Annotated in this window: 52 protein-coding genes and 1 pseudogene (2 of these 53 only partly in view); 22 read left to right on the forward strand and 31 right to left on the reverse strand. The window is 66.0% G+C overall.

From position 1 onward, the window contains the following. The 7 genes in view from ACFQO4_RS03950 to ACFQO4_RS03980 are tightly spaced (each overlapping or abutting the next) and all read right to left on the reverse strand, a layout consistent with a single transcriptional unit that may run on beyond the window. On the reverse strand, positions 1-11 hold the start of the coding sequence (locus ACFQO4_RS03950) for an adenosylcobinamide amidohydrolase (RefSeq protein WP_500259675.1). Its footprint begins 844 nt before the window's first position; 11 of the gene's 855 nt are visible here — the first part of the coding sequence; its start codon is at positions 9-11; its stop codon lies off the left edge, out of view. Continuing rightward, positions 4-1,089, reverse strand: coding sequence for an aminotransferase class I/II-fold pyridoxal phosphate-dependent enzyme (locus ACFQO4_RS03955; protein WP_500259676.1), 1,086 nt, complete (start codon positions 1,087-1,089; stop codon positions 4-6). Before ACFQO4_RS03955 ends, ACFQO4_RS03950 begins: the two co-directional genes overlap by 8 nt. Further along, positions 1,079-2,119, reverse strand: coding sequence for a nicotinate mononucleotide-dependent phosphoribosyltransferase CobT (gene cobT, locus ACFQO4_RS03960; RefSeq protein ID WP_500259677.1), 1,041 nt, complete (start codon positions 2,117-2,119; stop codon positions 1,079-1,081). The genes ACFQO4_RS03955 and cobT overlap by 11 nt, the downstream gene beginning before the upstream one ends. Further along, positions 2,116-2,823, reverse strand: coding sequence for an NTP transferase domain-containing protein (locus ACFQO4_RS03965; protein ID WP_500260453.1), 708 nt, complete (start codon positions 2,821-2,823; stop codon positions 2,116-2,118). The genes cobT and ACFQO4_RS03965 overlap by 4 nt, the downstream gene beginning before the upstream one ends. Continuing rightward, entirely contained in the window at positions 2,823-3,629 is an 807-nt protein-coding gene (cobS, locus tag ACFQO4_RS03970; RefSeq protein WP_500259678.1) for an adenosylcobinamide-GDP ribazoletransferase, read from the reverse strand. The genes ACFQO4_RS03965 and cobS overlap by 1 nt, the downstream gene beginning before the upstream one ends. Further along, positions 3,626-4,612: an adenosylcobinamide-phosphate synthase CbiB gene (gene cbiB / locus ACFQO4_RS03975; RefSeq protein WP_500259679.1), complete on the reverse strand. Its 987-nt coding sequence runs from the start codon at positions 4,610-4,612 to the stop codon at positions 3,626-3,628. Before cbiB ends, cobS begins: the two co-directional genes overlap by 4 nt. Further along, positions 4,609-5,343 (reverse strand): HAD family hydrolase, encoded by a 735-nt coding sequence (locus ACFQO4_RS03980; protein ID WP_500259680.1) that lies wholly within the window; start codon positions 5,341-5,343, stop codon positions 4,609-4,611. Before ACFQO4_RS03980 ends, cbiB begins: the two co-directional genes overlap by 4 nt. 100 nt (positions 5,344-5,443) lie before the next feature. Here ACFQO4_RS03980 and ACFQO4_RS03985 point away from each other — a divergent pair, with 100 nt between their 5' ends. Next, positions 5,444-5,869, forward strand: coding sequence for an SHOCT domain-containing protein (locus ACFQO4_RS03985; protein WP_500259681.1), 426 nt, complete (start codon positions 5,444-5,446; stop codon positions 5,867-5,869). Between the two features lie 236 nt (positions 5,870-6,105). On the opposite strand, the gene ACFQO4_RS03990 is transcribed toward ACFQO4_RS03985, so the two are convergent. Beyond that, positions 6,106-6,702 carry a DUF7344 domain-containing protein gene (locus ACFQO4_RS03990; RefSeq protein WP_500259682.1) on the reverse strand — a complete coding sequence of 199 codons (597 nt, stop codon included), beginning with the start codon at positions 6,700-6,702 and terminating at the stop codon, positions 6,106-6,108. An 882-nt stretch (positions 6,703-7,584) separates the two neighbouring features. Here ACFQO4_RS03990 and ACFQO4_RS03995 point away from each other — a divergent pair. Then, positions 7,585-8,538 carry a transcription initiation factor IIB gene (locus ACFQO4_RS03995; RefSeq protein WP_500259683.1) on the forward strand — a complete coding sequence of 318 codons (954 nt, stop codon included), beginning with the start codon at positions 7,585-7,587 and terminating at the stop codon, positions 8,536-8,538. A 102-nt stretch (positions 8,539-8,640) separates the two neighbouring features. On the opposite strand, the gene ACFQO4_RS04000 is transcribed toward ACFQO4_RS03995, so the two are convergent. Further along, entirely contained in the window at positions 8,641-8,817 is a 177-nt protein-coding gene (locus ACFQO4_RS04000) for a hypothetical protein (protein ID WP_500259684.1), read from the reverse strand. A gap of 230 nt (positions 8,818-9,047) precedes the next feature. Here ACFQO4_RS04000 and ACFQO4_RS04005 point away from each other — a divergent pair, with 230 nt between their 5' ends. Next, complete coding sequence (locus ACFQO4_RS04005) at positions 9,048-11,015, forward strand: DEAD/DEAH box helicase (RefSeq protein WP_500259685.1); 1,968 nt, start codon at positions 9,048-9,050, stop codon at positions 11,013-11,015. A 5-nt stretch (positions 11,016-11,020) separates the two neighbouring features. Here ACFQO4_RS04005 and ACFQO4_RS04010 read toward each other — a convergent pair whose 3' ends face one another. Continuing rightward, on the reverse strand, positions 11,021-11,383 hold the full coding sequence (locus tag ACFQO4_RS04010) for a hypothetical protein (protein WP_500259686.1): 363 nt from the start codon (positions 11,381-11,383) through the stop codon (positions 11,021-11,023). Positions 11,384-11,595: 212 nt separating this feature from the next. Next, positions 11,596-11,850: a hypothetical protein gene (locus ACFQO4_RS04015; RefSeq protein WP_500259687.1), complete on the reverse strand. Its 255-nt coding sequence runs from the start codon at positions 11,848-11,850 to the stop codon at positions 11,596-11,598. 189 nt (positions 11,851-12,039) lie between these two features. On the opposite strand from ACFQO4_RS04015, the gene ACFQO4_RS04020 reads away from it, so the two are divergent. Together ACFQO4_RS04020 and ACFQO4_RS04025 are read left to right on the forward strand one after the other, a co-directional pair. Then, complete coding sequence (locus tag ACFQO4_RS04020) at positions 12,040-13,917, forward strand: ATP-binding protein (RefSeq protein WP_500260454.1); 1,878 nt, start codon at positions 12,040-12,042, stop codon at positions 13,915-13,917. 126 nt (positions 13,918-14,043) lie between these two features. After that, positions 14,044-15,186: a phosphotransferase family protein gene (locus tag ACFQO4_RS04025; protein WP_500259688.1), complete on the forward strand. Its 1,143-nt coding sequence runs from the start codon at positions 14,044-14,046 to the stop codon at positions 15,184-15,186. 120 nt (positions 15,187-15,306) lie between these two features. On the opposite strand, the gene ACFQO4_RS04030 is transcribed toward ACFQO4_RS04025, so the two are convergent. The 7 genes from ACFQO4_RS04030 to metG form a co-directional block, all read right to left on the reverse strand. Next, the gene (locus tag ACFQO4_RS04030; RefSeq protein ID WP_500259689.1) at positions 15,307-17,004 is read right to left on the reverse strand and encodes a spermidine synthase; all 1,698 of its coding nucleotides are present in this window, start codon (positions 17,002-17,004) and stop codon (positions 15,307-15,309) included. A 50-nt stretch (positions 17,005-17,054) separates the two neighbouring features. Then, positions 17,055-18,164 (reverse strand): hypothetical protein, encoded by a 1,110-nt coding sequence (locus ACFQO4_RS04035; protein ID WP_500259690.1) that lies wholly within the window; start codon positions 18,162-18,164, stop codon positions 17,055-17,057. A gap of 30 nt (positions 18,165-18,194) precedes the next feature. Then, positions 18,195-18,854, reverse strand: coding sequence for a hypothetical protein (locus ACFQO4_RS04040; protein WP_500259691.1), 660 nt, complete (start codon positions 18,852-18,854; stop codon positions 18,195-18,197). 88 nt (positions 18,855-18,942) lie between these two features. After that, positions 18,943-19,449 carry a hypothetical protein gene (locus tag ACFQO4_RS04045; RefSeq protein ID WP_500259692.1) on the reverse strand — a complete coding sequence of 169 codons (507 nt, stop codon included), beginning with the start codon at positions 19,447-19,449 and terminating at the stop codon, positions 18,943-18,945. Beyond that, complete coding sequence (locus ACFQO4_RS04050; protein WP_500259693.1) at positions 19,446-20,549, reverse strand: hypothetical protein; 1,104 nt, start codon at positions 20,547-20,549, stop codon at positions 19,446-19,448. Before ACFQO4_RS04050 ends, ACFQO4_RS04045 begins: the two co-directional genes overlap by 4 nt. Positions 20,550-20,729: 180 nt before the next feature. Continuing rightward, positions 20,730-21,182, reverse strand: coding sequence for a response regulator (locus ACFQO4_RS04055; RefSeq protein ID WP_500259694.1), 453 nt, complete (start codon positions 21,180-21,182; stop codon positions 20,730-20,732). A gap of 184 nt (positions 21,183-21,366) precedes the next feature. Beyond that, positions 21,367-23,499: a methionine--tRNA ligase gene (gene metG, locus ACFQO4_RS04060; RefSeq protein WP_500259695.1), complete on the reverse strand. Its 2,133-nt coding sequence runs from the start codon at positions 23,497-23,499 to the stop codon at positions 21,367-21,369. A gap of 316 nt (positions 23,500-23,815) precedes the next feature. Here metG and ACFQO4_RS04065 point away from each other — a divergent pair, with 316 nt between their 5' ends. Then, a complete protein-coding gene (locus ACFQO4_RS04065; RefSeq protein WP_500259696.1) occupies positions 23,816-25,147 on the forward strand; it encodes a sodium-dependent transporter in 1,332 nt (443 codons plus the stop codon). 90 nt (positions 25,148-25,237) lie between these two features. Here the strand turns inward: ACFQO4_RS04065 and ACFQO4_RS04070 are convergent, their stop codons facing one another. After that, positions 25,238-26,620, reverse strand: coding sequence for an MATE family efflux transporter (locus ACFQO4_RS04070; protein ID WP_500259697.1), 1,383 nt, complete (start codon positions 26,618-26,620; stop codon positions 25,238-25,240). A 212-nt stretch (positions 26,621-26,832) separates the two neighbouring features. Then, a complete protein-coding gene (gene mfnA, locus ACFQO4_RS04075; RefSeq protein ID WP_500259698.1) occupies positions 26,833-27,918 on the reverse strand; it encodes a tyrosine decarboxylase MfnA in 1,086 nt (361 codons plus the stop codon). A gap of 451 nt (positions 27,919-28,369) precedes the next feature. Between mfnA and ACFQO4_RS04080 the strand changes: the two genes are divergently transcribed. The 5 genes and pseudogenes from ACFQO4_RS04080 (at position 28,370) to ACFQO4_RS04100 (ending at position 34,631) form a co-directional block, all read left to right on the forward strand. Then, positions 28,370-29,320 (forward strand): hypothetical protein, encoded by a 951-nt coding sequence (locus ACFQO4_RS04080; protein WP_500259699.1) that lies wholly within the window; start codon positions 28,370-28,372, stop codon positions 29,318-29,320. 474 nt (positions 29,321-29,794) lie between these two features. Next, positions 29,795-31,858, forward strand: a complete 2,064-nt coding sequence (locus ACFQO4_RS04085) for a right-handed parallel beta-helix repeat-containing protein (protein ID WP_500259700.1) — start codon at positions 29,795-29,797, stop codon at positions 31,856-31,858. A gap of 120 nt (positions 31,859-31,978) precedes the next feature. Beyond that, entirely contained in the window at positions 31,979-32,734 is a 756-nt protein-coding gene (locus tag ACFQO4_RS04090) for an ABC transporter ATP-binding protein (protein ID WP_500259701.1), read from the forward strand. Then, positions 32,731-33,966, forward strand: a pseudogene (locus ACFQO4_RS04095) (ABC transporter permease). The gene ACFQO4_RS04090 and the pseudogene ACFQO4_RS04095 overlap by 4 nt, the downstream one beginning before the upstream one ends. Before the next feature lie 29 nt (positions 33,967-33,995). Next, positions 33,996-34,631: a phosphoribosyltransferase gene (locus ACFQO4_RS04100; RefSeq protein WP_500259702.1), complete on the forward strand. Its 636-nt coding sequence runs from the start codon at positions 33,996-33,998 to the stop codon at positions 34,629-34,631. 44 nt (positions 34,632-34,675) lie between these two features. Here the strand turns inward: ACFQO4_RS04100 and ACFQO4_RS04105 are convergent, their stop codons facing one another. Both ACFQO4_RS04105 and ACFQO4_RS04110 read right to left on the reverse strand, forming a co-directional pair. Beyond that, a complete protein-coding gene (locus ACFQO4_RS04105; RefSeq protein ID WP_500259703.1) occupies positions 34,676-35,140 on the reverse strand; it encodes a methyltransferase family protein in 465 nt (154 codons plus the stop codon). A 217-nt stretch (positions 35,141-35,357) separates the two neighbouring features. Continuing rightward, positions 35,358-35,564: a DUF2196 domain-containing protein gene (locus ACFQO4_RS04110; protein ID WP_500259704.1), complete on the reverse strand. Its 207-nt coding sequence runs from the start codon at positions 35,562-35,564 to the stop codon at positions 35,358-35,360. Positions 35,565-35,712: 148 nt separating this feature from the next. Here ACFQO4_RS04110 and ACFQO4_RS04115 point away from each other — a divergent pair, with 148 nt between their 5' ends. Then, complete coding sequence (locus ACFQO4_RS04115) at positions 35,713-37,098, forward strand: phosphohexomutase domain-containing protein (RefSeq protein WP_500260455.1); 1,386 nt, start codon at positions 35,713-35,715, stop codon at positions 37,096-37,098. 48 nt (positions 37,099-37,146) lie between these two features. Here the strand turns inward: ACFQO4_RS04115 and ACFQO4_RS04120 are convergent, their stop codons facing one another. Next, positions 37,147-37,494 carry a winged helix-turn-helix domain-containing protein gene (locus ACFQO4_RS04120; protein WP_500259705.1) on the reverse strand — a complete coding sequence of 116 codons (348 nt, stop codon included), beginning with the start codon at positions 37,492-37,494 and terminating at the stop codon, positions 37,147-37,149. Between the two features lie 126 nt (positions 37,495-37,620). Here ACFQO4_RS04120 and cdd point away from each other — a divergent pair, with 126 nt between their 5' ends. Beyond that, a complete protein-coding gene (gene cdd, locus ACFQO4_RS04125; RefSeq protein WP_500259706.1) occupies positions 37,621-38,013 on the forward strand; it encodes a cytidine deaminase in 393 nt (130 codons plus the stop codon). 78 nt (positions 38,014-38,091) lie between these two features. Here cdd and ACFQO4_RS04130 read toward each other — a convergent pair whose 3' ends face one another. Then, a complete protein-coding gene (locus ACFQO4_RS04130) occupies positions 38,092-38,802 on the reverse strand; it encodes a phosphoribosyltransferase family protein (protein WP_500259707.1) in 711 nt (236 codons plus the stop codon). A gap of 102 nt (positions 38,803-38,904) precedes the next feature. Next, complete coding sequence (locus ACFQO4_RS04135) at positions 38,905-39,576, reverse strand: helix-turn-helix domain-containing protein (protein ID WP_500259708.1); 672 nt, start codon at positions 39,574-39,576, stop codon at positions 38,905-38,907. 89 nt (positions 39,577-39,665) lie between these two features. On the opposite strand from ACFQO4_RS04135, the gene ACFQO4_RS04140 reads away from it, so the two are divergent. Then, positions 39,666-40,292, forward strand: a complete 627-nt coding sequence (locus tag ACFQO4_RS04140) for a methyltransferase family protein (protein ID WP_500259709.1) — start codon at positions 39,666-39,668, stop codon at positions 40,290-40,292. 30 nt (positions 40,293-40,322) lie between these two features. Here ACFQO4_RS04140 and thrS read toward each other — a convergent pair whose 3' ends face one another. Continuing rightward, positions 40,323-42,281, reverse strand: coding sequence for a threonine--tRNA ligase (thrS, locus tag ACFQO4_RS04145; RefSeq protein ID WP_500259710.1), 1,959 nt, complete (start codon positions 42,279-42,281; stop codon positions 40,323-40,325). Positions 42,282-42,651: 370 nt separating this feature from the next. Here thrS and mutS point away from each other — a divergent pair, with 370 nt between their 5' ends. Further along, positions 42,652-45,300 (forward strand): DNA mismatch repair protein MutS, encoded by a 2,649-nt coding sequence (gene mutS, locus ACFQO4_RS04150; RefSeq protein ID WP_500259711.1) that lies wholly within the window; start codon positions 42,652-42,654, stop codon positions 45,298-45,300. Positions 45,301-45,341: 41 nt separating this feature from the next. Here the strand turns inward: mutS and ACFQO4_RS04155 are convergent, their stop codons facing one another. After that, positions 45,342-46,580: an Nramp family divalent metal transporter gene (locus ACFQO4_RS04155; RefSeq protein WP_500259712.1), complete on the reverse strand. Its 1,239-nt coding sequence runs from the start codon at positions 46,578-46,580 to the stop codon at positions 45,342-45,344. A 197-nt stretch (positions 46,581-46,777) separates the two neighbouring features. Here ACFQO4_RS04155 and ACFQO4_RS04160 point away from each other — a divergent pair, with 197 nt between their 5' ends. The 4 genes from ACFQO4_RS04160 to msrB all read left to right on the forward strand — a co-directional run bounded on the left by ACFQO4_RS04160 (position 46,778) and on the right by msrB (position 50,705). Then, entirely contained in the window at positions 46,778-47,665 is an 888-nt protein-coding gene (locus tag ACFQO4_RS04160; protein ID WP_500259713.1) for a dihydrodipicolinate synthase family protein, read from the forward strand. Between the two features lie 3 nt (positions 47,666-47,668). Further along, positions 47,669-49,939: a DNA mismatch repair endonuclease MutL gene (gene mutL / locus ACFQO4_RS04165; protein WP_500259714.1), complete on the forward strand. Its 2,271-nt coding sequence runs from the start codon at positions 47,669-47,671 to the stop codon at positions 49,937-49,939. A gap of 141 nt (positions 49,940-50,080) precedes the next feature. Further along, positions 50,081-50,242: a hypothetical protein gene (locus ACFQO4_RS04170; protein WP_253433483.1), complete on the forward strand. Its 162-nt coding sequence runs from the start codon at positions 50,081-50,083 to the stop codon at positions 50,240-50,242. Positions 50,243-50,303: 61 nt separating this feature from the next. Beyond that, positions 50,304-50,705 carry a peptide-methionine (R)-S-oxide reductase MsrB gene (msrB, locus tag ACFQO4_RS04175; protein WP_500259715.1) on the forward strand — a complete coding sequence of 134 codons (402 nt, stop codon included), beginning with the start codon at positions 50,304-50,306 and terminating at the stop codon, positions 50,703-50,705. Positions 50,706-50,786: 81 nt separating this feature from the next. Here msrB and ACFQO4_RS04180 read toward each other — a convergent pair whose 3' ends face one another. Continuing rightward, positions 50,787-51,788 (reverse strand): glutathione S-transferase family protein, encoded by a 1,002-nt coding sequence (locus tag ACFQO4_RS04180; RefSeq protein ID WP_500259716.1) that lies wholly within the window; start codon positions 51,786-51,788, stop codon positions 50,787-50,789. Positions 51,789-51,898: 110 nt separating this feature from the next. Next, positions 51,899-52,837, reverse strand: a complete 939-nt coding sequence (locus tag ACFQO4_RS04185) for a calcium/sodium antiporter (RefSeq protein WP_500259717.1) — start codon at positions 52,835-52,837, stop codon at positions 51,899-51,901. A 103-nt stretch (positions 52,838-52,940) separates the two neighbouring features. Here ACFQO4_RS04185 and ACFQO4_RS04190 point away from each other — a divergent pair, with 103 nt between their 5' ends. Next, complete coding sequence (locus ACFQO4_RS04190; protein ID WP_500259718.1) at positions 52,941-54,071, forward strand: DNA methyltransferase; 1,131 nt, start codon at positions 52,941-52,943, stop codon at positions 54,069-54,071. Positions 54,072-54,227: 156 nt separating this feature from the next. On the opposite strand, the gene ACFQO4_RS04195 is transcribed toward ACFQO4_RS04190, so the two are convergent. Next, positions 54,228-54,887: a potassium channel family protein gene (locus ACFQO4_RS04195; RefSeq protein WP_500259719.1), complete on the reverse strand. Its 660-nt coding sequence runs from the start codon at positions 54,885-54,887 to the stop codon at positions 54,228-54,230. Positions 54,888-55,069: 182 nt separating this feature from the next. Between ACFQO4_RS04195 and ACFQO4_RS04200 the strand changes: the two genes are divergently transcribed. After that, entirely contained in the window at positions 55,070-56,482 is a 1,413-nt protein-coding gene (locus ACFQO4_RS04200; protein ID WP_500259720.1) for an NCS2 family permease, read from the forward strand. A 58-nt stretch (positions 56,483-56,540) separates the two neighbouring features. Continuing rightward, positions 56,541-56,795: a glutathione S-transferase N-terminal domain-containing protein gene (locus ACFQO4_RS04205; protein WP_500259721.1), complete on the forward strand. Its 255-nt coding sequence runs from the start codon at positions 56,541-56,543 to the stop codon at positions 56,793-56,795. Positions 56,796-56,809: 14 nt separating this feature from the next. Here ACFQO4_RS04205 and ACFQO4_RS04210 read toward each other — a convergent pair whose 3' ends face one another. After that, a protein-coding gene (locus tag ACFQO4_RS04210) for a transcriptional regulator (RefSeq protein ID WP_500259722.1) crosses the window boundary here: on the reverse strand, positions 56,810-57,088 show its 3' portion. 690 nt of this gene lie beyond the right edge of the window; 279 of the gene's 969 nt are visible here — the last part of the coding sequence; its start codon lies off the right edge, out of view; its stop codon occupies positions 56,810-56,812.

Here is a 57,088-nt window from a genome sequence, read left to right on the forward strand (position 1 = left end):
GTGTTACCCATCCACCAACACCTCGAGAAGCCGATCGTTCGCGTCGCGGTCCTTGACTGCCACGCGGACGTGGGACTCGAGCCCGCGGAAGGATCGGGCGTCCCGTATGACGATCCCGGCCTCACGGGTTCGCTCGAGGAGGTCGTCGACGGGATCGGTCGCCGCGCTGTCACCATCGACGGAACCGGCTGCCCCGCCGTCACCGCCGTCGCCGTCGACCTCGAGCAACAGGAACGGCGCGCTCGAGGGGGCCACCACGTAGCGGCCGTCCGCCAGCAGCGCCTCGCGCAGCCGCTCTCGCTCTTCGGCGACTCGCTCTCGCGTGTCGCGGACGAACGCCGTCTGCCCCATGCAGTACGCGCCGACGGCGGCTGCGGGCGAGCCGAGGTTCCACGTGCGACGGGCCGCCTCGAGGCGCTCGCCGAGCGGGCCGAACGCGACGGCAAACCCCGCTCTGAGCCCCGGCAGCCCGAAGAGTTTGGTGAGCGAGCGGGCGACGACGACGCAGTCGTCTTCCCGTCGAGCCATCGATTCCTGCTCGGTGAACCCCAGAAACGCCTCGTCGACGAGCAGCGTCGTCCCGGCCGCTCGGCACCGATCGGCTAGCCCCTCGAGCCGCGAGCGATCGGGGAGGTCGCCCGTGGGGTTGTTCGGCGTGCAGACGACGACCACGTCGACATCCCGCAGCGACTCGACCGCGAGGTCGCACACCGCCTCGTGGGGGACGAACCGCGGCGTCGCTCCCTGGAGGCGAACCTCCCGGGCGTACTCGCCGAAACTCGGGTGCGGAACGACGGCGAGATCGCCCGGCTCGAGGGTCACCTCGAGGGCGAGGCGAATCGCGGCGAGGCCGCCCGGCGTCGGCACGACAGCGGACGGGTCACAGCCGACGTAGGTTCCGGCAGCGTCCCGGTACGCTGGATACCCGTCGTTCGGATACCGCCGGGCCGACTGGAGCGCGTCGGCGTAGACCGACTCGACGCCCGCCGGCGTCCGCGGATTCGTGTTCGCCGAGAAGTCGAGCAGCGAGCGGTCGGGTTCCCCGCCGTGGGGAACGCGCCCTTCGTCGTCGATGGCGTCAGGATGCATCGCCACCCCTCGAGTCCGGTGATCCCGGCACCTCCGGCGCCGTCTCATTGTCGACGCCCAGTCGCTCGCAGACGACTTCGATCCGTCGGCGAACGGTCGCCATCTCTCCAGGCGGAACGAGCGAGAGCGCCCCGCCCATGGCGACGCCCTCTTTCGCCTCCCCGGCGCAGTACCGGGTCATCGAGACGTGTTCGCTCCGCTCGAACGCGGGGTCGGTGACGACCACCTCGAGGTCGAACCGGTCGCCGGCCGCTTCGAGGTCGACGCTCGGATCGTCGGCCACGAACGAGGTGGTCGCGAGTCGGAGCGGCCCGTCAACCCCGGCGTGGCGGAGGACGGCCGCGACGGCGACCAGTTGCGTCCCCCCGGCGAGGGTCACGTCGACGCCGGCCTCGAGCGCCCCGGCCGCAACGCCCGTGACCGTGGCCTGGACGGGGTCGCCCACCGCCCGGATCGCCGCCAGTGGATCGCCCTCGCAGTCGCCGGGCGCGAGGTCGCTCGCCGCTAGCCCCGTCTCGACGACCGCCCGCTTGCGCTCGAGCGGATTCCGGGGTAGCGACGACGAGACGCCGATGGGCGCTCCGAGGGCGGTCGCGACCCCCAGGGCGGTCGTCGTCCCGCCCGGAATCGTCTCGCCGATCAATACCCGGTCTTCGGGGAGCGTCGCGCCGAACCGGCGGGCCCGGTCGTAGATCCCCGCAGCGTCCGGTACCGCGACGGCCTCGCGAACGTCGGCGCCTGGATCGGCCGCGAGGTCGACCGTCGGGGCGGCCGTCGGTTCGAACAGGCCGGCCTCGAGCACCGTCGCGTCGAAGCCGACGACCTCCCGAACGGCGCGGGTGATCGCCGCCGGGGTCGGGCACCCGGCCGGGCTCACCGGGGTGATGGGCGCGGCCGTCGGCCGACCGTAGACGAGGATTTCGGCGTCTGCTGGCGGCGTGTAACCCATCACTTCGGTCGACGCCCCGGCGGCACTGAGCCCGTCGATGAGTCCCGTTTCGGTCGACCCGGCGGCGAGGAGGACTCTCATCGGAACGCCTCCTCTTCCTCCTCCCCGTCGCCGTTCCCATCGCGGCAGTACGTCTTCGCCACGCGGGCGTCTGTTCGTCTGTTCACGTTACAGGCCAGTCTGTGGTCGTAGCTGCGTGCAATCATCGTTTCACTGGAGGTGCCGACGACGTTGACCCCGGTCGGTACGAGGTGGCGGTCTGACTCGAGCGTCGCGTCGACGCTGAACCCGAGCCGTCGTTTCAGCGCGGTCGGGACGCAGACGGTCATCGACGGCGCCGGCGCTTCCCCGCCGTCACCGCCTTCCTGTCTCCTCGCCCGAACGCGGCGCCGGTACCGCTCGAGAACGTCGTCTACCGTCGCCACCTCGAGCAACGGAAGATCCGCGGCCACGGTCAGCACCGGCGTCGAAATCGGGGACGAGTCCGACTCGAGGATCGACCCGAGGTCGGTGACGTACCCGTCGCCGGCGGTCTCGATGACCCGTTCGGGCGTGGCAGGCGTGGTGGTCTCGACGCCCCCGTCGATCTCACGGGAACGCGAACAATCGCGTTCCGCCAGATGCTCGTGAGTGTCGGGCGCGTTCGGCGAAACCGCGACGGTAATCCGGTCGACCGCGCTCGCCTCGAGCGCCGCGAGAACCCGATCGATCATCGCGACGCCGCCGATCTCGTACAGCGGCTTTTCGACTTGGCTCTCCAGTCGAGTTCCCTGCCCGCCGGCCATCACCAGAGCGTCCACGCGATCACCCCCAGGTGGACGCCGAGCAGGCGTCCGGCCTCGTTTGCCGCCCCGAAGACGTCGCCGGAGACGCCGTCGAGTCTTCGTCGGGCCCAGAGCCACGGAAGGGCGGTTCCCGCGAGCGCGCCGACGAGAGCCGCGGCCGCGGCCGGGTGGGGCCATGTCAGCGCGACCGCCGGAATCGCCAGCGCCGCGGGACCGAGAAACGTAGACGGGCCCACGGCGTCCGTCAACTGCGAGCCGAATCCCTCGTGAGCGGCCGTCCCGAAGCAGGCCATCGCGGCCATTCCAGTCTTGGCGCCGACCTCAGCGGCGACGGCGACGCCCACGGCGACCGCGACGGGCGCGACAGCGAGCGCGAGCGCGCCCAATACGAGTCCCGCCACGACCAGCGAGACGGAGAGCAGCGCGCCGACGCCGGTCGTCGTGTCCGTCATGACGGCCCGCCGGCGATCGGCGTCGCCGTGGACGACGAGCGCGTCGCCGAGGTCGGCGACGCCGTCGAGATGGTGGATCCCGGTCAGGCCGAAGACGGCCAGCAGGTATCCGAAGGCAATCGACTCGGCCGGAAGCCAGGTTGAAGCGAGGAAGACGATTGTCGCCAGGGTCCCGACGATCCATCCCACTATCGTGAAGGTCCACGGCCTCGAGCAAAACGCCTCCCAGTCGTCGCTCGCGGCGGTAGTTTCCCCGCCCGCGTTTCGCGACCTCGAACCGACGGGGAGCCGCGTCAGGAAGGCAATCGCTCCACTGAGGGCACGAACGGGGACGCCGACTCGGCCGCCGATCACGGCACCACCCCCCGGACGCGGGTCGCGACGAAATCGGTGGTTGGCGCGATCAAGGCCTCGAGCGTCGGGGCGGACGCCGCACAGACTGCCGCCACCACCACAAGCGCGGCGGCGGCCATGCCGACCACCGACACCGCACGCTGGCCGTCCTCCAGGCTCGGGAGCGACCCCTTGGGGTTCAAAACGTACGCTCCCGGCTTCTCGAGACGGACGTCGAGCGCGCACGCAAGCGTCGCCATCGGCCACCCTGAGTTCGGCGAGTCGGGAATCCGCGCCCAGCGACGGGCGCAGAGCAGCGTTCGCGGTCGCCATGTCGCCAGGACGAGACAGCACGCGGTGGCTCGAGCGGGGACGGCCATCACGAGGTCGTCGAGGCGGGCACTGGCGGTGCCAATCGGTTTCGACGGATAGCCGAGCATCGAGTCCAGGGTATTGACGCCCTTGACCCAGGCGGCGGCCGCCGCAGCGGCGGGGAGCGAGATCGGACCGAGAAGCGCGAACGGGAGGAGCGTCGCGGCGAACCCGTCGGCGAGGTTCTCGGCCGCGCTCTCGACTGCCGCCGAACGGATTTCGGCGTCCGTGAGCGAGTCCACGTCGCGTCCGACGAGGCCACGAACGCGCTCGCGGGCGGTCTCGAGGTCGTCCCCGGTCGCCGTGAGGACCGCTCGCGTCAGGTCAAGGAGCGCGCGGAGGCTCGTGGTCAGAAAGAGGATGAGCGCGGCGGCGACCGCGCCGTAGAAGGGGTCGATCCCTCCCGTCGCGACGACGAGATACCCCGCGATCATCGCCGGAATCAGGGGAACGAATAGGGCGACGAGGAATCCGATTCGACGCTGCGTTCGATCGTTCGCGGACCAAGGCCGGTCAAGTCGATCGATCAGTCGACCCAGCCACGCCACGGGGTGACAACGCGTCGGCGGTTCCCCGACCAGCAGATCGAGACTGAGCGCCAGGCCGATCGCGGCGAGCGTTTGTACCGTCATTTCACGTGGTCACTCGAGTCGTCGTTCGAACCGCTGTCACTCGAATCGCCGTCACAGGCCGGCTCTCCGCCGGTCGGCGCCGTCGCCGAACTGTTTTCTAACACCAATTCGAGCCGATCGGGGACCGACTCGAGAGGCGTCTCCTCGAGCACGATCGACGTTCCCCCGGCCGCGTCGACGCCGCCGTCGGTTCGCGGATCGTCGCCCACGTGGACCAGGTCGGTGACGTCGACCCCGAGCCGTCGCGCCGTCGTCTCGAAGATGTGCGGCGATGGTTTGCGCCACCCACAGCCGACGCTCGTCACGACGGCGTCGAAGTCGTCTCGCTCGAGCGTCGAGCGAGCGAGTGTCCGGCCGACCAGTTCCGGAACGGCGCAGTTCGAACAGACGGCGACGGATCCGGCCTCGCGAGCGGCCTCGACCGCACGACGGGCGCCGATCCGGGTCTCGACGTCGGGGTCGAACGCGGCGACGACGGCCCGACGAACGACGTTCCCCGCCCCGGTCTCTCGCCACTCGACGCCGGCGCTCGAGAGCGCCCGGCCGACGTGGGCCGGGAGCGGCACCTCCGCACCCTCGGGGGCGTCGATGGTCGGGCGAGCGTAGCGCTCGGCCCAGTCGCCGGGGACCGCCACGCCGCGTTTCTCGAGTTCGGACGCGACCGCCGTCGCCGGGTCCGCAGGGCGGTCGACGGCGACGAGCGTGCCGAACAGGTCGAACGAAACTGCCACGTGCGTGTGACTGGTGCAAGTCAACTTGAGTTTCGCGGTCTGCGCCGGCCACAGATTCGTCACTCGGAAGACGTTTTCCCTCATCCTCTGATCGAATCCTATGCGAGCGAAAACGAGTCGATTACTCGGCTCGATCCCCGCACTGATCGCCGTCGGGACGCTTCCAGTAGCGATTCTCGCCTGGTTTACGGTCGGCGTGTCAGCGGCCGTCTTCGTCGTACTCTTCTGCTGGGTCGGCCTGCTGCCGCTGTCGGGGGTGCTCATCGAGGAGGTCCTCGGAATCGACGGCGACCAGCACGACCCGGTGGTTGACGAACGCCGACCTGCGAGCCCCGACGAATCAGCGACAGACCCCGTCGAGGTCCTCCGGGAACGCTACGCCCGCGGCGAGATCGACGACGAGGCGTTCGAACGCGGTCTCGAGACGCTGCTCGAGAGCGAAGGGAGCGACCCCGAAACGATCCTCGAGCGCCGGCGGAATCGTTCGGAACCTGGCGACCGAAAAATCGAGCGCGAAACGAGCTAACGCTAACGCCGTCGCTCAGCGCGTAGAGGGGCTCCCGCGAGGGAACAGATTGCTGGCACGCGAACTGCTCCGGTACTGGATGACCTCGGGAGCCAGTTTCGTGTACGTGCTCGAGAACTAAAAGTGCTTCTCGATAATTCGGCCACGAACGGGTCGGTACCCGAGGTTTGCATCGCTGGTCGAGTCGAAACAATCACCGCGTCGCAACCCGCGCGACCGAAGCGCGGCCGTCGAGATTACTGGATCCGGGACAGCTTCTCCTCGATGACCTGCTGGAATCGGTGGTTCACGAAGACGTGCACGAACGAGACCGCGAGGAAGGCCGCGACGATCACGCCAGCGAGGGCCGAGAGCGGGATGGCCGAGATTCCGGGGACGCCGAGGAGGCCGGCGGCGAGTACCACCGCGCCCACGACGCTCATGGCCGCGTACCACCGATCCCACCGCTCGCGACGGTGGGTGTCCGTGTCTAGGTACATGACCAGTAAATCCGCGTTGTCAGCCAGGGTGATGAGACCGCGATCCTGGTCGTAATCGACGATACCCGCGTCGTCCATCTTCGGCAGATGCGTCTGGTAGAGGGCGACGTAGACTCGTTTTCGCTGATCGGAACTCAGGGCGTTGACGTCGGTGTCGTTCTCCCAGGCTGCGATCTGTTCGGCGAGTTCACCCAGCGTTACCGTCTCCTCGGCCTCGAGTAAGTACGCGAGTACCTCTCGCCGTCGCCGGTTTTTCAGCAACTCGAAGATGACGTCTTTCGAGAGCGTTTCGTCGGTATCGTTCGCCGTAACGGAGGTTATCTCCTCGGGAAGGGACGTATCGATGGAGGACATTACCGGCACCCCCCGCCGGGAACTCGACGCCCGAACGCGGCCGGTCGCGCTCGAGTGCCGCTCGATCGCACCTGACTCGACCGGCTTCGGAGTCGGGTACGAGTCGGTTCCGTCCACCGTAGTTGATCGTTTACTGCCACCACAGAGCCGCTCGGCTCCGCCGGGGGAGACCGCTGTCCCGGCGAAGGGATACTCGCAATCACGTTTGACACACCAGTTTCTACGCCAACGGTATCAGTCTTAAACGCGGTCACGTTTTGCATTGGTTGCGAAGCCGGTACGTCGCCGCTTCTCGTCTCGAACGAGGGTCGTGACGGCTCTCGCTCGAGTCGGTCGAATCGCGACTCGCCCGATGCACCGTTTGTATCGGCGATAGGGGCTGTATCGAGCGCATACTGGGCCGACCGACCGACGTTTCGCAGAGACGGGGGCCGCTTGAAGCGCGCCCTGCGGGGCGATCGAAAACGGGCTAGCGAGGGCTCCTCGGGACCACGTTGGCCGGTACGTCCGTCCTTGACGAGCGGGTGGACTCTATCCAGCGACACGCGCGTCCTTCTCGAGAACCGACCGCTTAACGGTCGTGGTCGGTTCGTCATCGAAGCCGACCGTTACTCCCCTCAGTCGTCACTTACCGAGTTGTACACAGTCAGTGTGCTCGTGCGAGGCCGGAGTTGAAGCGCCGTGTGCCTAGGTTGAACCGGCCTCTGGCGAGGGTCGGTCCGACGTTCGATCCGCCGGCGCGGGGTGGCCATCGACCACGCCTACCGACGCGCGTCGAGCACCAACCTGCCGAAGGTGGCGCCGTAGCCGGCGGAAAGTCCCTGTTACTCTCGAAACCATGTGACCCCCTTACAAAGACGGCTGGGTTCTCACCGCCTACTAATGACGCGGTCCGTCACCGAACGCACACGACAGGAGTCACAGCGGACGAACAGCGGCCAGTGTCCGGATTGTGAGACGAACACGGTCGTGAGCGATCCCGACCGCGGCGAACTGGTCTGTCGGGAGTGCGGTCTCGTCCTGAGCGAAGAACCCATCGACTACGGCCCCGAGTGGCGGGCGTTCAACGCCAAAGAACACGATCAGCTCTCTCGCGTCGGCGCCCCGCTCACCCAGTCGATGCACGACCGAGGACTCACGACCACCATCGACTGGCGCAATCGGGACGCGAACGGCCACACGATGTCGGCCGACAAGCACGGACAGCTCCACCGGCTTCGCGTCTGGCAAGAACGCATCCGCACGAAGAACGCCGGCGAGCGGAATCTCAAGTACGCCCTCTCCGAGATCGACCGCATGGTGAGCGCCCTCGGCCTCCCCAACTCGGTCAAAGAGACCGCGAGCGTCATCTACCGGCGGGCACTCGACCGGGACCTCATCCGCGGACGATCCATCGAGGGGGTCGCCACCTCGGCGCTGTACACCGCCTGCCGAGAGGAGGGGATTCCACGGAGTCTCGAGGAGGTGACGGCCGTCTCGCGGGTCGATCAGCGCGAGATCGGACGGACCTATCGCTACATCGCCGACGAACTGAACATCAATCTCGAGCCGACGAATCCCCGCCAGTTCGTCCCCAGATTCTGTTCCGAACTGGGCGTCGGCAAGGACGTCGAGTCGAAGGCGGTCGAGATCATCGACGCGACGACCGACCAGGGACTACACTCGGGAAAGTCACCGACCGGATTCGCCGCCGCTGCCATCTACGCCGCCGGACTCCTGTGTAACGAAACGATCCCCCAGCGAGCGGTCGCGGAGACCGCCCAGACGACCGTCGTCACCGTCAGGAACCGCTACCGGGAGCAACTCGACGCCATCGATCAGAGCGTCGAGGCCTAGTCGTCGCGGCCACGACAGTACTCGAGTGGGCGTTGTTTTGGTTCCGAAGCGACCAGGGGAGAGAGCGGTCGCGAGTTATCGTCGACGCGACCACGTTGCCTTTCACATGATCGAGCGTTCGTCACCACTGTAGACGTCCTCGTCGAGCAACGCGTGGAGGGACTGGTATGGGACGAACGCGACGAACGCGTCGTCCTCGTCGAACAGTTCGACGCCCGTTTCGGTGTGTTCGTAGCGCGCACAGATGATCTGGCCTTCGGGCAGGATCGCGCGATACATGGGTTCGAATACGCCAGCGGGTGGTAAAGCCGTTTGCCTCGACCGCTGAAACACCACAATCATTATGTCGCCGTGTACCAAAATTTTCGCTGGCGCATACCACCAACACCACCACCTACCGCTGTGCGCCCGGCTGCCACTGCAGCCGTTTTGTGCGGATAGCACCACCCTGGCATCGAGCGACGCGCTCGAGCGAAATCGGTTTATCGCCGAGTCCGGTAGCCTATCCAGTGACCGACGACGAGACCGATGTGGTCGACGAGGCCCACGACGCCGACGACGCCAACGACCCCCACGACCCCGCCGACGGGGATGGAGTGACAGACCCTCACGACTCCCACCCGTCCCTCTCGCTCTCGGCGTTCCACGACGCCTGCCAGCGGGCCGGCCGCCCGCTGCTCACCGCGTCCGAACTCGCCAGACACCTCGAGCGACCCCACAGCGAGGTGACCGACGACCTCGAGGCGCTCGCGGAGCGGGGCGACCTCGAACACCTGGCCGTCTCCAGGGACCCCGTGGTCTGGTTCCCGGCCGAACTCGAGGACCTGACCGAACGCGAGCGGGTGGTCGTCTTCCCGAAGCGCCGCGAGATTATCGTCGACCGCCCGGACCAGTTCACCCGCGCACAGCTCTCCCAGTTCGCCCACCTCGCGGACGGCAACGGCGAGAACGGCTACCGCTACGTCGTCCGTCCGGAGGACGTCTGGCAGGCCCCGCACGACTCGTTTTCCGGCCTGCAGCGAACGATGCGCCAGGCCCTGGGCCAGCGCTCGGACGCGCTCGAGTCCTGGGTCGAGAGCCAGTGGGACCGCGCCCGCCAGTTTCGGCTCGTCACCCACCCCGACGGCTACACCGTGCTCGAGGCCCGGAGCGCCGAGATCATGGGTAACGTCGCCCGGCAGAAACTCGACGAAGAGCACGTCCACGCACCGATTTCCGACACCGAGGACTGGGTTCGTGAGGGATCGGAGGCAGCGATCAAGCGGATCCTCTACGAGGCGGGCTACCCCGTCCGGGACGACCGCGACCTCGAGTCGGGGGACGCCCTGGAAGTCGGGCTCGAGGTCTCCCTGCGGGAGTACCAGCGGACGTGGGTGGACCGCTTTCTCGAGGCCGGATCGGGGGTCTACGTCGGCCCGCCGGGCAGCGGCAAGACGATCGCCGCGATTGCCACGATGGAGGAAGTCGGCGGCGAGACCCTCGTGCTGGTCCCGAGCCGCGACCTCGCCCGCCAGTGGGCCGAGACAGTGCTCGACGTCACGAGTCTGGAACCCGAGCAGGTCGGCCAGTACCACGGCGGCCGCAAAGAGATTCGTCCCATTACGATCGCGACCTACCAGATCGCCGGCATGGACCGCCACCGATCGCTCTTCGACGACCGCGAGTGGGGACTGGTCGTCTTCGACGAGTGCCAGCACGTCCCCTCGGACGTCTACCGCCGGAGCACGCACCTCCAGTCGCGTCACCGCCTGGGCCTCTCGGCCTCGCCGCTCCGGGAGGACGACCGCGCCGCGGACATCTTCACGCTGATCGGGCCGCCCATCGGCACCGACTGGGAGGCGCTGTTCGAGGCCGGCTTCGTCGCCGAACCCGAACTCGAGATCCGGTACGTGCCGTGGGGCGACGACGAACACCAAAACGCGTACGGGTCGGCGGAGGGCCGAGAGCGCTACCGGCTGGCGGCGACGAACCCCGGCAAGGTCGCCGAGGTTCGCTACCTCCTGGCGTCCCACCCTGGTTCCCGTACGCTTGTCTTCGTCGACTACCTCGAGCAGGGCCGGGACCTCGCGTCGGCGCTTGACGCGCCGTTCCTCAGCGGCGAGACGCCCCACATCGAGCGTCAGCGGCTCCTGGACTCGTTCCGCCACGACGAAATCGACACGCTCGTGCTCTCGCGGGTTGGCGACGAAGGGATCGACCTTCCGAGCGCCGACCTGGCCATCGTGGCGTCGGGGCTCGGTGGCTCGCGGCGACAGGGCACCCAGCGAGCGGGCCGGACGATGCGTCCCGCTGGGGGTGCGCTGATGTACGTCCTGGCGACCCGCGGAACGCGAGAGGAAGAGTTCGCCCGCCGCCAGCTGCAGCACCTCGGGCGGCAGGGGCTGACGGTTCGCGAGGAGACGGTCGAACGGGATCTCGAGACAGAGGCGGAGACGGAAACGGGGTCCGATACGTCGTCCGAAGCCGCCGACGAATAGGTTGACTACGCTCGAGGCGCCACCTGCAGGTCGACTTCCTCCTCGGCGTCCGCCTCGAGGTCGGCCTCGGTCTCGAGTTCGACCTCGACGGTCGCCACCTCCTCGACGGTCACGCCGACGCCCTCGTTTAGCTCGCGTCTCACGACGGCCAGGTCCTCGCCGCGGTCGCCCACGAGGACGAGTCGGGTTTCGAGGGTGACGGTCGTGTCGTTCAGGCCGGGCTCGAGGCCGCGGACGGTCGCGTCGTCGACGCGCTCGACGGTCGCGACTCGTTCGACGATTCGTGCGCCTGCGGTGACGAGGTCGCCGGTCGCGTTCACGGGAACGCGCACGGTGAGTGTCGCCACGACGGTCTGGTATCGTGCCATAGTCCCCCGCCGAGAGTCGAACTCGGGGGCGGTCGCACGTGCCCGGGAATCGGGAACGCTGACGACCGCGCGGTGTCCACACACCGGGGGAAACCGCGCGGTCCAGGCTCGCCGGCAGAACGGATGGGATCGACGGACCGACCCCCGACCTCGAGCGAGAGGGAACGAGAGTGTCGGCAACGCGTACAAACCGTCCGGCCGGGAGAATGGACCTACGCGGCGCGGACGGAGATTCCGTCGAGATTCGACGAAATCGGGGTCGGGTAACCGAGTGCCCGTCCACGACCCTTCAGTCCGGCAACGCCGGAAGTCCTGGAGACGCCATAGCGTCCGGAGACGCCGGTGACGCCCCAGCCAGCGACGTCGACACACCGACCGGCGGTGCCGGCGGCGTCGACGTCGGTGGCAACCCCCGCGTTGCCACTCATCGGGGCGAACGCGGGAATCGGGTGGGTCGTGGTGGTCATGGTCGGTCGCGATCTGTGACGATCGGCTACCCGATACATCCGGGGGGAGTGACATAATCGTTTCCCAGGGTTGTGAATCGTTCACATTCGTCGGACGCGGCGAGTGTCACGCGAGGCGAACCTTCAAGGGAACCCGAGGGCAGTGTGAACTATGCAACGTTCGCGCAGGCGAAACGGGGTGAGGAGACGGTGAGCGAGACGCGCGAGGTGACGGTCGGCGAGACGGCCGACGGGACCGACGTGAGGCTCCCCGTCGTCGAGTTGCTGACCGGCCGGGGGTTCGTCACCGGCAAGTCCGGTTCCGGGAAGTCCAACACGGCGTCGGTGATCGCCGAGGAACTCCTCGAGGCGGGCTTTCCACTGCTCATCGTCGACACCGACGGCGAGTACTACGGGCTGAAAGAGGAGTACGAGATGCTCCACGCGGGCGCCGACGAGGAGTGCGACATCCAGATCGGGCCCGAACACGCCGAGCAGATGGCCTCGCTGGCGCTCGAGGAGAACGTCCCCGTCATCCTCGACGTCTCTGGCTACCTGGACGAGGAGGAGGCCGACGAACTCCTGCGAGAGACCGCCCGACAGCTGTTCGTCAAGGAGAAGAAGCTCAAGAAGCCGTTCCTGCTGGTGGTCGAGGAGGTCCACGAGTACATCCCCGAGGGCGGCGGCATGGGCGAGACCGGGCGACTGCTGATCAAGATCGGCAAGCGCGGGCGCAAGCACGGCCTCGGCATCCTGGGCATCAGTCAGCGCCCCGCCGACGTCAAGAAGGACTTCATCACGCAGGCGAACTGGCTCGTCTGGCACCGGCTCACCTGGGAGAACGACACCAACGTCGTCGGGCGGATCATCGACTCGGAGTACGCCGAACTCGTCTCGGAACTCGAGGACGGCCAGGCGTTCGTCCAGACCGACTGGATGGATGCGGGCGTCCGCAAGATCCAGTTCCGGCGCAAGCGAACCTTCGACGCCGGGGCGACCCCCGGCCTGGACGACTTCGAGCGGCCCGAACTCAAGTCCGTCTCCGACGCGCTCGTCGACGACCTCCAGACCATCTCCGAGCGCAAAGATCGCGAGGAGGACCGCATCGACGAACTCGAGAAGCGCCTCGACCGGAAAGACTCCAGGATCGAGACCCTCGAGGACGAACTCTCCTCGGCACGAGACGTCTCCGATGCCGCCCGGCAGATGGCCGACGCACTCTCCCAGGCCGAACCCGTCCAGACGACGTTTCCGGAGACGGGCGGCGACATGCGCCGACTGCACGACGAACTGGTCGACCTCGAGGATCGCATCGAGGAACTCGAGGCCAAGCGCGAGGAACTCGAGGAGGAGAACGACGACCTCCGCGAGCGACTCGCGGCGCGCGAGCGGGAACTCGAGAACCGAGCCGACGAACTCGAGCGTCTCGAAGCCGAGAACGAGGACCTCCGCGAACGCTGTCGAGAACTCGAGTTGTGGCTCGAGCCTGCGGATTCGGGTGACGAAGCGGTGGCAAAGGGTGGCAGCGAAGCGGCGGCCGACGGTGGTGAGAACGCGGACGGGAAGGCGGAGTCGGAAGCGGAAGCGGAAGGTGAGGCGACGGACGGAATGGAGACGCCGATCCTCCACGCCGACGGCGACGACCTCACGTTCGGCTACACGTCCGTCGACGACGCGAGCGAGGACGACATCCTCGAGACCGGTGCGGCGGACGACCCCGCGACTGGACCGATCGACCTCGACATGATGGTTCCCGACGAACGCGACACCATCGAGGACCTGCTGGCCCTCGAGGAGATTTCGACCCGCGTCACGGCGGCCTGCGACGACTCCCGGTGTGACGAGCCGACCGCCCGACGCGTCATCGAGACGGTCGCCATCGACGGGCCGCTCTCGACGACCGCGACGGCGGAGTCGGTCGGTCGCTCGCCCGTCGCCGTCCAGAGCCTCCTCTCGGAGCTTCGAACCCGCGACGTCGTCGACCGACGAGCGGACGGCACCTACGTCCTCGAGCCGGGATTGCTCGACGCGCTCGACAGGACGACTGCGCTCGACAGGGAGTCCACGCTCGGGGCGGACGATGAGTGAGCGACGCCGTCGGTAGGTCCAGCGGTTGCAGAGTGTAGATAACTATAGAAAGTATAGTTATGAGTGCTCGAGAATCACAGTCACACGACCGGGAGCGTTTTTGAAGACCGGAGGGGTTGTCGCTGTATGAACGACAGCGACGTGGATGCCGACGGCGATGACGACGTGGACGCCAGCGACGACGTGGACCTCGACGTCGACCGACTCGAGTCCGTCCTCGCCGCCGGTCTCGGAACGGAGGTGACCGGGCTCGAGGTCGTCGCCGACGGCCTCAACCTGATTCTCGAGGTTTCGACCGGCGATGCCAGCGGCCCGTACGTGCTGCGAACGCCCAACAAGTTGCGAGACGCGGCGTACATGAACGACTTGCGACGGGAGTACGCGGTGATGGAGCGGCTTCGGGAGACCTCGGTGCCCGCGCCAGTTCCCGTTCTGTATTGTGACGACGAGTCGATCTTCGGCGACCCGTTCTACCTGATGACTGCACTCGAGGGCGGGCCGATTCCTCTCGGCGAGGACCTCCCCGAGCGCTTTCGGACGCCGCAGTCGCGAGAACGGGTGGCCGTGCGACTCGTCGCGACGCTCGCCGACGTCCACACGGTCGACCCTGAGTCGTTCGCGGACGTCTGTCACCGGGTGACACCGCGGGCCCGCGTCGGCCGCGCCGTGGAACGACTCGAGGAGACAGTCCAGGTGACGGGTCACGAGGTTCCGACGCTCCGGTCGGTCGCCGAGTGGCTCCGAGAAAACGCGCCGACGGAGACGAGGACGACGCTCGTCCACGGCGACTTTAGACCGGGGAACGTGTGTTTCACCGGTACGAACCGACCCGAGATTACTGGCGTCCTCGACTGGGAAACGGCCACACTCGGCGACCCGCTGGTCGACCTGGGCTACCTGCTGCTCCGGTGGCGAGACGCGAACGACTGGCGGCCGTCGCTCGAGGCGCTCGAGGCGCGTCACGGGGACGAATACGAGGGCGCGCTCCAGCGATTGCGGCAGCAAAACGAGCGCGGCCTCAGTCCGTTCACGGCGAAACCCGGCAGCCCTACTCGACGGGACATGGTCGCTCGCTACGAGGCGGCGACGGGATTCGCGTTCGAGCACGAGCGGCTCTACCGGGCACTGGCGGCGTTCTCGCTCGCGGTCGTGTGGGAAGACCTCCATCGCGACCGACTCGAGGCCGGAGACGCGTCCGACTGGGAGCCCTACGTCGAGTACATGGCACTGATGGCGGACGGGATCGTCGGCGGCGACTTCCCGCTGTAGCGGTATCAGATCTCTCGAATTCTCGAAAACGTACCGATTTCGCCGGCCGCGGGTACCGGGTGTCGGTGCGACTGTCGTCGCAGTAGCGATCTCGATTACGGATGTGGCCGTAGCGATCGATCACGACGCTCGCACGAGCGGCGCCAGACTCGAGGTCGTTCCATCAGTGTCGTCATCGCTCGAGTTCGAACTCGTGCCGTCAGTGTCGTTCGTTTCGTCGGCTTCGTCACTCGAGCCCGAGCCAGAACCCGAACTCACCCCAGACGTCGCGTCGTCGGTCGTCTCCTCGATCACGTACTGCTGACCGAGCATCGGGTCGAGCAACTCGTCGACCGCCGCCCGGTCGTCGGTGAGCACCGGTACGTCGTCGGTATTCGGTTCGGCCATGTAGTTCTCGATCTCGTCCTCGAGGTCGATCGGGAGGTCAGTGTTTTGATTACGCACCTGGAGATCGGCTTCCGAGTAGCGCGTGGCGTTTTTGGTCGCGACTACCTGGATGTTCTGGACCGCTCCGGTATCCGACGTGCGAAAGCTGTACACCTGCGGGAAGACCTCGTCCATGGTCGCGTACTCGGCGCGATAGAAATCCGAGGCCGGCCCGCTGGGCGCGGAGATGACGTTCGAGATGAGGACGCCGTCCTCGCTCAGGTGCTCATCGACCACTTGCATGAACTCGACGGTCGTCAACTCGAAGGGAACCTGATCGCGCTTGAATGCGTCCAGGACGATCACGTCGTAGGTCTCGTCGCTGTTCTGGAGGAACGATCGCCCGTCGACGGTGTGGGCCTGGAGGTCGTCCGACTGCTCGAGGCCGAAGTAAGTCTCGGCAGTGGCGGTCACCTCCTCGTCGATCTCGACGACGTCGACGTCGACGTCGTACTGGCGTTCGAAGTCCTGCGGCCCGGTGTAGCCGCCGCCGCCGATGAACAACACCCGATCGACCGAATCCGGATTCTCGGCCATGAGCATCGTGAGGTGGAAGTAGCGCGTGTACTCGAAGACGTGGCGGTCGGGGTCGTTCAAGTCGCGCGCGCTGTGGCGCGTTCCGTCGAGGTACAGCGTCCGAACGTCCCCGTTGTCGACCACCTCGAGTTGCTGGTGAGCCGTCTGGGTCTGGTAGACGACGTCGCCGCGGGGATCGAGGCCGATAGAGCTACTGGTGGCGGCACCGACCAGCAGGAGCGAGACGACGGCGACGACGGCGAGCGTCCGCCTCGACGGCCGCGGGAGCGACACGACGACGGCGGTTCCGACGAGCACGAATCCGAAGAAGAGGCTGATCTGCGTGATCGACAGCGACGGGATGAGCAGGTACGTCGTCACACCGGAGCCGACGATGCTTCCGATGGTGCCGAGTGCGTAGACGTGTCCGGAGGCCTCGCCGATGCCCTCCTTGGCCGATAGCTCCGCCGCGTAGGGGCTGATGAACCCGAGGAGGTACGTCGGCGGCCCGAAGAGGATGATGATCGACGGGAGCGAGGCGTACCGGGGCGAGAGCGGGATGGCCGCCGTCGCGTACAGCAGCATATCGCTCGTGTAGATGATGATCGCGATGTAAATCGCCGTAGCGAACAGCAACCACCGCATCTGACTGTTTGAGGCCCGCGCCGCCGCTCGCCCGCCCTGCCAGTAGCCCAGACTCAGTCCGGCGAGAAAGACCGTGAGCAGGCCGCCGACCGTGTAGATGTGGCTCCCGAACTGCGGCGCGACGATGCGCAACGCGAGGATCTCGAGACCCATGCTGACGACGCCGGAGACGAAGACGGCGAGTTCGGGTTTCGAGAATCGCGTCGACTCGAGCGCCCGTGAAACGTCCATTAGCCGCCCAAAGTGGATCCACCGACGAGAACCTGTTGGATCGCCCCTCCTCAGTTTCGTTTCGGCATCGTCGAGTGACGGGTCGTCGACTTCATGTCTGCCCGCTTCGACGGCGAGCGGGCGACGGTCGAGTACATCGTTCCACGCCTGCGTCCGCTGCTCGAGCCGCCGAAGGGGCCGCCGTCGTCTCCGGTGCTCAGGAGGCCGTCGTCTTCGTCTTCAACTTCTTCGGCCGCCTCGTCGGCCTCCTCTTCTTCAACGCCGTCCTCCTCGTCGGTATCGTCTCCATTCGCCTCCTCGTCCTCAGGATCTGCTTCGTCCTCGGCATCCGCCTCCTCGTCGTCACCGAGACCCGCCGCCTCGAGCCCCGCTTTCAGAGATTCGACTTCGTCACCGAATCCGCCGACTGCATCCTTGAGGGCGGACGAAATGGAGTCCTCGAGGTCGCCGTCGTCAGTTTCGTCGTCCTCGTCACTCTCGTCATCCTCGTCCGTCTCGTCTTCGTCCTTCTGGTCCGCTTCGCCTCCCTCCTCGTCCACCCCGTCTTCGTCCGTCTCGTCCTCGTCTCCGCCCGCTTCGCCCTCCTCGTCGGGTTCCGCGGTATCTTCGCTCGCATCGGTGTCGGCCTCGCTGACCTCCTCGTCACCCGTCTCGACTGCGACGCTCTTCGTGAGGAGGCCGTACAGATCCAGCACCGTCTCCTCGAGCGAGTCCGCATCGTCCAGATCGGAATCTGAATCTGACTCTAAATCGGGGTCGGCGAGCGAGGCCAGTCGCTGGAGGGCCCGCAGCGTGGCAACTTGGCCGGGATCGCCGTTCGCAATCGCTTCGGGAAGCGACGACGGGGTGGAGCCGTCGGGGAGCGTATCCAGGCCGACGCGCTCGAGCAGCGACTGGACGTCGCCCTCCTCGACGAGTTCGTGTGCTTCCTCCGCGAGCGAGGGCAGGTCGGTAGACGAAATCGGCTCTGGAAGGCCGTCCTCGGCGCCGCCTTCGAGGTCGGCCGTCAGTTCGAGCGCTCGAGCCTCGTCACCGTCGTCACCGCCGGCCTCGTCGTCCGCATCGCTTTCGTCCCCCGCCTCGCGAATGCCGAGGTCGTCGAGCGCCGCTCGAGTGTCGGTCAACAGTGTCGTGATTCGGTCGTCCGTTTCTGTAGTCATGGGTGGAACTCACCTCGCTGGTCGTGCTAATCAGGACTCCTCGTCGATCACGGCGTCGACGATCTGCTCGCGCATCTCCTCGCCTTTGAGGTTCGCCTTCACGCCGACGTCCTTCGCGACCGACTGGAGGTCCCGGTAGGAGAGCATCTCCAGGACGTCCTCGAGGGTCTCCCGGCGCAAGTCCTCGAGCGTGTCGAGAGATGGTGGGCCGTTCTCGACGAGCGCTTCGGTGTCCGTCTCGCTCTCGCTTTCGCTCTCGCTTTTTTCGTCCGTCTCGCTCTCGTCGCCCTCACCTGCGTCGGACTCCCCGGTTTCGTCACCGGCCTCGTCCGCATCTTCCGCGTCTCCTTCCGCTTCGCCGGCGGCGACCTGCTCGGCCAGGGCTTCCTGCCCGAACTCCTCGAGCCAGGCAGCGATCGCGTTCCGGAGCGACACGACGAGTTCCTTGAGGAACGTCCGGAGGCTCAGGCCCTCCTCCATCGCGTCGGTAGCCGTCTCCTGGATCGCTCTGCCGAGGCGTTCGCCGATCGAGCGACCGAACCGCTCGCCGATTCGGGCGCCGGCGGCGGCGCCGATTTCGCCGGCCTCGACCTCGTCACCGATGCCGTCTCCGTTGAAGACGGACTCGATGTCGACGTAGTCGAGAGCTTCCTCGACGACGATCTCCTGCAGTGTGGGGTCGTCGCTCATTTAGATCCCTCCGTGGCCTGCGCGACAGTTGTCGGTCCGCCTCGAGTGGCAGTTGCCCTCGAGTCGTCCGTCGAGCGCGGAAGGGGCGTCACGACTCGTCATTTTCGTCAGTGTCGTCGGCTTCATCCTCGTTGTCTTCGCTATCCTCGCTACTCTCGCCGTCTTCGTTGCCCTCGGTTTCTTCGCCGGCATCGCTGTCTTCGCCGCCCTCACTGCTCTCTTCGCCCTCCTCCTCACCCGTCGACTCCTCGTCGGATTCGCCATCTTCGCCATCGTCCTCGCCGTTCTCACCGTCGGCCGCCTCGTCCGATTCGCTCTCGTCTTCGGCTGACTCGTCACCGTCGTCCGTCTCCTCGGATTCCTCCTCGTCGCTCTCGAGGATCGAATCCACGAGGACGTCACCGAGCAGTCGGCCAACCTCCTTGCCGACCGTCCGGCCGACCGTCGCACCGATGAGCCCGCCTAACTCGGGCCCGATCGGTTCCTCCGAGTCGAACTCGTCCTCGAGCGAGGTGCCCTCGAGCAGCGATTCGAAGTCGATGCCGTCGATGATCTCGTCCACGTCGACGCGTTGGGTCAGTGTGTCGTCGGTCATGCAGTAGCCTCCGCTTCCTGCTCCTGGTCTTGCTCCTGGTCCTGATCCGGACTCTCCTCTTCACTATCCGATTCCTCGGCGCTCTCGTCGCCGTCGCCTTCCGACGCGGCTTCCATCCGTTCGATCACCTGCTCGAGGACCGACCGGACGATCGTTGCGAGTACCTGCTCGATCGGCAGCGATGAGATGGCTCGCTCGAGCGGATTGCGAAGCGTGTCGACGATCGAACGGCCGAGGCCACGGAACCAGTCGGCGATCGAGGAGAGGACGCCGCCCTCGCTTTCCTCGCCGTCTTCGGCTTCTTCGTCTTCGTCGCCGTCACTCTCACCCGAACCGATTCCGGGCAGGAGTCCGCCGAGTCGGTCCCGCAGTCCGCCGAGGAGACCGGTCGCGGCGCTCTTGAGGCCACCAGGGATCTTCCCGAGTGCGTTCGAGATGCTCTCGAGCGGCGACCCCAGGCCATCGAGGAGGCCGGTCACCGACGACAGCAGGTTTCCGAGCAGGTTGTTGTCGCCCGGCCGGGCCGAAACGTCGAGGGTCACTTCGTTCAGGTTCACCTCGAGACCGAGAACGTCGAGAAAGAGGCCGTCCAGGTCGAGGTGAGCGACGCCGGTGGCGTCCTCGCTCTCGTAGACCTCCTCGGCGTCGCGGTCGTGTTCTTCGCCGGGTTCCTCGCTCTCGTCGTCCGCTTCTTCCTCGGCCTGTTCTTCGTCTGCTTCGTCGCTATCCTCGCTCTCGTCGTCACCCTCCTCAGCTTCGTCGCCTCCACCGTCATCGTTCTCGGACGCTTCGTCGTCAGCCGAACTGTCCTGATCCTCGGAGTCGTCGGGTTCTCCGTCGTCAGTCTCTTCGTCGGCGCTTTCGGACTCGTCCGTCGCGTCACTCGAGTCCTCGCCGTCTTCGGAATCTGCGGCTCCGTCGTCGGAACCGGAAGAGTCGTCTGCCTCTGCCTCTGCTTCGCCGCCGTCCGGTAGGAGCGTCCTGGGCTCGTCGCCCTCCTCGGCGACGGTGACGGCCGACGGATCACGGCCGACATCACCCCTCGAGGTCTCGCGCTCAGCGGACGGCCTGTCATCTCGACTGTGTTTCTGGGCGACCATGATAGTATCCGTGAGGATATACAATGATCTCGCCCGTGTCATTTGGCCTTGCGTGTGCTATCCGCCGACGAGCGACGAGCAATGAGGACGAGGACGTGCGACGAACGATGAGGACGAGCGGTGGACGGAACCTCGAGTGGTGAAGCATCCAACAGCGACATCAGGAGAGCGACCTCGGCCCTAGCTGGTCGGTTCCTGCACGATCGCGAACCAGAAGTCCTCGATCGACCGGACGAACTGGAAGAAGTCGTCCGGGGTAACCGGTTTCTGGATGTAGTGATCTGCGTCGACGTCCTGGGACTTGACGATGTCCTCTTCGGCGTCCGACCCCGTGAGGACGACGACCGGAATTTCGGCGAGCACCGGCTCGTCGTTCAGTTCCGAGAGAATCTCCATTCCACTTTTCCCCGGCAACTGCGGCTCGAGCAAGATGAGGTCCGGGCAGGAGTTCGATTCGTACTCCCCCCGCTGATAGAGGAAATCGAGCGCGTCTTCGCCGTTGGTCACTGTGTACAGACGGTTCGCGAGTTTTGCCTCGTGCAGCGATTCTGTGAAGAGTCGCGTATCGCCCGGGTTCGGTTCGACCAGCAGGATCGTAATTGGCTCTTCCGTCCCCGCTTCCTTCGCACTCATTGCGGAGGGTAAACGTCGAGACGGTATAACCGCCTCGTTACTCGAGTGCGCCCACCCGATTCTGGTCTCGAGCAGGTGAGCTGGTTCAGCCAGCGCCCGATTCTGTCGTCAGCACTCCGTACTTCCTAGATCCTGTGAAAATACGAACGCTCAGATCGGGTCGGTTCCCCTCGAGGCAGTGAACTTACCGGATCTTCTCGCCGAGGGCGGCGTCGCCGTGGGTCGTCAACAGGTCTGCCTCCTCGCCCGCCGCGAGGATCATGCCGTTCGACTCGACGCCGAACAGTTCGGCGGGTTCCATGTTGGCCAGCAGGACGCACTTCGTCCCCGGCAGCGACTCGAGGTCGTGGAGTCGCTTGATCCCGGCGACGACCTGGCGGGTCTCGAAGCCGATGTCGACCTCGAGGCGAGCCAGGTCGTCGGCGCCATCGATGCCCTCGGCGGCCTCGATGCGGCCGACGCGGATGTCCAGTTCCTGGAAGTCCTCGAAGCCGATTCGATCCTCGAGCAGGGGCTCGAGGTCGCTGGTGTCAGCGTTGGCGTCCGCTTCAGTGGCATCTGGGTCGGTCATGTCGCTATCGTCACCTTCGTCCGCGTCCGCATCCGCATCTGCATCCGCATCTTCGGCCGCCGCCGCAATCTTCTCCTCGAGCGTCGTCTCGAGTTCGTCGACGCGCTCGTCCTCGATCTTCTCGAAGAGTTCGCTGGGTTCCCCGAATGTCCGCGGCGGCGCCTCGAGAGCGTCCTCGAGGTGGGCGTCCGCGACGGCGCCGTCCTCGCCGAGTTGCTCCCAGAGCGCCTGAGCCTTGTCGGGGGCGATCGGTTCGAGCAGGACGCCGACGGCCTTCGCGATCTGGACGCAGTCGCGGATGACCTGAGCCTGCTCGGGGTCGCCGTCCTCGAGCTTCCAGGGCTCATTGCGTTGGATGTACTCGTTGCCGAACTGTGCGAGGCGGGTCGCGGCGAGGCCGACGTTGCGGAGGGAATAGTCGTTGACGGCCTCGCGGAACTCGCCGATGGCGCCCTCGATGCGCTCTTCGACTTCCCCGGATACGTCTGCCTCGGGCGTCCCCTCGAAATTTCGCTGGGCGAATAGCAGCGAGCGGTACCAGAAGTTGCCGATGGTACCCACGAGCTCGCCGTTGACCTTCTCCTGGAACGCCGTCCAGGTGAAGTCGATATCCTGCTGGAGGCCGCCGGTCGTCGTCAGGTAGTACCGCAGGAGGTCGGGGTGGAATCCCTCATCGAGGTACTCCCTGGCCCAGATCGCACGGTTCCGGCTGGTCGAGAGTCCCTTGCCGTCGATGGTGATGAAGCCCGTCGCGGCTACCGCTCGCGGGGCGTTGTAGCCCGCGCCCTCGAGCATCGCCGGCCAGAAGACGGTGTGGTGCTGGATGATGTCTCGACCGATGACGTGGACGATCTCCCCGTCGTCTTTCCACACGCGCTCCCAGTCGTACTCGTCGCTCCCGACGCGCTCCGTGTACTGCTTCGTGCTCGAGATGTACTCGATCGGTGCGTCGACCCAGACGTAGAGGACGATGTCCTCGACTTCGCCGTCTCCGATGTCGGTATCAGGATAGTCGATCCCCCACTCCATGTCGCGGGTGAGACACCAGTCCTGGAGCCCCTCCTCGATCCACTGGCGAGGCTGGTTGCGGGCGTTGTCGGTGCCCTCGAGACCGTCCAGGAACTCCGTCAGGTAGTCGGCGAACTCCGAGACCCGGAAGAACTTGTGGGTGCGCTCGCGGTACTCCGCCGGGTTCCCCGTGCGGACGCTCGTCGGGTTCTCGATTTCGCCCGGCTCGAGGTGGCGCTGACAGCCCTCGTCGCACTCGTCGCCGCGGGCCTTCGCGCCGCAGTAGGGGCAGGTGCCCTCGACGTAGCGGTCGGGCAGATAGTCGTCAGCTTTCGGGTCGTAGGCCACGAGCACCTCGTCTTCGTAGACGTAGCCCTCCTCGTCTAACGTGCGAACGATCTCCTGGGTGAGCTCGACGTTCGTCTCGTCGTGGGTGTGACCGTAGTTGTCGAACTCGACGTCGAACTTCGGGAACGTCTCCTGGTACCGATCGTGAAATCGCAGGGCGAACTCCTCGGGGTCGACGCCCTCCTTCTCAGCGGTGACGGCGATCGGCGTGCCGTGCATGTCCGAGCCGCTGACGTAGGCTGTCTCCTGTCCCAGCGTCTCGAGGGCGCGGTTGAACGCGTCGGCGCCGATGTAGCCGCGGAGGTGGCCGATGTGCAGGTCGCCGTTGGCGTAAGGCAACCCGCAGGTCACCACCGCGGGGCGGTCCGTCGGGAAGTCGTCGTGGCTCATACTCGTCACCACTCGCCCGCGGGCGTAAAACCCGCCGGTTTTCGCCGCGCGAAGTGGGCAATTCCTGCCGACTCAAGCAGTCGTCGAGGCAGTACCCGCGACCCGTGTCGGCCCGGTCTCGAGTCCTCTGAGGATCGGGTCCGCTCGAGGGGCGATTCCGCGGCGGCCCCGCGACGACCGGCGGCGTTGTCGTCGGTGATCGGCGCCCGTACCAATCAATATCCATTCATATCAAAATTCAATAGATAGTGTATCAACAGACTGCGCCGATGGTAGTTCAATAGGTATTTAATCAATTACCTGGAAACGCACACCCATGGTACGTGATACCTGGGCAACGCGGGCGGGGTTTATCCTCGCCGCTGTTGGCAGTGCAGTGGGACTTGGAAACATCTGGCGATTTCCGTTCCTGGCCGGTGAATCGGGCGGCGCCGTATTCGTTCTCGTGTACCTGGCTCTCGTCGCGCTCATCGGCCTCCCCGTGATGCTCGTCGAGTTCGTCATCGGGCGACGGTCGGAACGGAACCCAGTCGGTGCGTTCAGACGCCTCGGCCACCCGTCCTGGAAGTTCGCGGGAGCCATCGGTGCGGTAGCGGGGTTCATCATCCTCTCGTACTACAGCGTCGTCGGCGGGTGGGTACTCCAGTACGTCGTGGCCAGTTTTTCGGGCGGATACACCGGCGACACGGAGGCGTTCTTCCTCCAGACGGCGTCCGGCACGAACGCGATCATCTACCACGCCATCTTCATGGCGCTCGTCGCCGGCATCGTCTCGCTCGGGGTTCGAGACGGCCTCGAGCGGGCGGCCAAGCTAATGGTGCCGAGCGTCATCGTGCTCCTCGTGATCCTCGCGGTCTACGCCGCCACGCTGCCCGACACCGGCGCGGGATACGAGTTCTACCTCTCCCCGGACGTCGACGCATTCGCCACCAACGCCATCGACATCCTGCCCGCCGCGGCCGGGCAGGCGTTCTTCACGCTGTCGCTCGGGATGGGCGTGATGATTACCTACGCCTCCTATCTCGGCGAAGATCGAAATCTGCTCAACGACTCGCTCATCATCGTCGCCATCGACACGTTCATCGCGATCCTGGCAGGATTGGTGACATTCCCCTTCCTGGCTTCACAGGGCGTCGACCTCGAGCAGGGGGGCGGCGGGGCTGGCGCCGTCTTCATCAGTCTCGCGGCCGCGTTTGAGACCATGCCGATGGGACATCTCGTGGGCGGCGTCTTCTTCATCATGCTGGCGGTCGCCGCGCTCACCAGCGCGTTCAGCATCCTCGAAATGGTGGTCTCGTTCGTAGTAGATACCTTCGACGTCGCACGCCTCCCGGCGACGCTGGGGCTGGCGGCGATCATCTTCGTCATCGGCCTGCCAACGGCGATGGACCTGAACTACCTCGACGCGTACGACCTGTTCGCGAACAACATCCTGCTGATCGCCGGGGGGCTCGTGCTCTCGCTATTCATCGGCTGGGTGTACGCCCCCGATGCCCTCGAGGAACTCGGCCAGGGGCGGGGCGGCAACGGCGGGTTCGACACGTACTGGATCAACGTCGTCCGGTACGTCGTGCCGATCGTCCTCCTCATCACGGTGGCGCTCGCGATCCAGGAGTACGTCGAGTTCCTTCAGGGAACGTTCTTCTGACGGTCGGAGTCGATGTCGTTTTTCCAGCGTTCGGTTTGCACGTGAGCCCTGGCTCGAGGTGGCGCCGATCGGTCGCTCGACGTCCTCCACTCAGTCGTCGTCGCCGCTCGTCTCAGCTCGTTCGGCCATCATCGAGGCAGCCAGGTCCGCCCAGCCACCCCACCGGAACCCGGCCAGGGCCACTACGGCCCAGCAGACGTAACACAGGACGATGCCGACGTAGACGCCGAGGAGCCCGTACTCGAGGGTGACCCCGAGCAGGTACGAGCCGCCGAGCATGAAGACGACCGTCCCCGTCAGTCGAGCGTAGAACGGCGTCCGGGTGTCTCCTGCCCCGCGGAGGGAGCCGGCGATGGGGAAGAAGATCCCGAAGAACAGCATCGAGACGGCGAACACGCGCGTGAACTCGACGGCGTAGCTCGCAGTCAGCGGATCGCGCGTGAACACCCACACGAGCGGTCTCGCAGCCGCGAACAACAGGACGCCCGAGATGCCGAGCGTCACGATTCCGAGAGCAAGAATCGATCGGGCGGCGTGACGCGCCGCTGCAGGCTCGCCCTCACCGAGCGTCTGGCCGACGATGATGCTCGAGACGGTCGAACTCGAGCGGTAGAGCGGACCCGTAAATTGTTGATAGATGCGGCGACCGATGTGGTAGGCCGCGTTCGCCTCGGTGCCGAACAGGAGGATCAGGGCATTGAACGGGAAGTTCGCCAGCGAGGTACTCATCCCCTCGGCGACGTTCGGCAGGCTGACGGCGAGCAGCTGGCGAGTGATGGTGAGGTCCCGCGGTCGTGCGAGCGAAACTGGCGTCCAGGGACTCGCGATGGCGGCGACGACAGCTCCGGCCTCGACGGTTCGACTGGCCGCCGTTGCGACGGCCACGCCGACGATTCCCATGTCGGGGGCGATCCAGACGCCGAGTCCGAGCGCGATCGTCAACACGACGTTGAGCCCGTTCGCCCCGCCGTTGACGACCATCGGCGTCCGCGTGTCGCCCGCGCCCTGTAACGCGTTCGCCCCGACGAGTCCGACGATGCGCATCGGCGCGGCAGCGAAGACGATCGCCAGGTAGAGCCCGCCGAGACGAACGACCGCCGACTCCGCCCCGAGCACGGCGATGAGCCAGTGACTGGCGACCAGTCCGACGACGGCGAGCGGAACGCCACAGAGGGCGCCGATGAGCAGCGCCTGGGTGATCGCGCGGTCGCGCGTGCGTTCCGCGCCCCGGCCCGTGTCCTGGCTCGAGAGTGCGATGGCACCGGTTCCGAGCCCGAGCCCGATCCGGAGGGGCAGTTGCCCGTAGAGGTCGGCGAGGCCGACGGCGGCTACCGCTGCGGGCGAGAACAGACCGGTGACGATGACGTCGACGGTCCGCATCAGGGTCGTCAGCGTCTGCTGGACAGCGACGGGCCAGCCCAGGCGCAGCGCTCGCCGCCAGACCTGCCGAACGCTCTCGTCGACCCGGAGCATCTACTTGACGAAAGGGGCGTCGACGCTTAACTTCCCCCCGGTCGCGGCGAAACGGTCGGCTGCCCGTCTCGTCCGGCGAGTGCCCCTCGAGCGAACGGTCCCGTCGCTGCCGGAAAGTCGGGAACCAGTTCGAGACAGGTGACTCGAGAGTGGGAGTGTCGTCGACAAGAGATCCCGGGAGAATGCGTGACGCGATACTCGAGCCGGCCTTCTCAGTCGCAACTCGAGACCGGTACCGTCGCCTGCGGCGTCAGTTCGGCTACGTCCGCGAGGAACGCCTCGAGCATCGCTCGCGTCACGTGAGGCATACACACTACGCGCAGTTCGCCCGACCCGGTCCGAGAAATTCGCCAGTCGGCCTCGCGAAGTGCGTCGAACGTCGGCGTCGGTACGTCCGCCGCGACCAGCGGGAGCGTCGGTTCGACGACGTCGTAGCCGAGCGCCCCGAGTTCGTCGGCCAACCACTCGGCGTTCGCCTGCGAACGCTCGTACTGGGCGGCGTACCCGTCAGGCCAGAGCTCCTCGAGCGCGGCGACCGTACTGGCGACGCCCGCACCCGACCGCGTGCCGGTGAGCGTGGCCTGCGAAGTCGTCTCGAGGTAGGGCGTGTCGACGGCGAGTTCGTCGAGCAGGGTCTCGTCCCGGACGAGGAGGCCGCCTGCGGGGACAGCCGCCTGGCCCATCTTGTGCGGATCGATGGTCATCGTGTCGACGCTCGCGTGCGCGAAGTTCCACTCGTAGTCCGTGAAGGGGAGGACGAAGCCGCCCCAGGCGGCGTCGACGTGAAAGAGCGCGTCCACCTCTCGAGCGACCTCGCTAAGTTCCGGGATGGGATCGACGCGTCCGTACTCCGTCGATCCGGCGACCCCGACGACCAGCGCCGTCTCCTCGTCGACAGCCTCGCGAACGGCCTCGAGGTCGGCCCGGTGGTCGTCGTCGGTCGGGACGACGCGGAGATCGACCTCGAGTACGGTCGCGGCTTTCCGGAAACTGAAGTGGGCGGACTCGGGCATCACGACGTTCGGACGGTCGCCGTCGGCCCGCTCGCGGGCAATTCTGACGGCCTGGAGGTTCGCCTCGGTTCCGCCGCTGGCGACGTACCCTGACGCCTCGGCGAGCCCGGCGACGTCGCCGAGGCGCGAGACGGCCTCGCGCTCGAGTTCCGCAACCTGCGGATAGGTGCCGGGGTCGCCGGGATTGGTCGCGAGAAAGCGAACGGCGGCCTCTCGAGCGACCGGGTGTGGCTCAGTGCACATCGACGAGAGTACCCGGTCGAACGACTGCGGCTCGGCTCGCATACGTCTATGGAGGAGAGTTGGCGGTTTAGTGGTTGTCGTTCTTGTTTGTCCGGGCGGGGCGGTGTCGAGGCGAGTGTGAGCTGGTCCAAGTCGAGTATGAGATGATCTGAGGCGAGTGTGAGCTGGCTCGTCGGCTGGTCGCCGACGGTGGGAAGCGCCGAAGCTGAGAAATCCCGGACCGTTTCACCGGGTAATTCTCGAGTACGCGCGTACAGCCAGGATGGAAAACGGCGGTATCGAGACGATACTGTCTACGCACAGGACCCAAATCGGCAGTAACGAGCCATTATTCGCAGTCCAGTTCATTGGCCGGCCGTCTCTGAAACTCTTCGAACCACGAATAATCGTTCAAAAATACGTGAGTGAACGCAACAGTTCGAATTAATCTACGTAAATTTAATGAGTGTGATAAGAAAAAGTTTATGTGCGAAAGGCAGGGTTACGCAAGTGCATGGCGCAGAAGTCCCCCACTACCGACGTTGAATCTTCGACTACCCTTCGAAACTCGCTGGTAAGCCGTCGTTCCTACGTCCGATCGGTTGCGACAGCGGCCGTCGCGGCGGGCGTCTTCGGCGGCGTCGCTGACGCTGCGGCGGCTGAGAGCGACTACGAAACGGTGACCCTCGACCCTGGCGAGGACCACCAGGTGAACGTCGGAGACGGCGAGACGCTCGAGAACGTCCTGTTCGACTGCACGGCCGAGGGGGCGCGCGTGACCATCGCGGCCCACGCGACCGACTGGACGATCCGCAACGTCGGTATCAAGGGCGAGTTTGACGTCGGAAGCCCCGACGCAGCCTTCGGGATTTCCGACCAGGGTGGCAACACCTCGACCATCGAAAACGTGTACGTAGCCGACGGCGCGATTCACGGCTCGGAAGCCACCGACGAGACCGCATTCTGGGTCTCCCCTGAGCACAGCGGCCACATCGACTTCAAGAACGTCAACGTGCAGAACTTCCCGGACAACGGCATCTACGCCTCCGCGCCGGCCGGCAAGGGTGGCGGCACGATCCACATCGACGAGTGCTACGCCGCGAACAACTACGTGGCGAACTTCCGAATCGGGTCGGCGGGCAGCGCGGTCACGAACTCGAGCGTCCACGTCGATCGCGACGGCTACGGCGGCCGCGGCATCTGGGTGTGGGCGCCGGGCGAGTGCGAGATCGACAACTGCCAGCTCGAGCTGGACGGCCACAACTACGCGATCGACGCGGGCGCGAACGGCAGCGGGACATCGGTGACGGTGACCGACACCGACTACAGCACGGACTTCCACGGCGGGGTCAACGAGACTGCCGGTTCGACCGTCGACTTCGGCGACGGCGTTGGGAACGACCCCGAGCCGACGATCCCCGACGGCGTCCCCGAGACGGCCGAGGACGCGGCGAGCGGGAACTGAGTCGCCCTGTTTTGCTGACGTAGCGGCCCTCCACACGGGTGCCGATCCGGTCTCCGTTCTGCGTCCTATCCTCCTCGACGGTGACTATCACTCCAGCCTCGCCTCGAGCACTGTTCTAGCGCTCCCTTCGAGCGACGCGGAACTCGCTCGAACGCGCCGAAAACGTCTTCGCGCGCGATAAATCACTGATAACGATCCGTCGTAACCCAGGATTACGCTCGAGTTCCTCGCTCGCTCGTTCATCGGTGGATGAAGGTCACGGCAGCCAGTCTATCGCCTCGTTCGGCCGCCAAGACGCGTCTCGAGCGGTAAGATACAATTACTACCGTCTGTTGCGCTCTCGTTCGTATAAACTATTCTGAGTATTTGCTCTTGCTTTCGAACGTGTACGTTCTGGTCTCTGTTATTATCTGTAAATTCAATGGATTCTATCTACGGAAGATTTAAACCAGTATCCTCGCATTACCTGAACGCATGGCACGCGACTCTTCGGTACTGGACGACGATTCGATTGCGGGACACGACGGGAACGTCCCGCGAGACGGTAATACGACGTTACTCGACCGACGAAGCTACCTCAAGCTTGCGTCCGCGAGCGCGGTGGCGGGTCCGGCACTCGCCGCCGCAACCGGCACCGCCGCGGCGGCCGACTACGACGTGATCACGGTCCCCGCCGGACAGCGGGAGGTGATCCGCGTCGAGTCGAACGAGACGCTCGAGAATACACTCGTCGACGTCACCGCCGACGGGGCAACGGTGACCATCGCCGCCCACGGCACGAACTGGACGATCCGAAACGTCGGGATCGAGGGCCGTGTCACGAGCGAGAACGCCGTCTTCGGCGTCTCCGATCGCCAGGCTGGCACCTCCAGGATCGAGAACGTCTACCTGGGCGACGGCGCCACGGACGGCCACCGACACGGTGTCGGCCTGTGGGTCGCCCCCCAGCACAACGGCCACATCGAGATCGACCGCGTGAACATCTCCGAGATGGGCGACAACTCGTTTTACTGCTCCGCGCCAGGGTACAACGGCGCCGGTGGGACGGTCGACATCTCGAACTGTTACTCCCGGGACTCCTGGGTCTCGCACTTCCGGCTCGGCGAGGGAACGGTCACGAACTGCACGGCCGTGAACACTGGCGCACACAAGGACGGCCGCGGCATCTGGGCCTGGGCACCTGGCGACGTCGTCGTGGAGGACTGCAACCTCGCGATGAACGGCCGTCACTACTCCGTCGTCGTCGGCGCCAACGGCGGCTCCTCCACCGTTCGGATGGTGAACACGCAGTACGACACCGGCTACAGCGGGGGCTTCAGACGAGCAGGGGGCTCGATCGACCTCGAGTCGGGCAACGGCACGTCGCCCGAGGACGTCGTTCCCGAGGGCTGTCCGACCAGCGCGGAGGCGGCCGCGTCGGGAAACGCGAACAGCGGTGAGAGTCGGATCGAAAGCGCGACCGACCAGCGCGACTCGGCGGACCTCCCCAACGTCATCGTCTTCGACGGTCGCGACGCGTCCACGGCGACCACCGACTACGCGTTCACCGTGACCGGCGACCTCGAGGCGTCCACGGACGACGGGGCGACCATCGACGAGGAATCGACGGTCGACGGCTCGAGCGCCGAGGGCGTCGTCGCGAACTACCTCGACGCCTACCGCTTCGACGGCGAACTCGAGAGTCTCCAGCTCGACGGCGACGCCGCGGTTCGCGTCAACGGCGTCGAAATTGACCCCAGTGAGTTCGACGACGGACTCGAGAACGTGCTCCTCGTCGAGGGCGCGGACGCGGACGTCACCCGCTACGAGTTCGTCGTCGACGGCGAGGTCGTCCCGTCGAATTACGAGGGGGCGACGATCGACGATACCGACGCAATTGCGGATGGTCACGTCCACGGAACCGTCGCAAACTGGAAGGACGCATTCCGCTTCGACGGCGACCTCGAGCAACTGACCGTTGACGGTCCTGGTACCGCTCGCCTCAACGGTGAGGAAGTCGACCCCGGCGAGTACGGCGAGGACCTGCCGAACGTCCTCGAGATCGAGGGCACCGGCGAGCCCGCGAGCTACGAGGTCACGGTCGAGGGAACGATCGCGTACGAGGGCGACGACGACGAGGTGACGGTCCGCTCGGGGACGACCGTCCAGAGCTCGATCCTCGAGGACACCCAGCGCTACCGGTTCTCCGGCGCACTCACCGACGTGACCTTCACCGACGGTGCAGCGGCGGTTCGGCTCAACGACGAGACGGTCGATCCCGACGAGACCGGCGACGACGAACTCCTCCCCCACGTGTTCGTCGTCGACGGGACAAACGCCGACGGTCCGTCGACGTACTCCCTCCAGGTGGACGGGCGCGTTCGCAAGGCCGACTATCGAAACGCCTCGGTCGACGAGGGCGACCTGCTCGAGGACCGTACCGTCCGCGGCGCCGTCGGCAACTGGCTCGACGCCTACTGGTTCGACGGCGACCTCGAGGACTTCACGCTACTCGGCGACGCCGAGGTCGACGTCGTCTACAACGCTCGGGACCAGTAAACCGGTTCGGCGATTCGGCGGTATCTCACGACGCGATGCGGATCGAACGAGACGAGGGCCGTTCTAATTCTGCGGAGACAGATCAATAGTATAATACGTCGTAGATGACAACCCGCAGGCATGTCGACACCTGAAGCGCCCGTCGACCAGGACTCCGGTCCGGTCGTCGCCGCGACCGACGTACGTCGGACGTACCATCTGGGCGAACCCGTCCACGCCCTCGACGGCGTCTCCCTCACGCTCCCCCGGGGGTCGTTCACGGCCGTCATGGGGCCGAGCGGGTCAGGGAAGAGTACGCTGATGAACCTCCTCGGTTGCCTGGACACGCCTGACCAGGGGACCGTCGAAATCGACGGGACGTCCGTCGCGGACCTCGCCGGAACCGAGCGCGCACGACTTCGAGGCACCGAGATCGGATTCGTCTTCCAGACGTTCAACCTCATGCCCCGACTGACCGCCGCCGAGAACGTCACCCTCCCGATGGTGTTTCACGACGCCGTCGACGAGACCCGGCGGGACCGGGCGCGCTCGCTGCTCGAGCGGGTCGGCCTCGGTGATCGGCTCGATCACGCGCCGAACGAGTTATCGGGAGGCCAGCGCCAGCGGGTCGCCATCGCCCGCGCGCTCGCGAACGAACCCGCGCTCGTCCTCGCAGACGAACCGACCGGGAACCTCGACACCGAGACGGGGACCGAGATCATGGCCCTCTTTCGCGACCTCCACGAGGCCGGCCGGACGATACTCATGGTGACCCACGAACGATCGGTCGCCGAGCACGCCGACAGGATCGTCCACCTCGTCGACGGCCGAATCGACGAGGTCGAGGACCTCGATGGCCAGCCGTCCGGCACCGATGACGAGGAGGGAGATCGATGAACCTCCGTGAGAGCTTCCGCATCAGTTGGCGGTCGATAGCCGGGCACAAACTTCGCTCGACGCTGACCACCCTTGGCGTCATTATCGGCATCGCTTCGGTCATCACGTTCATGATCCTCGGGGGTGCGTTCACCGACGACATCCTCGGGGACGTCGGCGAGGAGAATGCGCCGGTCATGCAGGTCCAGACCCAGACCTCGCCGGAGGCAGGCACCGGCATCATGATCGTCGACTCGCCGATCTACACCGAAACCGACGTCGAGACCATCGAGTCCATGGACGACGTCGCCTACGTCGCGCCGCTCGGGGACCTCTCGGCCGTCCAGCTAACCCGCGAAGACGACCGCGTCACCGGCGGTTTCACGGCAATTGCGACCAGCGGGGAGCGATTCGAGGACGACGATCTGTACACGCTCACCTAGGGCGAGACGTTCACCGGGGGCGACGAGGCCGTCGTCAACACCGGTGCCGCACAACTGTTCGAGGAGAACGTGACGACCGGTGACGAACTGACGGTCGCACTCGAGGACGGCTCGCGGACCACCGTCACCGTCGTTGGCGTCGTCGACGAGGATCTCACGGGACAACCTGTTCAGCCGGCAGTCTACCTGCCCCTCGAGTCCCACTACAACGTCACAGTCGAGACGCCCCGCGGAACGACAGAGCGGGCCTATCCGACCCTCGAGGTTCGGGCGAGCGGGCTCGAGACCGTCGACCCGGTCCAGGACGACGTCGTCGAGTACTTCGAGAGCGACGCGGACGCCCGCGAACTCAAGAACGACGGCGACCGGATCGAGGTGCAGACGATCCAGGACGCGATCGATCAGGTGACCGGCATCATCGACCAGCTCACGGTCTTCATCGGCGGCATCGCCGCCATCTCGCTGGTCGTCGGCTCGATCGGCATAGCCAACATCATGATCGTCAGCGTAACCGAACGAACCCGCGAGATCGGGATCATGAAGGCGGTCGGTGCCCGAAAGCGCGACATCGTTCAACTGTTCCTCGTCGAGTCGGTGATACTCGGTGCCGTCGGCGCGGTCTTCGGCGTCGCCCTCGGCGTCGGAGTCGGCTACCTGGCCGTCTCGGCGCTCGGGTGGCCGATGGTGTACCCGCTCGAGTGGATCGCCATCGCGGTCGCAGTTGGCGTCGGCGTCGGCGTGCTGTCCGGGCTCTACCCCGCCTGGCGGGCGGCCAGGGTCGATCCGATCGAGGCGCTCCGTCGCGAATAACAAAGTCGCTCGAGCCCATACCTGTATCCATGTTCGCGGACAGAACCGAGGCCGGGAACCAGCTCGCCACCACACTCGAGCGACAGGGCGTCGAGGCCGACGTCGTCCTCGGAATTCCGCGCGGCGCCCTTCCCATCGCCCGCCCGGTGGCCGACGCGCTCGAGGCCGACCTCGACGTCGTCGTCGCGCGAAAGATGGGCGCGCCGTCGAACCCCGAACTCGCCATCGGGGCCGTCGCGAGCGACGGTGCAGTCTGGCTCAACGACTCGCTCGTCAAGCACCTCTCGGTCTCCAGTGACTACCTCGAGGACGTGCGCGAGCGGGAAGCCGAAAACGCGGCGACGAAGGCGGCTCGCTACCGCGACGGAGGCGAGGCGGGAACGCTGCCCGACCTCGAGGGGAAGAGCGTCGTCGTGGTCGACGACGGGGTCGCGACGGGGGCGACGGCCATCGCCTGTCTGCGCCAGGTACGCGAGGCAGGTGCGGCCCACGTCACCCTCGCCGTTCCCGTCGGCTCGCCGGATTCGATTTCCAGGCTTGAGAACGAAGCCGACGCGGTCGTCGCGCTCCAGACGCCGGCGAGTTTTCGCGCGGTCGGCCAGTTCTACCGCCGGTTCGATCAGGTGAGCGACGAAGAGGCGATTGCGTATCTGGATCGGTCCTGACCGGATAATCGACTGTAATCGACGTATCGACGGCGCGTTCTCGTCTAGAGATACCGACGAACGTCGCGTTGGTAGTCGCGATACGCGTCTTCGAATTCGTGTTCCAGCAAACGTTCCTCTTGGCGAACGACCAGGTGGACGGCGGACAGCACGACCGGAAGTACGACGAGCAGCCACGCGGTGTTCAGAAGCACTGCGATCCCCAGATACAACGCCGTCCACCCGACGTACATCGGGTTGCGACTGAACGCGTACGGTCCGGTCGTCACGAGCGCCGTCGGCTTCTCACCGTCCAATTCTAGCTCGCCAACCGTTCGAACCGCCCACCCGATGATCAGCAGGCCGATCCCGGTCAATCCCCAGCCAGCGGACCGAGCGAGTCGCTGGTCCTCGAGCAACCGCAACGGCTTCAGTACGTGGGCGACCGTCCCTGCGAGAAGCCCGGCAACGTGCGATTCGGGGACGGGGACGTTCGCCCATCGCCACCTCCCTCTTTGCTCCGTACTCACCTCGTAGAATAGGGCGCCAGACTACAAGTAGAGAGTCTCCATAGATGCAGACACTCGGTGCTACGAGGTGACGTTCTACCGAATCCTGCGTTGAGTCTCGCCACGAAGCAGTTACTCAATCGAGGTTGATAGAGAGTGAAATAGTCGATTTGTCGGCACGTTCGTGGCTACGCGAGAAGTGGTTCGAGACGTTTTCGAACTTCGTTCCTGATCGACTCTACGCGTCGGAGACGACCTCGAGGACGTGTCCCACGGCCCCGTTTTTCAGCTCGACTTCGGGACCGTTCGGGTCGTCGCCGATGACGGTACCGATCTCGCCGACTATCGGCTCCTGGTCGGTCGACTGGACGTCCTGGTCGCCCTGCACGATCCGGACGGTCATTCCCTGTCTGAGTTCGGTCGCTTGCGGGCGTTCGTTGGACATGCTCGAGGGTCCATCGGTGACGTCAAAAAGCGTGATGCCTGCAGTCGCGCCGAAGGAGAGGGCGGCGGCGTTCGTAACAGTGTCGACGCCAGCCGACGAAACTCTTCGAGACGGTGTCGCTAAGTACCTCCTCGAGCAACACCACCCCATGACCCTCTTTGGAACCGCAGGTATTCGCGGCCCCGTCGCCGACACGGTGACGCCGTCGCTCGCGCTCGCCGTCGGCCAGGCTGCCGGCTCGCCGGGTGACTCCTTCGTCGTCGGTCGGGACGGCCGGGAGACCGGCCCTGCGCTGGCCGCCGCGCTGGAGGCCGGCCTCGAGAGCGCCGGATCGAACGTCGAACGCGTCGGCCAGGTGCCGACGCCCGCGCTCGCGTTCGCCTCGCAGGGGCGTCGCGGCGTCATGGTCACGGCGAGTCACAACCCGCCCGCCGACAACGGCATCAAACTGTTCGTCGACGGCGTCGAGTACGACCGCGAGGCCGAGAAGGCGATCGAATCGATCGTCGAAACGCCCGAGCTCGCTCCGTGGGACGAGTGGGGAAAACCGCGACGCGGCGACGTCCTCGAGGGGTACCGGCAGGCCGTGGTTGACTACGTCCGAGAGCGGTTCCCCGCCGAGGACGACCGCCCGCTCGCGGGACTGTCGGTCGCCGTCGACTGCGGCAACGGCGTCGGCGCGCTGGCGACCCCGCAGGTGCTCGACGTCCTCGGCGCCGACGTGGTGGCGATCAACGCGACCGTCGACGGCCACTTCCCCGCCCGGGAGAGCAAGCCCACCGCGGAGACGCTGACGGACTTTTCGGCGTTCCTTGCCGAAGGCTCGTTCCACCTGGGGCTCGCTCACGACGGAGACGCCGACCGACTCGTCGTCCTAAACGGCGACGGCGAGGTCGTCCACGAGGACACGATCCTGGCGGTCGTCGCCGCCCACTACGCCGAGACGAGCGCCGCGGACGACCGGGTCGTCGTCACGACGCCCAACGCCTCCGCCAGAATCGACGAGCGCGTTCGTGAGGCCGGCGGCCGCGTCGAGCGAGTTCGGCTGGGTTCGCTCCACGAGGGAATCGCCCGGGTCGAAGCAGCGGCCGCCGGAGACGGCGCCGCGGCGGACACTGAGGTCGTCTTCGCCGCCGAACCCTGGAAACACATCCACACCGCCTCCGGCGGCTGGATCGACGGCGTCACCAGCGCGGCCGTCGTCGGCGCGCTCACCCTCGAGGCCGGGTCGCTCGAGGCCCTGCGCGACCCCGTCACCGAACGACCCTACCGCAAGGTCTCGGTCGACTGTCCGGAGTCTGCGAAAGGCCCTGCGATGGCGACCCTCGAATCGACGCTGCCGGCGGCGTTCGAGGATGCGACGGTCGACACCGACTACGGGGTCCGCCTCGAGTTCCCCGACGCCTCGTGGCTACTTGTCCGCCCGAGCGGGACCGAGCCCTACGTCCGCCTGTACGCCGAGAGCGACGACGTCGACGCGCTCGTCTCGGACGCGCGTGACGTGATCGAGTCGGCGGTGGCCGACCACAGATAACCCTGCCGTGGGGCGTCCAATACAAGAAAAAGATTCTAGCGACCGAGTCTATAGATCGCAGTACAGCGGCAATCCGCCACGCACGCACGTGATCCGGATCGGGTCGTCGTAGCTCACGGAGACGTGGTCGGCCGCGCGGACGTATCTCGCTGGATCGGTCCGACTCACCGAGCGCAATAGTCCGGCGTCCTCGAGTCGGGAGACGGTTCGGTAGGTCGTGCTGAGCGGAATCTCGAGCTCCTCTGCGAACTCGCTGACGGGCGTCGAGCCGTCCGCGTAGCGATACAGCTCGCGAGCGGTGTCCTCGGAGAGGAGAGAGACAATGCGCTCGGGGTTGCAACCTCCCTCCCCGTCGCTGATACCGCACGGATGTCCGTCGGCTACTGTCTGGCCCATACGTATTCGTCACCGAGTGTTCACATACCTCCTGTCAGTCGCTCCCACTCGGTGGGAAACGCTGGCAGGCGTTCGTATCCCGACGAAACGCTTTGATACTTCCCCGCCGAATCGTGGGCCACAGCTATGGATTCACTCATCGAGGCCGCCCGCGACGTCCAGTCTCGAGCCCACGTCCCCTATTCCAAGTACCCCGTCGGCGCGGCGCTCGAGACGGCCGACGGCGAGGTCTTCGTCGGTTGCAACCTCGAGAACGCGAACTACAGCAACAGCCTCCACGCCGAGGAGGTCGCCATCGCCGAAGCCGTCAAGAACGGTCACCGCGACTTTGTCCGTCTCGCCGTCAGTTCGGGTCGTCGCGACGGCGTCACACCCTGTGGAATGTGTCGCCAGACGCTCGCGGAGTTCGCCGACGACGACCTCGTCGTCTACTGTGACGAGGGCGACGACGATCCGCCGAGTGAGTACACCCTCGGGGAACTCCTGCCGAACACGATCACCGAAGAGATGCTTGAGTGAGGTGAGGGCGTGGGTCGAGTGAGAGGGAGACCGAGAGCGGGAGCAGGGGGAGGCGAGGTCCGAGGGCAAAAACCAACCTCAAACCGTCGTCAACGATCCGACCGGCGCTTCGGTTCGGCCTTTCGCTCGTTCGATGCCGTCGGTTCCCGCCGCGATGAGCGCAAAGACTCCGGCGACCTCCGCCCCTGCCGTTTCGACGATGTCGAGGAGCAGTTCCTGGGTCTCGCCGGACCGGATCAGGTCGTCGACGACCAGGACGGAGTCGTCCGGGTCGATCGCGGCCGCGGGCAGGTAGTAGGTGAGTTCGATGCCCGACTCGAGGCGCTCGCGAGCCTCGAAGAAGTCCTCGACGGCAGTCTCCTTGCGTTTCTTCGCGTACGCACACCGGGTTCCGTAGTAGCTGGCGAGTGAGGCGGCCAGCGTGATGCCGTCGGTGGCGGCCGTCAACACGACGTCGGGGCGCTCGAAGTCGAACGCGTCGGCCACGACGGGTGCGGCGAGGTCGAGAAACGGCTGGTCGAAGACGGCCCCGGAGTTGTCGACGTACCCCTCCGAGTCGACCCGGATGCGGGCCTCGAGTTCGGCCGCCAGCGCCTCCCGACCGACCTCCTCGACCACCTCGCGGGCGCGTTCGGTCCCGGGGAGGACGTGTCCGTTGACGTAGCGGTTGAGGTCGCCCGCCGGCAGGCCGGTTGCCTCGGCGAGTTCGTCGTACGTCCGGGTTTCCTTGAGCATCCGCAGCACGTCGACCGCTCTCAGCTGGAGCGCGGCTTTTTCGGCTCGGTTCATGCGTGTACGCACGATTCCACAAGTATGTATATTTCGATCGATAGTTTCGTGTCACACCACCACAAACGTGGGTAGCTCGGTCTGATCCATCGCACGCGTCGGCTACCGATGATACCGGGCCACCAGCCGCCGGGCGAGGCGTGCCTGAGCACGCTGGAGCAGGCGCGACGCCGTGCTCGAGGCGCAGTCCAGTTCCCTGGCGACGGCTGCGACGCCGGCCTCGCGGGGCACCTCGAAGTAGCCGACCTCGACGCCCGCAGCGATGGCCTCGAGTTGCCGGTCGGTGAGTGCGTCCGCAATGGGGGCGTGGCGACGATCGTACTCGCCGATCGAGCGAACGGTGACGTCGATGGACTCGGGAAGACCCTCGAGCATTGCCTGCAAGTTCTCGCCCGTGCCGACGACGGTCATTCCGAAATCCGCGGACTCGTCGTAGGTGATCGGCGGGACCACGACGAGGTCGAGCGCGGCGAACGCCGCTCGCCACTCGACGTCCGCCTCGCGGGTCTCCTGGCAGACGTAGAGGTAGAAGGAGCCGTCGTCGATTGGCGTCAGATCGTACCACCGGATCGATTCCGTGGACTCGAGCGCCGCTTCGTAGGGCTCGCGGTCGGCCTCGACGTAGAAGAGTTCGTACTCGAGGCCGTCCTGGCGGGCGGCGACGTTCCAGGCCTGGAGTTCCTCGTAGCGAACGGCGTCGCCGTCCCTGATGAATCGCTGCATCGGGTGGAGCATCCAGTCGGGCTGGGAGAGTTCCACGGAGAGCGATTTCACGGTCCGTTCGTCTCGAGTGGTCGAATTGGTATAAATGCACTAGTCAATTCGTGATAACGCCGATCGAATCCGCGGCGCAACTTACGACCATGGTCGACTGGATTCCGCTCGACGCACCGGAACGACTCGCGTTCGTCGTCGCCGCGAGCGCGTTATCGCTCAATTTCGTCGGCGTGCTCGCAACACTCGCGGGCCGCGCCGACTACTGGCCGCCCGGCGAGCGTGATTGGCGGTTCTACGCCCAGTGGACGCTCGCACAGACGTTTTCCGTGTGTCTTCTCGCGGTGGCCGTGCTCGATTGGAACGAGTTCTGGCTCCCTCGAAGGCTGACGCTCGTCGCCGGCCTCGTGCTCTTCGTCCCCGGCTTCGTCGTCGCACTCGCCGCAGGACGCGATCTGGGAAGCGAGGAGACCGTCGGCCTGACCGGCGAGTTGCGAACCGGCGGCTGGTACCGCTACTCCAGGAACCCCCAGTACGTCGCTTACCTCGTCGCTACGGTCGGATTCGCACTGCTGGCGAACTCCGCGTCCGTGGCGGTGCTCTGTGGACTGTATGCCTGCTGGTGGCTCCTCCTGCCGCTGGCCGAGGAGCCGTGGCTCCGCGAGCAGTACGGGGAGGCCTACGAACGGTACGCCGCCTCGACGCCGCGCTTCGTCGATTTGCGAACGTTCAAACGGTTCTCGGACGAGCACACTGGGCGCGACGCGACGGGATGAGCGGAGAGAACGAAACGGTGTCTCGAACGCCTATTCCGCGAGGAAATCCGGCTCCGAACGCTTCTCGTCGCGCTCGGCCTCGAGGTGGGCCCGGAAGTCCTCGATTTCGACGTCGTACTCCTGGTCCTCGAAGCGATCCCGAACCGAGATGTTCCCGGCTTCCTCCTCGTTGTCGCCAACGATGATCTGGTAGGGGACGCGGTCGTCGTGGGCCGCGCGGATCTTGCGCTCGAGCGTGCTGTCCCTGTGGTCGACCTCGGTCCTGAAGTCGCCGAACTCGTTGGCGACGCGGTGGGCGTAGCCGAGGTTGTCGTCGGAGATTGGGAGGACGCGCACCTGCTCGGGAGCGAGCCAGAACGGGAAGTTCCCCTCGTAGTGCTCGATGAGCATCATGAAGAAGCGCTCGTAGCTGCCGTAGAGCGCCCGGTGGATCATGACCGGCTCGTGGGCCTCGTTGTCCTCGCCGACGTAATCGAGGTCGAAGCGCTCTGGCATGTTGAAGTCCAGCTGAACCGTCGGGCCGTCCCAGTGGCGGCCGATGGCGTCCTCGAAGGCGTAGTCAATCTTCGGGCCGTAGAACGCGCCGTCGCCGGCCTCGAGGTCGTAGTCGACGTTTCGTTTCTCGAGGACCGACTCGAGTTGGGCCTCCGCTTTATCCCAGATCTCGTCGCTCCCCACGGACTTCTCGGGGCGCGTCGCGAGCGCGACCTCGTACTCGAGGTCGAACGTGGAAAGCACCTCGTCGATGACGTCCATGATTTGCTCGACTTCGCGCTCGATCTGATCGGGGCGGACGAACAGGTGGCCGTCGTCGATCGTGAACGCCCAGACTCGCGAGAGGCCGGAGAGTTCGCCGCGCTGTTCTTTCCGATACACTTTGCCGTTCTCGGCGTATCGGATCGGCAGGTCGCGGTAGCTCCAGGAGTGATCCTGGAAGATCGCGGCGTGGCCCGGGCAGTTCATCGGCTTCAGGCCGAACTCGTCGTCGCCCACGTCGAAGATGAACATGTCGTCCTCGTAGTTCTCGTAGTGGCCTGACTTGTGCCAGAGGTCCGTCTTGAACACGTGGGGCGTCTCGACGTAATCGTAGCCCGCGTCCTCGTTCAGGTCCTCGACGAAGCCCTCGAGTTCCCGTAAGATCGTCTTCCCCGGCGGGTGATACAGCGGGAGCCCTGGACCCGTGACGTCCTGGATCGAGAACAGGTCCATCTCGTTGCCGATCTTACGGTGGTCGCGCTCTTTGGCCTCTTCGCGGCGTTCGAGGTAGTCCTCCAGGTCGCTCTCGTCCTCGAAAGCCGTCCCGTAGATCCGGGTCTGCATCGGATTTTCCTCGTCGCCGCGCCAGTAGGCTCCCGCGATTTCGAGCAGTTTGACGACGCCGATTTCGCCCGTCGACTCGAGGTGCGGGCCGGCACAGAGGTCCTCCCACTCGCCCTGGCTGTAGAAAGTGACCTGTTCGCCCTCTTCGGCCAATTCTTCGAGCAACTCGAGTTTGTAGGGTTCGTCCGCCAGGCGCTCCTCGGCCTCCGCGACCGAGACTTCCTCGCGCTCGATGTCGTAATCGGCTTCGATGATGTCCTCGATCTCGGCCTCGAGCGCCGAGAAGTCGCTCTCGTCGACCTCGAGGTCGTCGAAGTCGTAGTAAAAGCCCTCCTCCGTCGGCGGGCCGATGGCGAGTTTCACGTCGTCGAAGTGGCGCTCGACGGCCTGGGCCAGACAGTGGGCCGCGGAGTGGCGGAGCACGTCGAGGTACTCGTCGGACTGGTCGGTGACGATCTCGAGGCGAGCCTCCTCGAAGACGGGAGCCTCCTTGGCGACGAGTTCACCGTCGAGTTTGCCGGCGACCGTGTCGCGGCCGAGACCGGGGCCGATCTCGTAGGCGCAGTCCTCGACGGTGGCGTCGGAGGCGACCTCGAGTTCGGAGCCGTCGGGGAGGACGACGTTGATCGATTGCGGTGCGGATTCGGATTCGGGTTCGGGTTCTGACATTGGTGGGTTGTGGGTGGGTTCGGTGTTGTGGTAGCTGTGAGTGTCGCTATCGGGTGACTACGGACAGGTGGTATCCTCGCTCGAGTCGCTCGGGCAAGATGTCTGGACGCTGGTACGCGTGATCGCGTCCGTTCTTGTTCTGCCAGGCGTCGCACCGAGCGTCGTGCGTACCGCTCGCTGAGGCGTTCGTGTCGACACAACGAGCGGTAGGTGGGAATTAGAAACGGGCGGACGGCCCTGTAAAGTAGACACCTACCATCGTACCTCTGGGTATCCCCGAACGGAATAAAAACGTTTTGATGGTGTGCGGATCGCTCGAGTCCTGCCCCAACCCGGAGGACTTTACTCGTCGGAACACGCTCGAGCCAGTATGACCGAGGCGACGGGGATCGTCGGCGAGTTTCTTGCCTTGAAAGCCGACACCGAGGCGGACGTGCTGGCGATGCAGTGTGGCGACTTCTACGAGTTCTTCGGCGACGACGCCGAACTCGTCGGCGAGGAACTCGAGCTCAAGGTGACCTCCAAATCGTCCCAGGGCCAGTCCTACCCGATGGCGGGCGTCCCGCTGGCCGACCTCACGCCCTATCTCAAGGCACTCGTCGAGCGCGGCTACCGCGTGGCGGTGGCCGACCAGTACGAGACCGACGACGGCCACGTCCGCGAGATCGTTCGCGTGGTGACGCCGGGGACGTTCGTCGAGACGAGCGACGCCGACGCGCAGTATCTCGCGGCGGTGGTTGCGGATCAAAACTCGAGTTCCAGCAGCGAAACCGCATACGGGCTCGCCTTCGCAGACGTCACGACGGGCCGATTCCTCGTCGCCGGTGCCGAAGACGTCGACGAGGCGATGACCGAACTCTACCGCTTCGCCCCCGTCGAGGTCCTGCCCGGCCCCGACGTTCGGACCGACGACGACTTCCTCGCACAGCTCCGCGACCGACTCGAGGCGCGTCTCACCCTCCACGAGACCGAAGCGTTCGCCCCCAAACGAGCGACCCACCGCGTCCGCGACCACTTCGGGGCCGAGACCGTCGACCGGCTCGACCTCCCCGAATCCGCGCTCGCCGCCGCGGGCGCCGTCCTCGCCTACGTCGAGGAGACCGGTGCGGGCGTGCTCGCGTCGATGACCCGCCTCCAGACCCACCGCGGGGACGATCACGTCACCCTCGACGTGACCACCCAGCGCAACCTCGAGCTGACCGAGACCATGCACGGCGAGCGCGACGGCTCCCTCTTCGCGACTATCGACCACACGAAGACCAGCGCCGGAGGGCGGTTACTCAAGGAGTGGCTCCAGCGTCCCCGGCGCTCGCTCGACGTGCTCGAGGAGCGACAGGCGAGCGTCGGCGCCCTCGCCACCGCCGCGCTCGCCCGGGACGAACTCCAGGACGTGCTCGGTGGGGCCTACGACCTCGAGCGCCTGGCCTCGCGGGCGACTCACGGGAGCGCGGACGCGCGGGACCTGCTCGCGGTGCGAGATACCCTCGTGCTGGTTCCCCGGGTGGTCGAAGTCGTCGAATCGACGCCCGACCTGGTCGACTCGCCGCTGTCGACCATCGTCGACCGGGTCGACCGCGAGCGGGCCGCCGACCTCCGCGAGACGCTGGCTGATGCGCTGGCCGAGGACCCACCGTCGACGGTGCGCCAGGGCGAGTTGCTGAAGAAGGGCTACGACGACGACCTCGACGACCTCATCGAGCGCCACGACGAACTCGAGCAGTGGCTCGACACGCTGGCCGACCGCGAGAAGCGCCAGCACGGGCTCAGTCACGTCACCGTCGACCGGAACAAGACCGACGGCTACTACGTTCAGGTCGGGCGATCGGCGGCCGACGGCGTGCCCGACCACTACGAGGAGATCAAACAGCTCAAGAACTCCAAGCGATTCACGACCGACGAACTCGAGGACAAAGAGCGCGAAATCCTCAGAATCGAGGAACAGCGCGGCGACCTCGAGTACGAACTGTTCCAGCAGCTTCGCCAAGACGTCGCGGAGCGGGCGGCCCTCCTCCAGGACGTCGGACGTACCCTCGCGACCGTCGACGCGCTCTCGAGTCTGGCGAGTCACGTCGCCGAGAACGGCTGGGTTCGGCCCACCCTCTCGCGGGGACAGGGCCTCGAGATCACCCAGGGGCGTCACCCCGTCGTCGAGCAGACGACCGAGTTCGTCCCGAACGACGTGGCGATGGACGCGGATCGCGGCTTTCTGGTGGTGACCGGACCCAACATGTCCGGGAAGTCGACGTACATGCGCCAGGTCGCCTGCATCGTCCTGCTGGCCCAGATCGGCAGTTTCGTCCCTGCCCGCGAAGCCAGGATCGGTCTGGTCGACGGCATCTTCACCCGCGTCGGCGCCCTCGACGAACTGGCCCAGGGGCGCTCAACGTTCATGGTCGAGATGAGCGAACTCTCGAACATCCTGCACGCGGCGACCGACGAGTCGCTCGTCATCCTGGACGAAGTGGGGCGGGGAACCGCCACCTACGACGGCATCTCCATCGCCTGGGCGGCCACCGAGTACCTGCACAACGAGATCCGGGCGAAGACGCTTTTCGCGACTCACTACCACGAACTCACGGGCCTGGCCGACCACCTGCCCCGCGTGGCGAACGTCCACGTCGCAGCTGACGAGCGCGACGGCGACGTGACCTTCCTGCGAACCGTTCGCGACGGCCCGACCGATCGCTCCTACGGGATTCACGTCGCCGACCTCGCGGGCGTTCCCGCTCCCGTCGTCGACCGCGCCCGCGACGTCCTCGAACGACTGCGCGATGAGAAGGCCATCGAAGCGAAGGGCGGGGGTTCGAGCGAGCCTGTCCAGACGGTGTTCGACGTCTCGAGCGGGAGTTTTCGGGGACCGGCGAACGCCGACGGGGGTGACCCGGAGCCACCAGGGCCGGCGGTCGACCCAGCGGTCGAGGCCGTCCTCGAGGACCTCGAATCGCTCGACGTGAATGCCACGCCGCCCGTCGAGTTGATGGCGAAAGTGCAGGAGTGGAAACGACGGCTCGAGGAGTGAAAATCGGCGAGAAACAGCACAATAGAGGCCGACAGCGGAATTCAGAGGAACGCGATCACTTCCCGCAGGTAGTTGAGGACGATACCGATGATCGCGAGGTAGCCGACGATTCCGAAGACGTTGACGATCAACCCGTTCGTGTACGGGCCCATAACCTCCTCGTCGTTCGCGATGCCGAGAATCAGGAAGCCGAGGACCGGGAACGCGATCACGGCGACCGCCTGCGCGATCCGGAGGAGTTCGATCGGGTCCTCCTGGAACGCGATCACGACGGCGAGGCCGAAAAGAACTGCAACCGTCGCCCAAGTCTTGACCGGCCGGCCGTCCATCGTCGGATCCTGACCGAACCCGTCGGCCAAGAGCGTCGCCCCGAGGATCGCATTGACGACCAGCGAGGAGAGCGCGGCGAAGAAGAAGCCGAGCGTGAAGAGGTAGAACGCGCCCGAACCGGCGACTGGCTCGAGCTGGGAGGCCATGCCGACGGCGTCGAAGACTGGATCGGTCTCGCCGTGAATGACGCTCGCGCTCGTCAGCATGATGACCGTCACGATGAGACCGAGGACGGCGATACCGAGAATGCTGTCCGATCCCTTCTCGGCGAGCTGGTCCGGGCCCCACTCTTTCTCCCGGACGAGATACGTCTGGTAGGCCGCGGCAGCGATCGAAAACGTCGTGGCCGCCATTCCGAGCGCGAGGAAGAGCGCGTCGACGTTCGGGACCGACGGGATCAGACCGCCGGCAGCCGCGGAAACGTCGAACCCGACGATGGCGAGCGTCCCGACGAACGCGACGAGCATGATCCCGACGACGAGTTTGATTAGGAGTTCGATCTTCTCGTACAGGTTCGGCAACCAAATGAACCCGATCGCCGCGATGGAGAACACGGCGGCCCAGAGCCTGACGTCGTATCCGACGAGCGCGTTCGTCGCGAATCCGATGCCCGCGTTGTTGCCGGCCTGAAACGCGAGGATAGCGAGGAAGCCGAAAACACCACCAACCGTCGCGAGGCCGTTACCGTATTTCTCTCGAGCGACCTCGAGGAGCGTCTCCCCGGTTGCGAGGCCGATCCGTGCAGCCATCCACGTGTACGTGATCATGAAGACCGTCGCGGTTATCGGCACCCACAGTAGCTGGTAACCATAGAGACTCCCAGCGATCGTACTCAGCGCGATACTGCCCGGTCCGACGACGACGGCCGCCAGTATGAGCGCTGGACCGATGGCCGTGATCCGATTCCAGAGGGATCGACTCGATGCTGGTTCTGTGTTGGTTGCAACCATACCGCAAAGCTACATTCAGGAAATAAATAGATACTGGCGATTCGAACAGACATCACCGAGAACGATTCCGGAAGGAACGCCGAAAAGCGTTGAATTACCGCTCACACAGGACCATCGTTCGACGCACCTGTCGAGGGTCACGAACTCAGTCGAATTCCCGTCGATACCCTTTTGCATCCGCTCAGAAACAACCATACATGACTTTCCAGCAGGCGCTCGAGGGCGTCACGTGTCCCATCGTGACGCCGTTCGACGAATCGGGATCGGTCGACGAGGAATCGCTGGGGCCGCTCGTCGACGCTCTCCTCGAGGGCGGCATTGACGGGCTCTTTCCCTGCGGGACGACCGGCGAGTTCGCGAGCCTCTCGCCCGACGAACGGCGTCGGGTCGTCGAGGTCACGGTGGAGCGAGCCGACGGCGAGGTACCGATACTCGCTGGCGCCGCTGCGACGAGCGTCGCCGAGACGGTCGATTACGCCGAAGCGGCCGCCGAGGTCGGCGCCGACATCGCGGTTGTCGTCCCGCCGTACTTTCACACATCGAACAACCCCGACGGCGACCGACAGTTCTTCGAGGCGGTGGCCGACGAGTCGCCGCTCCCCCTCGTGCTCTACAACATCCCCTCGTGTACGGGCCAGCCCATCGCCCTCGAGTCGCTCGAGGCGGTCGCCGACCACGAGAACGTCGTCGGCCTGAAGGACTCGAGCGGTGACTTCGAGTACTTCCTGGCGGCGATGCGCCGGACGCCCGAAGAGTTTCTGTGTCTGCAGGGATTCGACACGCTGCTCGTCCCCTCCCTCCGAATGGGCGCCGACGGCGGCGTGAACGCGCTCTCGAACGTCGCCCCGGAGGCGTACGTCGAGGTGCTCGAGACCGCCGAAACCGAACGCGGGGAGGTCCTCCAGACGGCGATCTCGGGACTGTTCGAGGCGTGCGGAACCTACGGATTCGCTCCCGCAACCAAAGCCGCCCTCGGCCACCGCGGGTGGCTCCCGTCCGACGCGGTTCGCCCGCCGCTGGTCACCGTTCCCGAGGCAGGACGAGAGACGATCACCGACCGTACCGACACGCTGCTCGAGGGCTGAATCATGACCGACGACACAATCGACACCCCATCTGACGACCCAACCGACGACGCGGACGACCGAGCAAACAATCGAGCAACGGACGAGCGAGCAGCGGACGAGACGACCATCCACCATCTCGACGAGCACACCGTCGCCCGGATCGCTGCCGGAGAAGTCGTCGAGCGGCCCGCCAGCGCGGTCAAGGAACTGGTCGAGAACGCCCTCGACGCCGACGCCACGCGCATCGACGTCGAGATTGAGGCGGGCGGCACCGAATTCATCCGAATCAGCGACGACGGCCGCGGGATGACCGAGACGGACGTCCGCCAGGCAGTTCGCCAGCACACGACGAGCAAGATCACGGGCCTGGAGGACCTCGAGCGCGGCGTCGAAAGCCTGGGCTTCCGCGGCGAGGCGCTCCACACCATCGGTTCGGTGTCGAAGCTGACGATTCGGACCCGGCCTCGAGCCGACGGACTCAGCAGCGAATCTCCGACGGGAACTGAACTCGTCTACGAGGGCGGCGACGTCGTCGCCGTCGAACCGACCGGCTGCCCGGAGGGAACCACGGTCGTCGTCGAGGACCTCTTCTACAACACCCCCGCCCGACGGAAGTTCCTCAAGACCACCGCGACCGAGTTCGCCCACGTCAACCAGATCGTCACCCGCTACGCCCTCGCCAATCCGGACGTGGCGCTCTCGCTCACCCACGACGGGCGCGAGGTGTTCGCCACGACGGGCCAGGACGACCTGCAGGCCGCCATCCTCTCGGTCTACGGCCGGGAGGTCGCCCGCTCGATGATCGACGTCGAGGCCGAAGCCGATGACCTCCCGGTCGGCCCGCTCGAGTCGGTCTCGGGAACCGTCTCGCACCCGGAGACGAACCGGGCCAGCCGGGACTACCTCGCGACCTACGTCAACGGGCGAGCGGTCACCTCCGAGGCCATCCGCGAGGGGATCATGGACGCCTACGGGGGCCAACTCGGCGGAGACCGCTACCCCTTCGTCGTGCTCTTCCTCGAGGTCCCCGGCGACGCCGTCGACGTGAACGTCCACCCCAGAAAGCGCGAGGTTCGCTTCGACGACGACGATGCCGTCCGCCGTGCGGTCGAGTCGGCCGTCGAGGACGCGCTGCTCGAGCACGGTTTGCTCCGCTCGCGGGCGCCGAGAGGACGCTCGGCACCCGAGGAGGCGGCGGTCGGGCCCGACGACGAGTACGAGGACGGAACGCTCGCGGGGGCGGCTGACGACGCCAAGGCGAGCGAGTCGACCGGTTCAGGACCGTCGAATCAGTCGGTCTCGGGCGACGGCGTCGGCTCGCGTTCGCTCGATTCGAATGCCGACTCGAGCGAGGCACCCGCAACGCAGACAGATGGCTCGAGGTCGACCGAGGCACCGGAAACTGGGCAGTCGTCGGACGGATCACGAGCGAACACCTCGAGTGGGGCCGAAACGTCACCGTCGACCCCTTCGTCCGACCTCGAGGCGAACCGTTCCGATCCCTCGAGGGCATCCGAACAGACGAATCGAACGCCAGGTACGTTGGATGCGACGGACGCGGCGGAGACGACAGACGCAGGAGATCGATCTCGAAACACCGCCTCGAGCGACCCGTCGCGCTCGATCACCCCGTCGACCGACCAGCAGACGCTGGCGGGCGGGACGGCTACCGGGGCCCTCGAGTACGACTCTCTGCCCTCACTTCGGGTACTCGGTCAGCTGAAGGACACCTACGTCGTCTGCGAGACGCCCGAGGGCCTCGTCCTGGTCGACCAGCACGCCGCCGACGAGCGGGTCAACTACGAGCGCCTCCAGCGAGCGTTCGCCGACGATCCGACGACCCAGGCGCTCGCCTCGCCCGTCGAACTCGAACTCACTGCCGTCGAGGCCGAGGCCTTCGAGCACTACCGGGACGCGCTCGCGCGCCTGGGTTTTTCCGCCGACCGCGTCGACGACCGCACGGTCGCCGTCACCACCGTTCCCGCCGTCCTCGAGAAGACCCTCGAGCCGGCCCAGCTCCGGGACGTCCTCGCGTCGTTCCTCGACGGCGACCGCGAGGCGGGCGCCGAGACGATCGACGCGCTGGCCGACGACTTCCTCGCCGACCTGGCCTGCTATCCGTCGATCACCGGCAACACCTCGCTCTCGGAGGGGTCCGTACTAGACCTACTCGAGGCGCTCGACGACTGCGAGAACCCCTACGCCTGTCCCCACGGTCGTCCCGTCCTCGTGCAGTTCGAGTACGGGGACCTCGAGGACCGGTTCGAGCGGGATTATCCGGGTCACGCCTGATTCGGTCGCGACGGAGAGCGTCTCCTGCATAACTATGGTTTTTATATGATAATCCGCCGATAGCTGGCGGACCAATCACGAGCGAAGAGAGTCACTCGAGGTCGTGAAAACGACTATGCCATTAACTAACATAGCTCGAGTATGGCGATGCAATCCCCCTCCGGTCGACACTCGCGCTGCCTGAACTGCGGCTTCGAAGCGCCCGGCGGCGACGACGCGTGGGTTCGCCTCGAGGTGCCCGGCCTCGGGCGGATGACCCAGTGTCCGGAGTGCGAGAGCACGAACGTGATGACGGGGCGCTAGTCCGCGTCACCTGCCGCTCCGTCGCAGACAGACTCTTGAGTCCGGCAGCCCAACTACGGCTATGAGCCAGGAATCCGACGAGCGAGCGCTGACCGACGAAGAGTGGCGCGAGCGCCTGACCGACGAGGAGTACCGCGTTCTCCGGGAGGCCGGGACCGAGCGCCCGTTCTCCGGCGAGTACGTCGACCACGAGGAGGACGGCTCCTACTCGTGTGCGGGCTGTGGAGCCACGCTCTTCGAGTCGGACACGAAGTACCACTCGGGGTGTGGCTGGCCGAGTTTCTACGACGCAGACGACGACGTGATCGAGACGCGCGTCGACACCAGCCACGGCATGCACCGCACCGAAGTCCTGTGTGCCAACTGCGGTGGCCACCTCGGTCACATCTTCGAGGACGGTCCCGAACCCACGGGGAAGCGCTACTGCATCAACTCGGCGGCGCTCGAGTTCGAAGACGAGTAGTCACGACGCGTTTCGAAGTCGGAGCGTGAATCGTCGAGGATCGCCTCGAAGGGAGGGAGAACCGATCGCGAATTGATCAGGTTAATCGAGCGACGACGCCAGCGCCGCGGGTGGCTCTCCAGAGAGCGCGTCCCGGTCGTGTGGCGCCTCGAACTCGAGGTCGGGGCCGCGGGCGACGATGCCGTGCGGGTTCACGTCCGGGTGGGTCGTGTAGTAGTGTTCCTTGATGTGGTCCATCTCGACCGTCTCTGCGACACCGGGCGTCTGGTAGAGGTCGCGCAGGTACGGCCAGAGGTTGTCGAACTCGCGGATGAATTTGACGTTGCATATGAAGTGCGTGTGGTAGACCTGGTCGAATCGCACGAGCGTCGTGAACAGGCAGACGTCGGCCTCGGTCAGGCGGTCACCGGCGAGGTAGCGCTGCTCGGCGAGGACGTCGTCCCAGCGTTCGAGCGCCTCGAAGAGGTCGTCGACGGCCGCCTCGTACGGCTCCTGCTTCGTCGCAAACCCGGCCCGGTAGACGCCGTTGTTGATCGGCTCGTAGATTGCCTCGATGATATCGTCGACGTCCTCGCGGTAGCCCTCGGGGTAGAGATCGACGTCCCTGGTCGCCAGGTCGCCGAACTCGGTATCAAGCATGCGGATGATCTCTGCGGACTCGTTGTTGACGATGGTGTCTTCCTTCGTGTCCCAGAGCACCGGCACCGTAACTCGGCAGGTCGCGTCCGGGTCGGCGCGCACGTAGAGTTCCCGGAGGAAGTCCGCCCCGTGGACGTGATCGACGGTACACCCGTCTTTCTCGGGCGTGAACTGCCAGCCGTCCTGGTCGCGGTAGGGGTCGACGACCGAGACGGAGATGGCGTCCTCGAGCCCCTTCAGCGACCGCACCAAGAGCGTTCGGTGGGCCCACGGGCACGCGTAGGAGACGTAGAGGTGATACCGTCCGGCTTCGGGCTGGAATCGAGCGTCCGGCTCGTCCCGAATCTCGTCGCGGAACGTCGTCGTCTGGCGCTCGAAGGCTCCCTCCTCGTTCGTAGTCTCGGACGCGTCGGTTCGCCACTCGCCGTCGACGAGCATATTCATAGTCGAATAGAGGGGCCGCCCGCACAAAGGCCCTCGCTAACACCGATGTCACCTCGAGCGACGACGGACGAGTGGCTCGAGGGCCTATCGAGCCTCGAGTCGGAGACTCCTCAACCCGCCGCCAGCACCCAGTAGCCCGCCACCGAGAGTGCGAGCGCGACGCCCTCGAGACGGGTTAGCCGACGCCCGGTCGCCAGGAGGACGGCCGAAACGGCGGTCAACGCGGCGAGCCACCACAGTCCCGAGCGAACACTCACGTCGACGGCCAGCGGCGCGGCCACCGCGGAGATGCCGAGCACGCCCAGCAGGTTGAACACGTTCGACCCGACGACGTTCCCGGCCGCGATGCCGACCTCGGCACGCCGCGCCGCGACGACGGACGCTGCCGCCTCGGGGAGGGAAGTTCCCCCGGCGACCACCGTCACGCCGATGAGCCACTCCGAGACGCCTCCGGCGCGAGCGAGTTCGACCGCGCCCTGGACGAGCAACCGGCCGCCGAGACCGACTAGAACCAGGCCGACGACGAGGACGAGCGCGTCGATCCCAGGGTGGCGGTTCGTTCCCGAGCGGTCGGAGTCGACGGCGTCGACGTCGGAATCGCGTGCCGAACGGGCGAGCCAGGCCATATAGGCGGCCAGACAGACGAGGAGAAAGATGCCTTCCGTGCGCGAGACGTACAGATTGACCAGAACCGCGATCCCGACCCCGGTCGCCGCCGCCATCGCGACGGCGTCCCGCCGGACGAGGGTATCGGCGACGCGAAACGGACTGATGATCGCCAGTACGCCCAGAATCGCGCCCAGGTTGAACGCGTTCGATCCGACCACGTTGCCGACGGCGATGGCGCCGCGTCCCTCGAGGGCCGCCTCGACGCCCACGACGATTTCGGGCGCCGACGTCCCGAAGGCGACGACGGTGAGACCGACGATCAGCGGCGGGATGCCCGCGGCTCGAGCGAGTCGGGAAGCCGCGGTAACGAGCCAGCGAGCGCCGAGCCAGAGCGCGAGAAGACCGACGAGAGTCGAGGCGATGGGTTCGAACGGGACCACGGGTGACCTTCCACCGCCGATCGGATAAGCGTCGGCGTCGGCACTGGTCCGACACCGATCCGCGAGCGAAAGCGCTTATGTCCGACCGGTGAGGACTCGAGGTATGGCCGACGACGGCGACGCAGGCCGCGAGAACGGGCACCGCCAGAGCCGCCTGTTCACCGACGACGACGGTGACTTCGACGCCGAGCGGGCGCGTGAGGAGTCCCTCCCCGTCGAGGACGGCGACGTGGTCAACACCGACGAACTGGCCGACCACCAGACCTACCTCGAGGGACGGGGGATCTACGACGAGCGAAACCGACTCAACGACCTCACCGGCCGGGAGTGGAAGTTCGCCACGAAGTCGGTGATCCCCGAGGCGTATCCGCCGGACCTCCAGCACGACCTGCGAAGCGAACACGGCGGGCAGAAACCCCCACGGCTCTGTGCGGACCTCGTCGATCGGTTCAGCAAAGCCGGCGAGACCGTCCTCGACCCGTTCGCGGGCGTCGGGGGCACCCTGCTAGGTGCGAGCCTCTGTGAACACGAGGGGACTGGCCTGCGGGAGGCCATCGGCTTCGAGCGCAACCCTCGATGGATCGAGATCTACGAGACGGCGCTCGAGCGGGAAAACGAGGAACGGCGGGAACGCGGGGAGCGGCCGCTGGCTGCACAGGACGTCCGCGAGGGCGACTGTGCGGACCTGATCGAGGACCTCCCCGAGGACTCGGTCGACCTGCTCCTGACCGACGTCCCCTACTGGGACATGGACGAGCGCGAGCAGACGCGAAACCGGCGGGCGACTCGAGAGAGCAAACTGGGGGCGTTCGACGCCGACGGCGATGCCGTCAACGCCAATGCCGACGACGGTGGCGGCGACGATGTCGGTGGCCGTGAGAGTGAGAGTGGGGGCGACGGTGGGGGTGAGAACGACGCACAGTACGCCGACGCGAGCGGCCAGTCGAAAGCCGACTGGCTCGCCGAGATGGGCGAGCGATTCGCCGAGTTCGCGAGGGTCGTCAGACCCGGTCGGTACGCCGTCGTCTTCATTGGCGACATGTACCGCGAGCAATCCTACGCGTTCCTGGCCGCCGACCTCGCTCGAGCGATCCAGGACGCAGCGCCGATGACGCTCGCGGCGAACCTGATCTGGTACGATCCGTCGAAGGATCTCCACGTCTACGGCTACCCGTTCTCGTTCGTGCCGTCGATGGTCCACCAGAACGTGCTCGTGTTTCGGATCGACGAGTGAGTGTTGGGTGCGTCTGACCGCCGTCACACGGCCGTCTGACTCAGCTTTATGCCCGTTCGGTGAATAGCTACGTTCGAGGCACGCACCACCCTGACGGTATCAGTTCCCATCCTTCCCCGGTGTGTGCCTGCACGTACCCCCTCTTTCGGCGTCGACTCAGGTTTTAGCCAGCAACGTCGACCGAACCTGCTCGATGGCGTCCGTCTCGGTGATCACCGCTACCTCGTCACCGGCGGCCAGCGCCGTCCCCGGGAGCGGAATCGTCAGCGACTCCGTCTCCCGTCCGTGGGCGTAGATGCTCGAGCCTGCGGGTAACTCGAGTTCGCTGAGCCGCTTGCCGACCGCCGGCGACCCTTCGGCGATCTCGAGAACGGTCAGGTGCAGGTTCTGGGCTAGGTCGGCGACGACGTTGAAGTCCCCACCGAGGAGCGCGGTCTTCGCGCCGGCGGCACCGAGTCGCTCGGGGTAGATGATCTCGTCGACGTCCGCGGCGTACTTCTCGTAGATGTCCTCCCGGTAGTCCTCGTCGATCCGCAAGACGGTCCGACAGCCGTAGTGTTTGCCGACCATACACGCCGCGAAGTTGACGTTCAGATCGGGCGTCATCGCGCCGATAGCGTCGGCCGTCTCGATGCCCGCCTCGAGCAGCGCGTCCTCGTCGGCACCGTCCCCCTGCACGCCGTCGAACCCCTCGCCGTCGGCGCGCTCGAGGCGTTTCTGGTCGTTGTCCAGGATGACGACGTCGTGGCCCTCCTCCGCGAGAATGCGGGCCGTTCGCGCGCCCACCCGACCGTACCCGACGATGATGAACTTCATGCGATAGCGGTACGTGGGGAGGGGTGAAATATGTTGGTCCGTGACACGGCACGCGTCCGGTCGGGCGAGCGTGTCGGGAAGGCGATAGAATTTGTCCTCGAGTATGCAAGTATGCGTATAGGTGGTCACATCGAGACGGGAAGGTTTAAGCAACCCCTACTACCTATGCTCGAACGTCCAACATGGGGGCAACCGACACGCTCGCGGAGTACTTCGACTTCCGGGCTCACGACACGGACCTGCGGACCGAATCGATCGCGGGGCTCACGACGTTCCTCGCGATGTCGTACATCATCCTCGTCAACCCGTTCATTCTGGCGCAGGCGATCGACATCCCCGGCTATGGCTTCACCGCCACCGTACAGATGATCGCCATTGGGACGATCATCGCCTCGGCGGTCGCCATCTTTGTGATGGCGTTCTACGCGAACCGGCCGTTCGGCCTCGCGCCCGGGATGGGGCTGAACGTCTTCTTCGCGTACACGGTCGTCATCGGGATGGGAATTCACTGGACGACTGCGCTCGCGGCCGTGTTCGTCGAGGGAATACTCTTCATCGCGATCACGGCGATCGGCGCTCGCGAGTACGTCATCCGGCTGTTTCCCGAACCGGTGAAGTTCGCCGTCGGTGCCGGGATCGGGATCTTCCTGCTCTTCATCGGCTTGCTCGAGATGTCGATCGTCGTCCCCGACCCCGACACGGCGGTCACGCTCGGCGGGCTCGCGACGAATCCCGCCGCCTTACTCGGCCTGTTCGGCCTGCTGATCACGTTCGTCCTCTGGGCACGCGGCATCACGGGTTCGATCATCGTCGGGATCCTCGGAACGACCGTACTCGGCTGGCTGACGTATTTATCGGGGCTCGCTGGTAGCGAAGTCCTTCCGGGAGCGCTCGTCACCGAGGACGGCGCGCTCTCGTTCGCCGTCGTTACCTCCCCGCAGTACGACATCTCGCCCCTCCTCTTCGCGTTCGTCAGCGGGTTGCGCGACATCGATCCGCTTACGTTCACGCTCGTCGTCTTCACCTTCTTCTTCGTCGACTTCTTCGACACCGCCGGGACACTCATCGGCGTCTCTCAGTTCGGCGGCTTCCTCGATGAAGACGGCAACCTACCCGATATCGACAAGCCGCTGATGGCCGACGCTGTCGGCACCACCGTCGGGGCGATGGTGGGCACCTCGACGGTGACGACGTACATCGAGTCCTCGACCGGCGTCGAGGAGGGCGGACGAACGGGCATGACGGCGTTCGTCGTCGGGCTCCTCTTCCTCGCCGCGCTGGTGCTCATCCCGCTCATCGCGATGATCCCCTCCTACGCTTCCTTCATCGCCCTGGTGGTCGTCGGCATCATCATGCTCGAGGGGGTCCTCGACGTCGAGTGGCAGGACCCGGCCTGGGCGGTTTCGGCCGGTCTGACGATCACGATCATGCCGCTCACGTACTCCATCGCGAACGGCCTCGCCGCCGGGATCATCGTGTACCCGATCATCAAGGCCGCTACTGGCGAACTCGAGGACGTGCGTCTCGGCCAGTGGCTGATGGCGCTTGCGCTCGTGGGCTACTTCTACGTCTACACGAGCGGGATGCTCGGCTGACGAGTAATTGACTGCCGCAACCACGTCTTTCTTCTCGCTCGAGCCCCGTTTTTCAGACATGACAGACATTACCTTATACGAACTGCCCGGCTGTCCGTTCTGTGCGAAAGTCCGAACCAAACTCGAGGACCTGAACCTCGAGTACCACATCGTCCAGGTTCCGGCGGCTCGCAACGAGCGCACAGAGGTCGAGGCTATCAGCGGTCAGACCGGCGTCCCGGTCATCGTCGACGAGGCCCACGGCGTCGAGGGAATGGCGGAGAGCAGCGACATCGTCGCCTATCTCGAGGAGACCTACGGGAGCGGCGCCTGAGAAAAAGCGAGATTTCAGGCCGCTTCTTCGCGCTTCGCCCGCTCGCGAATCACCTTCCGGAGTTCCGCGGCGTCGTCGAGCGCTTCGAGTTCCTCGCGTTCGACCAACGCCGTCCCGTCGACGTTTTCCTGCTTCGCGCGGTCGACGACGTAGACCGACTGGGTGTGAGTGACCTGGCCGATGGAACTCATGATTCTCGCGCGTTTCTCCGCCGCCTTGGTGAACTGGGAGTGGCCGGTGAGGACGACGTCCTCGTCGTCGGCCTCGTCCTGGCTGACGGCCTTGAACGGCGA

Origin of the sequence: Saliphagus sp. GCM10025334 (assembly GCF_042663485.1) — an archaeon.
Classification (GTDB): domain Archaea; phylum Halobacteriota; class Halobacteria; order Halobacteriales; family Natrialbaceae; genus Natronosalvus.

Coding starts and splice junctions, on each gene's coding strand:
- ACFQO4_RS04070 (WP_500259697.1), bottom strand. CDS start 26,620: ATGCTCCGGGTCGACGAGAGCGTTCGGCAGGTCTGGCGGCGAGCGCTG.
- mutS (WP_500259711.1), top strand. CDS start 42,652: ATGACCGAGGCGACGGGGATCGTCGGCGAGTTTCTTGCCTTGAAAGCC.
- ACFQO4_RS04200 (WP_500259720.1), top strand. CDS start 55,070: ATGGGGGCAACCGACACGCTCGCGGAGTACTTCGACTTCCGGGCTCAC.
- ACFQO4_RS04090 (WP_500259701.1), top strand. CDS start 31,979: ATGTCGACACCTGAAGCGCCCGTCGACCAGGACTCCGGTCCGGTCGTC.
- msrB (WP_500259715.1), top strand. CDS start 50,304: ATGAGCCAGGAATCCGACGAGCGAGCGCTGACCGACGAAGAGTGGCGC.
- ACFQO4_RS04040 (WP_500259691.1), bottom strand. CDS start 18,854: ATGAGCGACGACCCCACACTGCAGGAGATCGTCGTCGAGGAAGCTCTC.
- ACFQO4_RS04015 (WP_500259687.1), bottom strand. CDS start 11,850: ATGACCACCACGACCCACCCGATTCCCGCGTTCGCCCCGATGAGTGGC.
- ACFQO4_RS04030 (WP_500259689.1), bottom strand. CDS start 17,004: ATGGACGTTTCACGGGCGCTCGAGTCGACGCGATTCTCGAAACCCGAA.
- ACFQO4_RS04000 (WP_500259684.1), bottom strand. CDS start 8,817: ATGTATCGCGCGATCCTGCCCGAAGGCCAGATCATCTGTGCGCGCTAC.
- metG (WP_500259695.1), bottom strand. CDS start 23,499: ATGAGCCACGACGACTTCCCGACGGACCGCCCCGCGGTGGTGACCTGC.
- ACFQO4_RS03985 (WP_500259681.1), top strand. CDS start 5,444: ATGCGAGCGAAAACGAGTCGATTACTCGGCTCGATCCCCGCACTGATC.
- ACFQO4_RS04160 (WP_500259713.1), top strand. CDS start 46,778: ATGACTTTCCAGCAGGCGCTCGAGGGCGTCACGTGTCCCATCGTGACG.
- ACFQO4_RS04110 (WP_500259704.1), bottom strand. CDS start 35,564: ATGTCCAACGAACGCCCGCAAGCGACCGAACTCAGACAGGGAATGACC.
- ACFQO4_RS04055 (WP_500259694.1), bottom strand. CDS start 21,182: ATGAGTGCGAAGGAAGCGGGGACGGAAGAGCCAATTACGATCCTGCTG.
- ACFQO4_RS04035 (WP_500259690.1), bottom strand. CDS start 18,164: ATGACTACAGAAACGGACGACCGAATCACGACACTGTTGACCGACACT.
- cobT (WP_500259677.1), bottom strand. CDS start 2,119: ATGAGAGTCCTCCTCGCCGCCGGGTCGACCGAAACGGGACTCATCGAC.
- ACFQO4_RS04065 (WP_500259696.1), top strand. CDS start 23,816: ATGGTACGTGATACCTGGGCAACGCGGGCGGGGTTTATCCTCGCCGCT.
- ACFQO4_RS04140 (WP_500259709.1), top strand. CDS start 39,666: ATGGTCGACTGGATTCCGCTCGACGCACCGGAACGACTCGCGTTCGTC.
- ACFQO4_RS04195 (WP_500259719.1), bottom strand. CDS start 54,887: ATGAAGTTCATCATCGTCGGGTACGGTCGGGTGGGCGCGCGAACGGCC.
- ACFQO4_RS04170 (WP_253433483.1), top strand. CDS start 50,081: ATGGCGATGCAATCCCCCTCCGGTCGACACTCGCGCTGCCTGAACTGC.
- mfnA (WP_500259698.1), bottom strand. CDS start 27,918: ATGCGAGCCGAGCCGCAGTCGTTCGACCGGGTACTCTCGTCGATGTGC.
- ACFQO4_RS04100 (WP_500259702.1), top strand. CDS start 33,996: ATGTTCGCGGACAGAACCGAGGCCGGGAACCAGCTCGCCACCACACTC.
- ACFQO4_RS03995 (WP_500259683.1), top strand. CDS start 7,585: ATGACGCGGTCCGTCACCGAACGCACACGACAGGAGTCACAGCGGACG.
- ACFQO4_RS04010 (WP_500259686.1), bottom strand. CDS start 11,383: ATGGCACGATACCAGACCGTCGTGGCGACACTCACCGTGCGCGTTCCC.
- ACFQO4_RS04190 (WP_500259718.1), top strand. CDS start 52,941: ATGGCCGACGACGGCGACGCAGGCCGCGAGAACGGGCACCGCCAGAGC.
- ACFQO4_RS04085 (WP_500259700.1), top strand. CDS start 29,795: ATGGCACGCGACTCTTCGGTACTGGACGACGATTCGATTGCGGGACAC.
- ACFQO4_RS04205 (WP_500259721.1), top strand. CDS start 56,541: ATGACAGACATTACCTTATACGAACTGCCCGGCTGTCCGTTCTGTGCG.
- ACFQO4_RS04025 (WP_500259688.1), top strand. CDS start 14,044: ATGAACGACAGCGACGTGGATGCCGACGGCGATGACGACGTGGACGCC.
- cbiB (WP_500259679.1), bottom strand. CDS start 4,612: ATGACGGTACAAACGCTCGCCGCGATCGGCCTGGCGCTCAGTCTCGAT.
- ACFQO4_RS04045 (WP_500259692.1), bottom strand. CDS start 19,449: ATGACCGACGACACACTGACCCAACGCGTCGACGTGGACGAGATCATC.
- ACFQO4_RS04155 (WP_500259712.1), bottom strand. CDS start 46,580: ATGGTTGCAACCAACACAGAACCAGCATCGAGTCGATCCCTCTGGAAT.
- thrS (WP_500259710.1), bottom strand. CDS start 42,281: ATGTCAGAACCCGAACCCGAATCCGAATCCGCACCGCAATCGATCAAC.
- ACFQO4_RS04080 (WP_500259699.1), top strand. CDS start 28,370: ATGGCGCAGAAGTCCCCCACTACCGACGTTGAATCTTCGACTACCCTT.
- ACFQO4_RS04050 (WP_500259693.1), bottom strand. CDS start 20,549: ATGGTCGCCCAGAAACACAGTCGAGATGACAGGCCGTCCGCTGAGCGC.
- ACFQO4_RS03990 (WP_500259682.1), bottom strand. CDS start 6,702: ATGTCCTCCATCGATACGTCCCTTCCCGAGGAGATAACCTCCGTTACG.
- ACFQO4_RS03965 (WP_500260453.1), bottom strand. CDS start 2,823: ATGGCCGGCGGGCAGGGAACTCGACTGGAGAGCCAAGTCGAAAAGCCG.
- ACFQO4_RS04180 (WP_500259716.1), bottom strand. CDS start 51,788: ATGAATATGCTCGTCGACGGCGAGTGGCGAACCGACGCGTCCGAGACT.
- ACFQO4_RS04120 (WP_500259705.1), bottom strand. CDS start 37,494: ATGGGCCAGACAGTAGCCGACGGACATCCGTGCGGTATCAGCGACGGG.
- ACFQO4_RS04130 (WP_500259707.1), bottom strand. CDS start 38,802: ATGAACCGAGCCGAAAAAGCCGCGCTCCAGCTGAGAGCGGTCGACGTG.
- ACFQO4_RS04115 (WP_500260455.1), top strand. CDS start 35,713: ATGACCCTCTTTGGAACCGCAGGTATTCGCGGCCCCGTCGCCGACACG.
- mutL (WP_500259714.1), top strand. CDS start 47,669: ATGACCGACGACACAATCGACACCCCATCTGACGACCCAACCGACGAC.
- cdd (WP_500259706.1), top strand. CDS start 37,621: ATGGATTCACTCATCGAGGCCGCCCGCGACGTCCAGTCTCGAGCCCAC.
- ACFQO4_RS03955 (WP_500259676.1), bottom strand. CDS start 1,089: ATGCATCCTGACGCCATCGACGACGAAGGGCGCGTTCCCCACGGCGGG.